Here is a 57,671-nt window from a genome sequence, read left to right as displayed (position 1 = left end):
GCACGCTCCCCCACAGCCTCAAGGGCGTGGGAGGTGCCCCCCACTCGCCGCACCGGCCGAAAGCCCAAGTACGTCCAGTACGGGTCCCCCCGGCCGGCATTCCCCCAGCCTCCGGCCGGGGGGACCCCCAGAGCGCGCACCAGACGCCGCGAGGCCCGCCCTCCAGGCGGACGACGGGACTTTCGCAACACACCCCAGGCCCCCTCCCGGTCGGGAGGGGGCCTGGCCCGGCTGGTCGATCAGCAGAACGCGGGCGGGACGCTCTGCTCGTACTGGAAGACGTTGCGGGGGTCGTACTTCGCCTTGATCTTGCGCAGCCGGTCGAAGTTGCCGTCCCAGTAGGCGGGTTTCCCAGTCCTGCATGCCGACGTTCGGCACGTTGACGTAGGCACCGTGCACGTAGGGCCGCAGCGCCTGGCTGAACTCGGCGATCCAGGCCTGGGCGCGCGGGGTCAGCTCGTCGCCGCTGCCCGGCACGCTGCGGTCTCCCCAGCCGGCACCCGGCTCGGAGTAGAAGAGCGCGTCGCGATGCGGGAACGCCGTGCCGACCGCGCGGGCTCTTCCTGACCGCTCCGCCGAAGGCCTGGGTGAAGAAGTTGCTGTCGTCCGTCGGTGCGTCCCGCATGAACGAGGCGATCACGCCGATCGCCTTCTTCGGGAACGGCTTGTTGGTGAACTGCGAGAAGAACTTCCAGTTCGCCGGCTCGTCCGCGGTCGGAATCTGGAATCCCGCGTATACGTCGCCCCAGTTACCGACCTGCACCGAGACTTCGGGGCGGCCGATCGAAAGGATCGGGGCCAGCAGTCTCTTCGCCTCCGCGGGCGTCCCCTCCGCGAGAACCGCGAACAGCAGGATCTTGTTCCTGTGAATTTCGAGCTGGGTGCCGAGACGGTTGTCGGCGACCGGCGCCGTATGCTGCCACGTGTCGAAGACCCTCTGCAGGTCTCCGAGGCCGTCCCACGCCGCCTGCACATAAGTGACGCTCTTGAGCGGGGCCACTTTGTACGTGAGCGATGTGACAATTCCGAAGTTGCCGTTGCCGGCCCCGCGGAGAGCCCACAGCAGGTCCGAGTTGTTCTTCAGGTCCGCCTTGACGACCTTGGCGCAGTCGCCGTCCGAGGCGACGACGACCTCGGCCCCGATGAGGCTGTCGCAGGCCATTCCGAGGTAGCGGGTGTTTCCGGAGCCGCAGGTTGACAAGGGTGACAGTGGCGCAGGCGCCCGACACAGTATTCCGTGGATGACTGTGATCTGTTGAATATCATCGGCATTCCATGAATTGTCGTCGATGTGGATTGGGCGGATCGCCGTCCCGATTAATACGGTCACATAAATCGGGTCCTCGTGGTATCCGGTGAAGGAGAGGGCGCCCGCGGCGCGGCAAGGGTGCCGGGCGGGCTCGGCACGGTGGGCGGACCGTCCGGCTCCGACAGCACGGCCACCGGATCTCGCCGGACGTGACCATGCCCGCCCGGAGAACGGAATTCGGGGCGGGCCATGGGTCATGACTGATCGTGCGGCACGCGGGCGTCGGTTGGCCCACGGTGCGGCACGCGAGGCACGGATCAGCCGCGGCGCAGCATCATGACGACGGCGACGATGACGATGATGAGGACGACGGTACCCAGTCCTATGTACATGGATTTCTCTTTCCTTCGAGGGAGTGGCACCCATCGGTGCCTCAGTGAGCCGAGTGCCCCGGTCCGGTCCTTTCAGCCCACCCGGATCCTTCTGTTGTCCCGCTGCGACCCGTGCTCGACCTGTCCGCCCGCTCGAGGTCGGTGCTCCGTGCGGCGGAACCGTTGCGTCACTGAACTCGACCTCGGGCGACGGTGAGTGCGGTCGCGCGGAGACGGGAGGCGGGAGGCGGTCGCGCGCATCCGTAGGCCCGGGTGACGCGTCTACTTGGGTATGGATCTGGAGAAGCCGCCCGCTGATGAGCGACCCGTGCCCCGGGCCGAGGGATGCCTCACCGTCGCTGTCCGACTGCCGGTGCGGATCGTCGTGCTCGTGCTCGTGGTGCCGGTGCGCATGACGTGGGACGCGCTGGTCGTCGTCGGGCGGTCGCTGCGCGACACCGTGCTGCGGCCGGCGGGCCGGGCGCTGCTGTGGGTGGCGTGGGCGGTGTTCGTGTGGCCCTGGGTGACGCTGTGGCGGTACGCCGTGGTCCCGGTCGCCAGGACACTGGGCCGGCTCGGGTACGTGCTGCTCGTGGTCCCCGCCGCCTGGCTGTACGGCCGGGTGCTCACCCCCCTAGGGCACGCGATCGCCTGGACGGCGCGGGGCGCCTGCGCCGCACTGGCCTGGCTGTCGCGGGGCGTTCTCGGCGGGCTCGGCCGGCTGCTGCGCGGCATCGGCACCGGGCTCGGCCGGGTGTACGCGTGGTTGCTGGCGCCCGCGGGCCGCGCGCTCGCCCGGCTGCTCAAAGGTGTCGGGATCGGGCTCGCGGCCGCCGGACTCGGGGTGTACGAGGCCGTGGCCTGGCTGACGCGGTATCTGATCGTCGTACCGGCACGGTGGTTCTACGAGTGGCTCCTCGCGCCCGTCGGACGGGCCATCGCATGGACGGCCCGCGGACTCGGGCGACTCGTACGGATGATCTTCAGCGGGATCGGCACCGGTCTCTACTGGACGCTGCGTGTCCTGCTCGTCCTGCCCGCGCTCGCCGTGTGGCGCTGGGTACTGGTGCCCGTGGGACGTGTCCTCGCCGTCGTCGGCCGGGAGATCGTGGAGGCCCTCGGACACGCCTGGCGGGTGGCCGGGCATCTCTCGCTCGCCGCCGGACGCTTCCTCGCCCGGCTGTTCCGGCTGGCCTTCGTGGAGCCCGTGCGCTGGGTGTACCGGACCGTCCTGACACCCGTCGGGCATGCCGTCCGGGACACGGTCCTGCGGCCCGCCGCCGAGGCCGCCCGCAGTGTGGGCCGGATCACCCGGCAGACCCTGGCCGCCGCCCGCGAGTCCGTGCGGCAGACCCTGGCCGCCGCCCGCGAGTCCGCGCGGCAGACCCGTGCCGACGTCCGCAGGATCCTGTTCGGCACGCCCCGCGAGCCCGAGCCGCTCCGGCCGGCGGACCACCGCGGGGAACCGGGAGCCGCCGCTGCACGTACTCTAGGTAGCAGTACGACCGCTCTCACGAAGGACTGAACGACACTGGGCAAGCGACAGCCCGAAGGCCCGCCGCCCGCACCCGCGGTGCAGCGCATCCGACTGCGCTACACCAAGCGCGGCCGCCTCCGGTTCACCAGCCACCGTGACTTCCAGCGCGCCTTCGAGCGTGCGTTGCGCCGTGCCGAGGTGCCGATGGCCTACTCGGCGGGGTTCACGCCGCACCCGAAGGTGTCGTACGCCAATGCCGCACCCACCGGCACGGGCAGTGAGGCGGAGTATCTGGAGATCGCGCTCACGGCGGCGCGTGACCCGGAGAAGCTGCGTGAGCTCCTCGACGAGTCGATGCCCGTGGGGCTCGACATCATCGAGGCGGTCGAGGCCCGCACCTCGGGTCTCGCCGAGCGGCTCACCGCGTCCGTGTGGGAGCTGCGCCTCGACGGCGTGGCGCCCGAGGACGCGGAGCGCGCGGTCGCCGCCTTCACCGCGGCCGACGCCGTGGAGGTCCAGCGCAGGACCAAGAACGGGATGCGCACCTTCGACGCCCGCAGCGCGGTGGCGAGCCTCGAGGCGCACACCGCACAGGCTGATAGGCCGACGGACCAGCCCTGTGCGATACTGCGGCTGGTTGTTCGGCACGTGACGCCTGCCGTTCGACCCGACGACGTCCTGTCCGGTCTTCGCGCCGTGGCCGACCTGGCGCCGCCGGTCGCCGCAGCGGTGACCAGGCTGGCGCAGGGGCTGTTCGATGAAGAGACCGGCACGGTGACCGACCCGCTCGCGCCCGACCGCGAGGCAGTCACGGCCGCTCCAGCCGATCGCACAGGGGCCGCCACAGCTGCCGCCGCGAAGGCGTCGGCGTAAGGAAGGTCCCGCGTAGGGACGGATGTCGTAGCGCCGCCCTCGTATCCGGGAGCCACCTGGGTCGGGCAGCGCACCCACCAGAAGACTTTCGCCAGGCCGTACGCACACATGGCGTACGGAACCGGCGAGACAGGACACAGAGAGCTCCCGTGCGGCGCCCGCGCCCCGGACGGCGGCACCGCGCATCGCGCGAGCCGCGGACGTCACCGGCACTGCCGGACCAGGCGCGGCGCCCGGGAGCCTGACGGGAGATCCACCCGCATGCTCGAGCCGACCGAACCCACTGAGCCCTCCACGGGCTCCGACACCAACAACACCCCCAGCGACACCCTGCCGCCGCGGCGCCGCCGCCGTGCGGCGTCGCGTCCCGCCGGTCCGCCCACGGGCGCGGCCGAATCCGCGGCCGTGGCCGAGACCACCGCGCCGGCCATACCGCCGGTGGCATCCGCCGAGGCCGTAGCGGCCGCCGAGGCCGAAGAGGCCGAAGAGACGGTGGACGCAGCGGCGGCCGAGGCCGTCGCCGATCAGACCCCGGTCGACGGCGCCACCGCCGAGGACACCGGCGCCGAGGACACCGCTCCGCGCCGTAGCCGCCGTCGTGCCACCCGCCGGGCGTCCGCGCCCGCCGGCGCCCCTGTGACGGCGGAGGCCGCCGAGGCGGCGGAGCCGGCCGAGACCGTGGTTCCCGCCCCTGAAGCGCAGCCCCCCGCCGTGGAGGACCGTACCGAGCAGGCCGCCGCCGACGAGGCCGCGCCCGCCGCCCGCCCGCGCCGCCGTGCCACCCGGCGCGCCTCCGCGCCGACCGGCGCGCCCCAGGCCGCCACCGGCGCCGAGGCCGTCGTGCCCGCCGAAGCCGTGGCAGAGCCGGTGCCCGCCGAGGCCGAGGCGCCCGCCGCCGAGGACGACGCACCCCGTCGTACCACCCGACGTCGCGCCACCCGGCGCGTCTCCGCACCCGCCGGTGCGCCCGAGGGCGACACCGCCGACGAGCGTGTGGAGGCGCCCGTGTCCAGCGAGACCCAGCCCAGCGAGACCCGGCCCTCCGGCGGGAGCACCGCCGCCGAGGCCGTCGAGACCACGGAGCCCGCCGAGGACGGTGCCCCGCGCCGTGGCCGCCGCCGCGCGACCCGCAAGGCCGCCGTCGGTTTCTCCGCCCCCGCGCCGAAGGAGACCGAGTCCGGCCGTCGCCCCGCGCGTCCGGCCGTCGCCGTCTTCCAGGCGCCCGTGTTCACCGAGCCGATGTTCCAGACGCCGGAGCGGGCCGCGGCCGCGGCTGCCGCCGAAGCGGCGGAGGAGGCCGCGGAGGTTCCCGAGGCCGACGAGGTGACCCAGGTCGCCGAGGTCGCCGAGGTCCCCGAGCCCGTCGCCGCGGCCGAGGAGACGACCGGCGGACGCCGCCGCCGTCGCCGCCGGGCCGTCGAGGACGAGCCCGTGGCCGCCCCCGTACAGGCCGCACCCGTCGAGGACGTCGACGAGGCGGAGGAGAGCGACGAGTCCGCCGAGGACGCCGTCGAGGGTGACGAGTCCGACGAGGAGGAGTCGGCCGGTTCGCGTCGTCGTCGCCGTCGTGGTGGCCGTCGCCGTCGCCGTGGCGAGTCCGCGGACGCGGACGGCGAGGCCGGTGACGACGAGTACGCCGCCGAGCAGGCCGCGCAGGACTCCGAGGACACCGCCGAGCAGACGGCCGAGGACGCCGAGGACGCCGAGGACGCGGACGAGCGCGAGGAGCAGGGCGGCTCCAGCAGCAGCCGTCGCCGTCGCCGCCGCCGTCGTCGCGCCGGTGACTCCGGCACGGACGCCGAGTCCACCGACAACGACCCCGAGCGCACCGTCGTCAAGGTCCGCGAGCCCCGCGGCAAGAAGGACGACCACCCGAGCGACGAGGTGCAGTCCATCAAGGGCTCCACCCGCCTGGAGGCGAAGAAGCAGCGCCGCCGTGAAGGGCGCGAGCAGGGCCGCCGCCGTGTTCCGATCATCACCGAGGCCGAGTTCCTGGCCCGTCGTGAGGCCGTCGAGCGCGTGATGGTCGTCCGCCAGAGCGGCGAGCGCACCCAGATCGGCGTCCTCGAGGACAACGTGCTCGTCGAGCACTACGTCAACAAGGAGCAGTCGACCTCGTACGTCGGCAACGTCTACCTGGGCAAGGTCCAGAACGTGCTGCCGTCGATGGAGGCCGCCTTCATCGACATCGGCAAGGGCCGCAACGCGGTCCTCTACGCCGGTGAGGTCAACTTCGAGGCGCTCGGCATGGCCAACGGGCCGCGCCGCATCGAGGCCGCCCTGAAGTCCGGCCAGTCGGTCCTCGTGCAGGTCACCAAGGACCCGATCGGCCACAAGGGCGCCCGCCTCACCAGCCAGGTGTCCCTGCCCGGCCGCTACCTGGTCTACGTGCCCGAGGGCTCGATGACCGGCATCAGCCGCAAGCTGCCCGACACCGAGCGCGCGCGTCTGAAGACCATCCTCAAGAAGATCGTCCCCGAGGACGCGGGCGTCATCGTGCGCACCGCCGCCGAGGGCGCGAGCGAGGACGAGCTGAGCCGTGACGTCGAGCGTCTGCAGGCGCAGTGGGAGGACATCCAGAAGAAGGCGAAGAGCGGCAACGCCCCGACGCTGCTCTACGGCGAGCCGGACATGACCGTCCGCGTCGTCCGCGACATCTTCAACGAGGACTTCTCCAAGGTCATCGTCAGTGGCGACGAGGCGTGGGAGACCATCCACGGCTACGTGGCGCACGTGGCGCCCGACCTGACCGACCGGCTCTCGAAGTGGACCTCCGAGGTCGACGTCTTCGCGACGTACCGCATCGACGAGCAGCTGATGAAGGCGCTGGACCGCAAGGTCTGGCTGCCCAGCGGCGGTTCGCTGGTGATCGACAAGACCGAGGCGATGGTCGTGGTCGACGTCAACACCGGCAAGTTCACCGGCCAGGGCGGCAACCTCGAGGAGACCGTCACCAGGAACAACCTGGAGGCGGCCGAGGAGATCGTGCGCCAGCTGCGGCTGCGCGACCTGGGCGGCATCGTCGTCATCGACTTCATCGACATGGTCCTGGAGTCCAACCGGGACCTGGTGCTGCGGCGCCTCCTGGAGTGCCTGGGACGCGACCGTACGAAGCACCAGGTGGCCGAGGTGACCTCGCTGGGCCTCGTCCAGATGACCCGCAAGAGGGTCGGCCAGGGTCTGCTGGAGTCCTTCTCCGAGACCTGCGTCCACTGCAACGGCCGCGGCGTGATCGTCCACATGGAGCAGCCCACCTCCGTCGGCGGCGGCGGCAAGCGCAAGAAGCGCGGCCGTGGCGGCGCCGAGCAGGTGCACGAGCACGACCACGACCACGAGCAGACGTACGAGGCGGCGGAGGAGCCGGAGACGGCCGAGTCCGAGGCCGAGGTGGCCGTCGAGGCCGCCGCGCCGGCGCAGCCCGTGTCCGAGTTCCGGGCCGACGAGGAGTTCTACAGCAGCGCCGCCGAGGCGGAGGCCGCCGCGTCCCGTGGCCGTTCGCGGCGCCGTGCGACCCGGCGTGCCTCGGCCCCCGCGGGTGCGCCGAAGGCCGAGGAGCGCGCTCCCCGGAGCCGGCGCGAGGAGCGGGCCGAGCGGGCTTCCCGCGAGGCCGCCGAGGCCGAGCCGGTCGCGGTCGAGGACCCGGTCGTCGAGGCCCCCGCGGTCGAGGCGCCGGTGGCCGAGACCGTCGAGGTGACGGAGGCCGCGCCGGCCCCCGTCGTCGAGGACGAGGCCGCACCCAAGGGCCGTACGCGGCGCCGTGCGACGCGGAAGGTGTCGGCTCCGGCCGGTTCACCGAAGGCGGCGGAGGAGGCCGCGGTCACGGTCACGGAGCCGGTCGCGGCGCCCGCGCCGGAGACCCCGGCCGAGCAGGCCGCCGAAGCGCCCGCCGAGGTGCCCGCCGAGAGCGCGGCTCCGGCCCGCCCGCGTCGGCGCGCCGTCCGCAAGGCCACCGCGCCCACCGCGTCAGAGGAGGCGGCCGTCATGGTCGTCCCGACGGTGGCGGCTGAGCCGGCCGGCGAGAGCGGGCGCGACCAGGCGGCCGACACGGCGGCCGACGCCGGCGTGGACGCCGAGGCTGCGGCCCCGGCCAAGAAGACGGCCGCGCGCAAGACGGCCGCCAAGAAGACGACGGCGAAGAAGACCGTCGCCAAGAAGGCCGTGGCGGCCAAGAAGACCGTCGCCAAGAAGACCGCGACGAAGAAGGCCACGGCCACGAAGGCGACGGCGAAGAAGACCGCCGTCAAGAAGTCCACGGCGGCCGCCGAGCAGACGGCGCCGTCCGTCTCGGCGACGACGGAGGACTGAGTTCCGGATCGCATACCGAAGCGCGGGGCACCGGTCGAACCGGTGCCCCGCGCTTCCTCGTTCCTTCGCGTCGCCGGCGGATTCGTCGCAGCTGGGCCGCGGATACGGTCACTTGTCGCGAATCCTGTGATGGACCGCACGTCAACCCGAGGTTTCCTTGTCGTAACCCTGAGGAAAAGCTTTGCACTTCTGCTGGTAATCTGACCGCGGACTCGGCTGCTGGTGACATGCGGGCCGTAGACCGCGCGAGGTACCCCAGGGGGCGGGGTCTTGCGGGAAACGATCGCCGTCGCAAGTCGTCGGCGGACTTCCAGGGATGCGGACGTGCCACGCTCGACACCGTTCCTTCCCGACCCGTGCACAAAGTGGTGCGCCCGAGAGGTCGCCGATGAGGAGGGGATGTCGATGACCGACGCCCATGAGCTGATATCCGCCGCAAGACCCGTGATCGGCGAGGAGGAGATCGACGCCGCGGTGCGCGTGCTGCGCAGCGGCCGGGTCGTCCAGGGCCCCGAGGTCGCCGCCTTCGAGGCCGAGTTCGCGGACGTGGTGGACGGACGGCACTGCGTCGCCGTCAACTCCGGTACATCCGCACTGCACCTGACGCTGCTCGCGCTGGGCGTCGGCTCGGGCGACGAGGTCATCGTGCCGTCGTTCTCCTTCGCGGCCTCCGCCAACGCGGTACGCCTCGTCGGCGCCGACGTGGTCTTCGCCGACATCGAGGCGGACAGCTTCTGTCTGGACCCGGCGGCGGTCGAGGCGGCCATCACGCCGCGCACCGCCGCGATCATGCCGGTCCACCTCTACGGCCACCCCGCCGCCATGGACCGGATCATGGCGATCGCCGAGCGGCACGGACTCGCCGTGGTCGAGGACGCCTGCCAGGCGCACGCGGCCGCCCTGCACGGAACGCCGGTCGGCGCCTTCGGCAACGCGGGAACGTTCAGCTTCTATCCGACCAAGAACATGCACAGCCTCGAGGGCGGCATGGTCACCACCGCCGACGCGGAGATCGCCCGCACCCTGCGCCTGCTGCGCAACCAGGGCATGGAGCAGCGCTACGCCAACGAGATCGTCGGCGCCAACGTCCGTATGACGGACGTCTCCGCCGCCATTGGCCGGGTGCAGCTCGCCAAGCTGAACGGCTGGACCGAGCAGCGCATCGCCAACGCCGCGTACCTGACGGAGCACATCAGCGCGCCGTCCGTGGTCACGCCGAGCGTCGCCGAGGGCGCGCGCCACGTCTTCCACCAGTACACCGTGCGTGTCCGGGGCGACCGCGACGCCGCCATGGCGGTGCTGACCGAGGCAGGCATCGGCAACGCCGTGTACTACCCGACGCCGATCCACCGGCTGAAGCCGTACTGGGAGCCGGACCAGAAGGCCGGTCGCATCTGGGACCTGCCGGAGACGGAGCGTGCCGCCGCCGAGGTCGTCTCGCTCCCCGTCCACCCGGGTCTGTCCGCCGGGGACCTGGAGCGCATCGTGTCCGCCGTGGACGCATTGGGGGCCCAGCTGTGAGCAGTGGCAACAACCTGCGGGCCGGACTCGTCGGCCTTGGTTCCATGGGGCGTCACCACGCCCGCGTCCTGTCCGGGCTGGAGGGCGTCGACTTCGTCGCCGTCGTCGACCCGATGGGCGACAAGTTCGGCGCCGCCCAGGGCGTGCCGATCCTCGACACCGTCGAGCAGCTCATCGGCCTCGGCATCGACTACGCCGTCGTGGCCTGCCCCACGGCACTGCACGAGCCGGTCGGCATGCAGCTCGCCGAGGCCGGTGTCTGCGCGCTGATCGAGAAGCCCGTCGCCGACACCGTGGAGGGCGCGCACCGTCTCGTCGAGGCGTTCGAGTCGCGCGGCCTGGTCGCCGGTGTCGGCCACATCGAGCGGTGCAACCCGGCGCTGCGCTCGCTGCGCGCCCGGCTGGAGGCCGGCGAGCTCGGTGACGTCTACCAGGTCGTCACCCGCCGCCAGGGTCCCTTCCCGCACCGCATCGCGGACGTCGGCGTGGTCAAGGACCTCGCCACCCACGACATCGACCTCACCGGCTGGGTGACCGGGCGCGAGTACGTCTCCATCGCCGCGCACACCGTCTCCAAGAGCGGCCGCGAGCACGAGGACATGGTCTCCGCCGTCGGCCGCCTCGACGACGGCACGATGGTCAACCACCTGGTCAACTGGCTGAGCCCGCTCAAGGAGCGCTTCACCTCGGTCACCGGCGAGCGCGGCTGCTTCATCGCCGACACCCTCACCGCCGACCTGACGTTCCACTCCAACTCCGCCATGGCGACGGAATGGGAGGCCCTTCAGGCCTTCCGTGGCGTCTCCGAGGGCGACATGATCCGTTACGCCATCCCGAAGCGCGAGCCGCTCCTCGTCGAACACGAGCTGTTCCGCGACGCCGTGCTCGGCAAGCCCGCCGACATCTGCACCCTGCGTCAGGGCACGCGGACGGTGGAGGTGGCGGCTGCTGTGCTCGAGTCGGCGCTGGACAACCGCAGTGTTTCGCTTCTTTCGGAGGACCTGGCCATCCATGGCAGTTGAGAACAACACGTCGGCGGACCGGCCCGTGCGCGGGCGGATCGTGATGCTCGTCGACAACGGGGTGAACGGCGACTCGCGTGTCCAGAAGGAGGCCAGGTCGGCCGCCGAGGCGGGCTGGGACGTCGTACTGCTCGGCAAGGCCAAGGGGAAGAAGGAGCAGACCTGGCAGATCGGTGACGCCCAGATCCGTCTCCTGCCGGTACCTGGCCCGATGTCCCGTCGGCGCCACGAGTACCGGCGTGCCGTACTGCGTTCCCCGCTGGCCTACCGGCCCGGTCCGCTGGCCGCGTACCGGCGCCAGAAGCTCAAGGCCCGGCGTGCCGACCTCAACGTACGGCTGATCCTTGCCAAGCAGGAGGGTTCGGCCCTCGGTCGGCTGAGGCTCGTGGCGCCCCGCTTCCTGGCCCGTTTCCTGTACTCCTGGGTGAAACTGCGCCACCGCAGCACCATGGCGCTGGAGAAGCGGCGCAAGGACATGGACTCCGCGCTGGACAGGTTCACCACCGCCTTCTGGCGGAAGACCATGGGAACCCGTGCCTGGCGCAGGCTCGATCCCCATCTCTGGGACTTCGAGCTCGCGTACGGCAAGGTCATCGACGAGCTCAAGCCCGACCTCGTCCACGCCAACGACTTCCGCATGCTGGGTGTCGGAGCCCGCGCCACGCTGCGCGCCCGCGCCAAGGGGCAGAAGGTCAAGCTCGTTTGGGACGCCCACGAGTTCCTGCCCGGAATCAAGCCGTGGAGCCCGCACCCGCGCTGGCACGTCGCCCAGTGCGCGCACGAACTGGAGTACTCGCGGCACGCCGACGCCGTGACGACGGTCTCGGACACTCTTGCCGGGATGCTCCAGGAGCGGCACGGCCTCAAGGCCCGCCCCACCGTCGTCCTCAATGCTCCTGACGCCGAGGTCTCGCCGGAGCAGGCGGCCGAGCCCGTTCCGGATCTGCGGGAGCTGTGCGGCATCGGGCACGACGTGCCCCTCACCGTCTACAGCGGTGCCGCCGCCCATCAGCGCGGCCTCGACACCATGGTCGAGTCGCTGCCGCAACTGCCCGACGTGCACACCGCGTTCGTCGTGCTCAACACGGACTCCGAGTACATGCGGGCCCTTCGGGCGCGGGCGGAGGAGCTGGGGGTGGACGACCGGCTGCACATCGTGCCGTACGTGCCGCACTACCAGGTGGTGCGTTTCCTCGCGGCAGCGGATCTCGGGGTCATCCCGATCCACCACTGGCCGAACCACGAGATCGCGCTCATCACCAAGTTCTTCGAGTACTCCCACGCCCGGCTGCCGCTGGTGGTCAGCGATGTGAAGACGATGGGTTCCATGGTCGAGCAGACCGGCCAGGGCGAGGTGTTCCGGGCCGAGGACGTGGAGGACTACGTCCGCGCGGTGAAGTCCGTTCTGGGCGACGCCGAGCGCTACCGGAGCGTCTACGACAAGCCGGGACTCCTCGACCAGTGGACCTGGGAGGCTCAGGCCGACGTGCTGGACGAGGTCTACAGCGGGCTGCTGCCCGGAAGCGGGGCCCGGCAGACGGCCGAACAGAGACCGGTGGAGGCACGGACATGAGTGGCACACCCGACGTCAGCGTCGTCGTCGCGGTCTACAACACCATGCCCTATCTGACGGAGTGCCTGAACTCCCTGATCGGGCAGAGCATCGGCCGGGAGAGGCTGGAGATCGTCGCGGTCGACGACGGCTCCACCGACGACAGCGGTGCCGAACTCGACCGCTTCGCGGAGCGGTACCCGGGCACCGTCAAGGTGCTTCACCAGGCCAACTCCGGTGGTCCGGCCACCCCCAGCAACCGCGCGCTGGACATCGCCACGGGCCGCTACGTCTACTTCATCGGCTCCGACGACTACCTCGGCGAGGAAGCGCTGGAGCGCATGGTGGCCTGCGCCGACGAGCACGGCTCCGACGTCGTCGTCGGCAAGATGGTCGGCACGAACGGCCGGTACGTCCACCAGGCTCTCTACAAGGAGAACAACCCGGACGTAGGCCTCACGGACTCCGCCCTGCCGTGGACTCTCGCCAACACCAAACTGTTCCGGCGCGACATGGTCGAACAGCACAAGCTGCGCTTCCCCGAGCACCTGCCCGTGGGCAGTGACCAGCCGTTCACCATCGAGGCCTGCGTGCGTGCGCGGAAGATCTCCGTGGTGGCCGACTACACCTGCTACTACGCGGTGAAGCGGGGCGACGCCAGCAACATCACCTACCGCGCCGACCACCTGGCGCGGCTGCGGTGCGCCGTGGAGATCATGGATTTCACGGCCGGTCTCCTCGAGGCGGGCCCCGAGCGCGACGCCGTACTGCGCCGGCACTTCACCTGGGAAGTGGCCAAGCTCGTCCAGGACGACTTCCCCGTGCTCGACCGTGAGCTCCAGCGTGAGCTCTGCGCGGGCGTCGCACGGCTCGCCGACGCCTACTTGACCGACGGCATTCGTGACGCCATGGACGTCAAGCGCCGGGTGCGCATCTGCCTGGCCCAGGCCGGCGCGGTCGACGAGCTGTCCGAGGCGATCACCGCGGAGAAGGCGAACGGGGCACCGCCGTTCGTCGTCGAGGGCGAGCGCGCCTACGCCCGCTACCCGGGCTTCCGCGATCCCCGCATCGGCCTGTCCGACCGTTGCTACGAGCTCGTAGGGGAGGCCGTCCCCGGCCGTCTCGCGCAGGGCACCGAACTGCTCGCCTCCACCTGGGAGCAGGAGGGCGACGGGATCACCTACACGGCCACCCTCCGGCTGCCGGTCCTCGGCGACGTCGACGGAGCCGTCCTGCGTCTCGCCCAGGGCGCCATGCCCGCGTCCGCGGACAAGCCCAAAGCCAGAAAGCTCCCGAAGGGCCACGAACTCCCCGCTCCTGTGGGCGCGTTCACGACCGAACTCACCGACGACGGCGCTGCCACGGTGCTGCGCGCGCGCATCCCGCTGGAGCGGCGGCCGGTCAAACTGGGCGCACGGGTCTACCTCGACGTCGCCGGTTCGACCTACGAGATCCCCGTGCGCGGCAAGGGCAAGCCCATGCCGCTGGCGCGCCGCTGGGGCGCCTACGAGGCCCCGTACTACGCGCGGGCGATGGTGAACCCCAAGGGCCGCGTGGTGATCACCACGGGTCCCCTGTACCCCTCGAAGCCGTCATTGGCCTCCCGGGCGAAGTCGGCCCTCGCCCGGCGACTGAAATCCGGATCCGCCGGCCCGAAGCTGACCGGTTCCCCCACGAGCCGTTCGAAAAGGAAGTAGCGACCGTCCATGAACATCTGTGTAGTAGCCCTCGGCAAGATCGGGCTCCCGCTGGCCGTGCAGTTCGCGTCCAAGGGGCACCGAGTCATCGGGGCGGACGTCAACGAGAAGGTCGTCGAGCTGGTCAACGCCGGCATCGAGCCGTTCCCCGGTGAGCACGACCTGGACGTCAAGCTCAAGCAGGCCGTCGAGGCCGGGCTGCTGAGCGCGACGACGGACACCGCGGAAGCGGTCGCCCAGTCCGAGGCCGTGGTCGTGGTGGTCCCGCTGTTCGTCGACGTCGAGGGCACGCCGGACTTCGGCTGGATGGACTCCGCGACGAAGGCCATCGCCCAGGGCCTCAAGCCGGGCACGCTCGTCTCCTACGAGACCACCCTGCCGGTCGGCACCACCCGCACCCGGTGGGCGCCGATGCTGGCCGAGGCCTCGGGCCTGACCCCGGGGGAGGACTTCCACCTGGTCTTCTCGCCGGAGCGGGTCCTCACCGGCCGCGTCTTCTCCGACCTGCGCCGCTACCCCAAGCTGGTCGGCGGCATCGACGAGGCGTCGACCGCCCGGGGCGTGGAGTTCTACGAGCGGGTGCTCGACTTCGACGAGCGCGCCGACCTGCCGCGGCCGAACGGCGTCTGGGACCTGGGCACCGCCGAGGCCTCCGAGCTCGCCAAGCTCGCCGAGACCACGTACCGCGACGTCAACATCGGCCTGGCCAACCAGTTCGCGCGCTTCGCCGACAGCAACGGCATCGACGTGAAGAAGGTCATCGAGGCCTGCAACTCGCAGCCGTACAGCCACATCCACCAGCCGGGCATCGCCGTCGGCGGCCACTGCATCCCGATCTACCCGCGGATGTACCTGTGGAACGACCCGTCCGCGACCGTCGTCCGTTCCGCCCGTGAGGCGAACGCGGCCATGCCGGAGTACGCCGTGGACCTGCTGGCGGCCGCCTACGGCGACCTGACCGGGGCGAACGTCCTCGTGCTGGGCGCGGCCTACCGCGGCGGCGTGAAGGAGACGGCCTTCTCCGGCGTCTTCCCGACCGTCGAGGCGCTCAGGGCCCGTGGCGCCGTCCCGTTCGTCTCGGACCCGATGTACACGGCCGAGGAACTGTCGGCGCACGGTCTGCCGCCGCACGCCGGTGAGAAGGTCACCGCGGCGATCCTGCAGGCCGACCACGCCGAGTACCGGACGCTGGTCCCGGCGGACCTGCCGGACGTCACGGTCCTGGTCGACGGACGCCGTACGACCGACCCGGAGGCCTGGAAGGGCGTCCGCCGGGTTGTCATCGGCGGCTGACACACACCTGCACTGCAGGGGCCCGTCCGGGCGTACGGGGCGGGCCCATGCAGTGAAGCGGAGGGGGAGAGCCGCCGGAACAGGTTCCTGGGGCCGGCGGCTCGGGCCGCCTGGAAGTCGTCATATGATCCGGCCCTGGCCACGCTGCCGGGGTTGGCCGCTCACTGCTCAGGATCCTCACGTGCCCGCTGTCCTCACCGCCGTCACCGGCGTCACCGCGTCCTCCACGGCGCGGATCGTTGCCCGGGTACGCGGCAGTCGGTCCGCTCTGCCGCTGGCGATCTGTGTGCTGTACGCGGTGTTCCAGCTCGTCGCGGGGCCGCAGTGGACACTTTTCCCGGATTCCTACCGGTACGCGCGGGCGGCGGAGCAGTATCTCGGCGCCTCGCGCGAGGAAGCACATCGCACGGCGCTCGTCGCCTTCTGCGCCAGCCGCGCCGACCGCGCGGCGCATGACGAGCAGCTCAAGCCGATGGTCCACGAGAGTCGGCATGCCCTCAGGACCGGTGCCGAACGGTCCTGCCTCAATCGGTGGATCGACGCTCCCGACATCACTACCGGTGACCCGCGCTACCAGGCCATTTTCTCCGGTCGACCGGGCTACCCCCTGCTCGCGGCGCCGTTCGTCGGGGCCTTCGGGGTGCTCAAGGGGATGCGGCTGTTGGGAGTGTTCCTGGCTGCGGGGGGCTCGCTGCTCGTGTTCGGGCTGCTCGGCTGTGCGGGGCTGAACCGGCGGGCCGCGACAGTCGGCCAAGTGGCGTTCCTTGTCACACCGCTCGGTTGGTGGAGCGCCCAGGCTCTGGGCGAGGGGCTGTTCACGGTGTGCGTTCTGTGCGTGCTCTGGGGCGGTCTGCTGTTGCTCAGGCACCGGTCCATGGTGAAAGGAACGGTCCTGGTGGCCCTCGGGTACGTGGCCGGCGGGGTCACCCGCTACTCGTCGGCCCTGGTGCTGGCGGCGGCCATTGGCGCGGCCGCGACCTGGGCACTGTGCCGCAACCGCCCCTCACGTCACCGGGGTACGGTCGTCCTCGCGGCGGCTTCCGCGGTGGCAGCCGGTGGGGTCGTCGCGGCTATACGGATTCTCGGCCTGGCCTCCTCACAGGCCACCCTTCAGGACACCTTCACCCATCACTTCGACGCTCCGGAGATCGCCGATCCCTGGAGCGCGCTGCTGGGTCTCGCCGTCCGGTTCGCGCGGGACTGGATCGCCCAGCAGGCCGGGCTGCCGTATTTTCTGGTCCTCATGGCCCTCGCTGCCTGGGCGCTGGCTCGTCACGGCAAGGGACTGGGCCTGCTCGCTCTCGCCACCGCGTTCACGGGAGCGTCCGCGGTCGTGGCCCATCCGCTCGTCCAAGAGGCCGACCGTCTCGGTGTCCTGATGTGGACGCCCATTGTTCTGGGCCTGCCCCTCCTCGTCGACCGTCATTGGTCCTCGGTTCCGATGACAGAGACGGAGCTTCGGCGTGCCGGCCCACCGCGTCCCGGAACGCGGACCGAAGACCGGCCTGCTGGTCGGGACCGCTGAGCGGGAGGTCTCGACCGTCGTACGCGGCGATTGCCTACGCGGATGTCGACCGGCTGCTGCTCGGCGGCCACCGGAACGTCCGACCGTGAGCCGGGAGGGAGGGGAAAGGCCCGCTTCCCCGACGAACGGGACGACGTTCAGCCGGTTCGCCCGGCCTCAGGCATTCCGTTCGACGAGGGTGCCGTCCTTCTCCTCGTAAAGGCCGCCGGTCTGCGGGCACTCCCAGACGTCGGCCTCGCTCGGGTGCTCGACCAGCTTGACGCCGGCCCTGCCGACCCAGCCGACCCGTCGCGCGGGAACGCCGACGACGAGGGCGAAGTCCGGCACGTCCTTGGTGACGACGGCACCGGCGGCGACCATGGCCCAGCGGCCGATGCTGATCGGCGCGACGCAGACCGCGCGGGCACCGATCGAGGCGCCGTCGGCGATCTTCACGCCGACGGCTTCCCAGTCGCCGCCACGCTTCTGCTTGCCCTCGGGGTCCACGGAGCGGGGGTTGTGGTCGTTGGTGAGGACCACGGCCGGACCGATGAAGACACCGTCACCGAGTTCGGCGGGCTCATAGACGAGCGCGTAGTTCTGCAGCTTGCAGTTGTCGCCCATGCGGACGCCCGAGCCGACGTACGCGCCACGACCGATCACACAGCCCTCGCCGAGGCGGGCGCCGTCACGGATCTGCGCGAGGTCCCAGACGCTGCTTCCCGCGCCGATCTCGGCGGTCTCGTCGACCTGGGCGCTGGGCTGGACCCTGTAGTTCACTTGTCTGCCTTTCGGTGTCCGGGTTCGGTTGGGGAGCATACGGGGGAGGCGTACCCGCCTGTGAGGTGCGCTCCCGGAGGCGCACCGCGTCCTACGGGCACATCGGGGTGCGCGGCGACGGTGGGCCGACCGCCCGCAGCGCCCCCCCGGGGCCCGGTTTGACCCCTCAAGCCAGGCCCCGTAACCTTGACCGTCGGCGTGTCCCCTGACGCGTCACACCCCCGTAAACCTCTTCCTCCTGGTGCCGCGAGCTTCGTGCTCCACGCCCCGGGAGAGGCCGCTCGCGCGAGTCGGCGGCTGGACTGCGGGGTCCGTTCCGAGCGAAAGAGAGATCCGCGTGTACGCCATCGTGCGCAGCGGTGGTCGCCAGCACAAGGTTGCTGTCGGCGACATCGTTGAGGTTGACAAGATTCCCACCGCCAAGGTTGGCGACACGGTCGAGCTCTCGACCCTGCTCGTTGTCGACGGCGAAGCCGTGACGAGCGACCCCTGGGTCCTCGCGGGCATCAAGGTCCAGGCCGAGATCGTGGACCACCACAAGGGTGTGAAGATCGACATCCTTCGCTACAAGAACAAGACCGGCTACCGCCGTCGTCAGGGCCACCGCCAGCAGTACACGGCGATCAAGGTCACTGAGATCCCCGCGGCTGCGAAGTAAGGGTAGGGACTGAGACATGGCACACAAGAAGGGCGCATCGTCCACTCGGAACGGTCGCGACTCCAACGCTCAGCGGCTCGGTGTGAAGCGCTTCGGCGGTCAGACCGTCAACGCCGGTGAGATCCTGGTCCGCCAGCGTGGCACCCACTTCCACCCCGGCGTCAGTGTCGGCCGTGGCAAGGACGACACGCTGTTCGCGCTGGCCGCCGGTGCGGTCGAGTTCGGCACGCACCGTGGCCGCAAGGTCGTGAACATCGTTCCGGTCGCCTGATCCAGTCCCGTCGAGGCTGATCCGGTTCCACGCGGACCGGATGCGGTGCCTCGGGGCCCAGGCTCCGTAGAACAGAGTTCTTCGCGAGGCGGACCTCACTTCCCCCACGGGAAGCGGGTCCGCCTTTCGCGTGTTACGTAAGAGACATTCCGTACGTACAGAAGTAACCGAAGTGCTGGAGGCACCCCACATGACCACCTTCGTGGACCGCGTCGAGCTGCATGTCGCCGCGGGTAGCGGAGGTCACGGCTGTGCCTCCGTACACCGGGAGAAGTTCAAGCCGCTCGGCGGCCCGGACGGCGGCAACGGCGGCCGTGGCGGTGACGTGATGCTGGTCGTCGACCAGTCCGTCACCACGCTGCTCGACTATCACCACTCACCCCATCGCAAGGCCACCAGCGGCAAGCCCGGCGAGGGCGGCAACCGCTCCGGCAAGGACGGCCAGGACCTGATCCTGCCCGTGCCGGACGGCACGGTCGTGCTCGACAAGGCCGGCAATGTCCTCGCGGACCTCGTCGGACAGGGCACCTCCTACGTCGCCGCCGAGGGCGGCCGCGGCGGCCTCGGCAACGCGGCGCTGTCCTCGGCCCGCCGCAAGGCGCCCGGCTTCGCGCTGCTCGGTGTGCCCGGCGGCCTCCAGGACATCGTCCTGGAGCTGAAGACCGTCGCCGACGTCGCCCTGGTGGGTTACCCGAGCGCCGGCAAGTCCTCGCTCATCTCGGTCCTGTCCGCCGCCAAGCCGAAGATCGCGGACTACCCGTTCACGACCCTCGTCCCGAACCTGGGCGTGGTGACCGCGGGCGAGACCGTCTACACCATCGCGGACGTGCCCGGTCTCATCCCCGGCGCGAGCCAGGGCAAGGGCCTCGGGCTGGAGTTCCTGCGCCATGTGGAGCGGTGCAGTGTGCTCGTGCACGTCCTGGACACGGCCACCCTCGAATCCGAGCGCGACCCGATCTCCGACCTCGACATCATCGAGGAGGAGCTGAAGCAGTACGGCGGCCTGGACAACCGTCCGCGCATGGTCGTCCTGAACAAGATCGACGTGCCGGACGGCAAGGACCTCGCGGAGATGGTCCGCCCCGACCTGGAGCGCCGTGGTTACCGCGTCTTCGAGGTGTCGGCGGTCGCCCACATGGGTCTGAGGGAGCTGTCCTTCGCGCTCGCCGAGATGGTCGCCGCCGCGCGCGCCGCGAAGCCCAAGGAGGAGGCGACCCGGATCGTCATCCGCCCGAAGGCGGTCGACGACGCCGGCTTCACCGTGGCGCAGGAGGAGGACGGCCTCTTCCGCGTGCGCGGCGAGAAGCCGGAGCGCTGGGTCCGCCAGACCGACTTCAACAACGACGAGGCCGTCGGCTACCTCGCCGACCGCCTCAACCGTCTCGGTGTCGAGGCGCAGCTGATGAAGGCGGGCGCCCGCTCGGGCGACGGCGTCGCCATCGGCCCCGAGGAGAACGCGGTCGTCTTCGACTGGGAGCCGACGGTCATGGCCGGTGCGGAGATGCTCGGCCGCCGTGGCGAGGACCACCGCCTCGACGAGCCTCGCCCCGCCGCCCAGCGCCGCCGCGACAAGCAGGCGGAGCGGGACGAGTCGGAGAAGGAGTACGACGACTTCGAGCCGTTCTAGGCGACCGGCCGACCGGCCGGAATACGCACCGCGGGCACGGAGAGGATCTTCCTCTCCGTGCCCGTGGTGGTTCGCTGACGGGCTCTCGAGCACCCCGAAGCGCTCGCGAGTTCCCCTGAGGTCCGCGCAGGGAACGGCGGAGTCGCCCGGCGCGGTGACGCGCTCGCTGCTCGCGCACTTGTCATGTCTGTGATGCGCCCTGTTCAAGAGGTGGGCCGCTGTCCCCTGTGGGCTTGTCGGTGTCCAAGAGGCAACCGACGCAGGGGAGTTCGCCGATGTCCGGAGCCGTCTCACGCGATCGACGCCACTTTCTCACCGCCTCGGCCGCCGTGTTCGGCGCCGCCGCCTCCGCCCAGCTCTGGGTGCCCGGCACCGCACGCTCAGCCGTACCCCCTCTGCCCGACGGCGTGTTCAGCCTCGGCGTCGCTTCCGGCGACCCGCTGGCGGACGCCGTCGTGCTGTGGACCCGGCTCGCCCCCGACCCGCTGAACGGCGGCGGCATGCCCGACCGTGCGGTGGAGGTCGGCTGGGAGATCGCCGAGGACGCCCGCTTCCGCAAGCAGGTGCGCCGCGGCACCGCCCAGGCACGTCCGGAGTACGGCCACAGCGTTCACGTCGACGTCCGCGGGCTGCGCCCGGACCGCGTGTACTGGTACCGCTTCCGAGCCGGCGGCCGGCTCTCGCCGACCGGCCGCACCCGAACGGCGCCGCATTCCTTCACCGCGGGCGGCTCGCTGCGCCTCGCGCTCGCCTCCTGCCAGAACTGGCAGCACGGCTACTTCACCCCGTACGCCGACATGCTGCGCGAGGACCCCGACGTCGTCCTGTTCGTCGGCGACTACATCTACGAGTCCGCGCCGTCGGCGACGGCCGTGCGCCGGCACGAGGGCAGCGGGGAGCCGCACACCCTCGTCCAGTACCGCAACCGGTACGCCCAGTACCGCACCGACCCGCACCTCGCGGCGATGCACGCGCACGCCCCCTGGGTGGTCACCTTCGACGACCACGAGGTCGACAACGACTTCGCCGGGGAGGTCCCGCAGGACCCGGACAAGCAGACCCACCCTGCGTTCGTGGCCCGGCTGACCGCCGCCTACCAGGCGTACTACGAGCACATGCCGGTCCGGGCCACCGCGATTCCGGACGGGCCGCACATCCCCATGTACCGGCGGCTCGACTTCGGACGCCTCGCCCGGCTGAACGTCCTCGACACCCGGCAGTTCCGCAGCAACCAGGTGACCAGCCAGGCGGGCGCCAAGCATCCCTCGCTCACCATGCTCGGCGCGGCGCAGAAGAAATGGCTGCTCGGCGGAGTGCGCCGATCGCCGGCCCGCTGGAACATCGTCGCCTCCCAGATCATGATGGCCGAGACCGACCTCCAGGTGGGCAAGGGCAAGCTCTGGTACTACGACGCCTGGGACGGCTACCAGGCCGAACGCAACGCCCTCATGAGGGAGTTCGCGGCGGTCAGCAACCCCGTCGTCCTGAGCGGCGACCGGCACTACACGATGATCAGCGACCTCAAGAAGGACTTCGCCGACCCGCACTCCGACGTGGTCGGCGCCGAGTTCGTCGGGACCTCCATCTCCACCGGCGGCGACCAGGACCTGGCGGTCTTCCACCGGGAGTGGAAAGCGCGGATGCCGGACAACCCGCACTGGAAGTTCATCGACGCCCACCGCGGCTACCACCTCTTCGACATCCGGCGGGACGGCATCGACGCCCAGGTGCGCGTCCCGGCCACGGTGCTGAAGCCGGATGCCACCTCCAGCACCCTGGCCCGTCTGCGGGTCGAGGCGGGGGATCCGGGCGTACGGCTCGTGTGATCCGGTCGCGGCCGTGTGGACGGGCGGCCGCGTCCGTCCACAGGGCCTGACGCGCACCTTCGAATCCCCGCTCGGGCTGCCCCGCGTTCTTCTGGTGGAGGTCCCGGCCACGGCCAATCGTTCCCGTGCGCCGGCCGGGACCGAAATGCTGCGTATACGCGACAGAGAATTCCGCGGAAATGGACTTCCGGACGAGACCTATTCGAAACTCGTGTGCAACGGCGCGGTCCCGCGGATGAGGAAATGCCTGCCGTCAGCCATCGGAGGACGTCCGGATCAGTACTCCGGTGCGGGCCCTGACGGCTGTCGTGGCCGTCGGCGCGGAGAGGGCCGGACGAATCCGCGCCCTGGGCGTACGGGTTCCGGGCGTCCCGGCACCGCTGTCAGTCGTAACACCACCACCGCCGCGGCCGGCACCGCGCGGGGCGCACCGCGGATCGCCCCAACGGGGCCGCCCAGGCGCTGTACGGAGCGCTCGCCGTGGGCGCCGCGGAGTCCTCGCGCGCTCCCGCGATCCGGCCGGTTCATCGGACGCCGTCGGGGGAACTCGTCCGTGTCCTGGGTCACCTGATGCGCAAGCGCATGAAGCGAAGGTGAGAATCGCGGGCGGGACGTGTGCAGTTACTCACAGCAAATCCGGACAATTCATCCGGCACTCTCGAAGTGGCCTGCGTGCAAGGTGAATAAATGGTTGCGCGCACATATGCAGTAGGCGGCGCTCGCCTTGCATGGCGGTAACCGTAAGTGGGACCATTCCTGGGTTCCCTGTCGTCCCAAGGTAGGTCGCCTGTGTCTGAGCACTTTGCCAAGCCCCGTACCACCGCAGTGATCCTGGCCGGCGGCACCGGCCAGCGCGTGGGTCTGTCGATTCCGAAGCAGCTGCTGAAGATCGCCGGCAAGGCGGTCATCGAGCACACGCTGACCACCTTCGAGCAGGCCGACTCGATCGACGACATCATCGTGCTGATGGCCCCGGGCTACGTCCCGGACGTCGAGAAGATCGTCGCGAAGGCGGGGCTGAAGAAGGTCACCAAGGTGATCGAGGGCGGCTCGACGCGGAACGAGACGACCGAGCGCGCCATCGCCGCCCTCGGCGAGGGCCTGGCCGAGGGCGAGGACGCGAACGTCCTGTTCCACGACGCCGTACGCCCGCTGCTGTCGGAGCGCGTGATCGACGACTGCGTGACCGCGCTGGAGCGCTTCCAGGCCGTGGACGTCGCCATCCCGTCCGCGGACACGATCATCGTGACCCGCACCCACGGCGAGGACGGCGAGTTCATCACCGAGATCCCGGACCGCTCCCGGCTGCGCCGCGGCCAGACGCCTCAGGCGTTCAAGCTGTCCACGATCCGCCGCGCGTACGAGGTCGCGGCCGGTGACCCCAACTTCCAGGCCACCGACGACTGCTCGGTCGTGCTCAGGTACCTGCCGGACGTGCCGATCCACGTCGTCGCGGGTGACGAGTACAACATGAAGGTCACCCAGCCCGTCGACGTCTTCATCGCCGACAAGCTCTTCCAGCTCGCCTCCACCGCCGCGCCCGAGCAGGCCGACGAGGCCGCCTACCGCGAGCTGCTCACCGGCAAGACCGTGGTGGTCTTCGGCGGTTCGTACGGCATCGGCAAGGACATAGCCGAGCTCGCCGAGGGCTACGGGGCCAAGACCTACGCGCTCGGCCGCTCGACCACCGGCACGCACGTCGAGAACCCCGAAGAGGTCGACGACGCGCTGTCCACGGCGTACGCGGAGACCGGGCGCATCGACTACGTGATCAACACCGCCGGCGTGCTGCGCATCGGCAAGCTCGCCGAGACGGACAACGCGACCATCGAGGAAGCGCTGAAGGTCAACTACCTCGCGCCGGTGCAGATCGCCCGCTCCTCGTACAAGTACCTGGCCGAGACCAAGGGCCAGCTGCTGCTGTACACCTCCAGCAGCTACACCCGCGGCCGCGCCGAGTACAGCCTCTACTCCTCCACCAAGGCCGCCATGGTGAACCTCACCCAGGCGCTGTCCGACGAGTGGGCCGGCGACGGCATCCGCGTCAACTGCATCAACCCCGAGCGCACCGCGACCCCCATGCGCACCAAGGCGTTCGGTCAGGAGCCCGCGGGCTCGCTGCTGTCCTCCGAGGCCGTCGCGCACACGTCACTGGACGTGCTGCTCTCCGAACTCACCGGTCACGTCATCGACGTACGGCAGCAGGACCCGACGGCGGGCGCGGGCCGCGCCTCCGGTTTCGAGGCGGCTCTGGCCAGCGTCCTGGACCGCCAGGACGGCGTGGCATAATCAAAAAGATTAGTCTTTTGGAATTCAGGCCTTTGTGTCCGCGTGTTCGCCGCGAATTCACAAGGGCCTGAGTCCGTAGGGTTCGCTTTTTCGTTTTTGGTTCATCTCGGTATCAAAAAAACTTTTGGTATCAAACCGGCACTCACCCCTCAAGAGCAGGTTTCTCCGTGATTTCCACCGCTATTCGCGTTGCCCGGGTGGGCAGCGCGGCCGAGCTGGCGGCGGCGGCCCTCATGATGCTGGGCTTCCCCTGCCTGATGCTCGCCGCGCTCCTGCCGAGCGTCGGCGCCTTCGCGGCCGCGGCCGCCGTGACGTACCTGGCGGACCACTATCTGCACCGGCGCGGCAGCTATCTGGTCAACCGCCTCAGCAAGGTGCGGGCCGGTGTGTCCATCAGGTTCCTGATCCGGGAGCTGCTGCTCGTCCTGCTCCTGGCGCGGCTCGACCTGTCCACCAGCATGCTCTTCAACGCGGCCATCGCGTGCTTCCTGGCCTTCTACGGCTTCCAGGCACCGCACGGCGCGCTCGTCACGCTGATCGCGCTGCGCCGCAAGCTGCCCATCGCCGCCCGCAACGTCGATCTGGACCCGCGTGTCCGTATCCCGGACGCGCCGCCGCGCCGCCTGGTCTCCCGGGCCGCCGAGAAGATGCTCCACCTCGACCTGGTGGCCGTCGCCGGCCTCCTCGTCTCCGCGGCGACCGACGACAACGTCTATGGCTACGCGGGCATCGCGGTGACCCTGCTGCTGGCCTTCGGTTACGTCGTGGCCCTCGTCCCGTTCGTGCGCGGCCGGAGGATCCCGCCGGACGCCGTTAAGGTTCTGGCGGCCCTCGACGACTGGCTGCGCGCGTACCGCCCGGAGACGGTGCTCTACTTCTCGGGCTCCAAGGACTCCGCGTACCAGGTCAACATGTGGCTGGAGACGATGGAGCAGCTGGACACCCGGCCGCTGATCATCCTCCGTGAGCGGTCGGTCCTGGAACGCATGGCACCCACCACGGTGCCGATCATCTGCGTGCCCGGAGGGGTGCACCTGATGAACATGGACCTGTCGACCGTGCGGGTCGCGCTCTACGCGGCGAACGTCGGCAAGAACATCCACATGCTGCGCGTGCCCACCATGAAGCACGTCTTCATCGGACACGGCGACAGCGACAAGCTCGCCAGCGTCAACCCGTTCAGCAAGGTGTACGACGAGGTGTGGACCGCCGGCCGCGCGGGCCGTGACCGTTACGCCATCGCCGATGTCGGCGTCCGTGACGACGACATCGCCGAGGTCGGCCGCCCGCAGCTCGCGCCGATCCGGACCTGGCAGGGCGCGTCGGACGGACTTCCCGGCGACGCCGCCGACGGACGCTGCCCGACGATCCTGTACGCCCCCACCTGGGAGGGCTGGGACGACAACCCGGGCAACACCTCGATCCTGCTGGCGGGCGAGAACATCGTCCGTCGTCTGGTGCGGGCCGATCCGCCCGTCCGTGTCCTCTACAAGCCGCACCCGTTCACCGGCACCCGCAGCTCGAAGGCCAAGGCCACGCACGAGAGGATCGTCGCGCTGGTCGAGAAGGCGGCCGCCGAACGCGCCGCCGACCCCCGCTTCACCGGCGACGCGGCGGCCCAGAGCGCCGCCGTGGCCGAGCTGGCCCGGATCGCGGCCCGTATCGAGCAGCTGACCGGTGGCACCGAGAGCGGCGACGACGCCGAGGCCACCCGTGACGGCGTGGTCGATTTCGCGGCGCACGCCGAGGTCGCCCGGCTGCGCGCCGAGTGGAACGACGCCTACTGGCGCTCGTTCGGCAGCGCCGAGCACCGGGTCATCACCGGCGCCGAGCCCCGCCTGTACGACTGCTTCAACGTCTCCGACGCCATGGTCTCGGACATATCCAGCGTGGTCTCCGACTTCATCGCGAGCGGCAAGCCGTACGCGGTCACGGACTCCGCGGAGCTGGGCGTCGAGGAGTTCAAGCGGCAGAACACCGCGGTGCGCGCCGCCGTGATCCTCTCCAACTCGGCCGCCGAACTGGACGAGTTGCTCGCCGGGGTCGTCGACCCGTCGGCGGACGCGCTGGCCACCGACCGCCGGGAGCTGAAGCGGTATCTGCTGGGCCCCGACGAGCCGACGTCGATCGACCAGTTCAACGGTGCGGTGCGTGACCTGGCGGAGAAGTCCCGGGTGCGCAACCAGGGCCAAGCGGCCGGAGCGGCGGCCGCCGCCGCCGCGGAGCCGGCGGGCGCGGTGCCCGGTCAGCGGGCCGCCACCGCGGGCGAGACGGGCGGTGCGGCCGTCAAGGGGTGATCTGATCGTCCCCTCGCTGCCGGCCGGCCCCAGGTCGTCCGCGCGCGTGTGACAGAGCCCGGCTCCGAGTACACCTCGGAGCCGGGCTTCTTTCTGTGAAGCGCGTCACACATGAGGGCTTGTCAGGCAACCGATCGGCGTTTTCGTCCGTCTTCTAAGTAGTCCTTCCGGTGATACGGGGGAAATATTCTGATGACGATGGGGAAACGTGACAGTGACGCAGCCTGATGTGAGCGTGATCATCGGGGCGTACGAGGCCATGCCTTACCTGGTGAAGTGTCTGCAGTCGGTGGAGGACCAGACCCTCGGTCCCGACCGGATCGAGGTCATCGCCGTCGACGACGGGTCGATGGACGGCACCGGGGAGCACCTGGAGGAGTTCGCGGAGCGCGCGGCCCTGGCGGTCACCGTGATCCGGCAGGCCAACTCGGGCGGCCCCAGCGGTCCGCGCAACGTCGGCCTCGACAAGGCCCGCGGACGCTACGTCTTCTTCCTCGACGCCGACGACCACCTGGGCCCGGAGGCCCTGGAGCGCATGGTCGCCATGGCCGACGCGCAGGGTACGGACGTCGTGCTCGGCAAGGTCATCGGGGTCAACCGCTCCGCCCCGAAGTCGATGTGGGGCAAGACCCTGCCCCGCACGGACGTGTTCTCCTCGCAGATCAAGTTCACGCTCAGCGCGCAGAAGCTCTTCAGGCGCGAGCTGCTCACCCGGCACGGCATGCACTTCGACGAGTCGCTGAAGACCGGCGAGGACGCCCTGTTCACCATGGAGGCCTACCTCCGTGCCGACGGCGTCTCCGTGGTCGCCGACTACGACTGCTACTACCTGGTCGGCCGCGAGGACGGCAAGCACGTGACCAAGAGCGGCAGTTACCGGCTGCGCTTCGACTCCGCCCGCGCCCTGATGGGGCTGATCGCCGAGCACGTGCCCGCGGGCAAGCGCCGCGACGGCCTGATGGTCCGGCCCTTCCTCGTCACCCTGCTCCCGCAGTTCGGTCCCGTCTTCCTCAGGGACGACGAGGAGGTCAGACGCGACAAGCTCGCGCTCGCCAAGCCACTGATCGACGCGTACTGGACCGAGGGCGTCGCCGACCGTCTCAAGGTCAACGAGCGACTGCGGGTGAACCTGGCCGGCCTGGGCCGGGCCGACCTCCTGGTCGACCTCCTGGAGTTCCTCAGGAAGAAGAAGGCGCCCGCGCTCCACGTGGACCCGCGCAGCCGCAAGGCCTATCTCGGCTACCCGCACTTCCGTGACAAGGAAGCGCCCATCCCGGACGGGTGGTTCGTCCCGACCAGCCGCGAGACGGTCACCATCGACAGCTTCAAGTTCGCGCCGGCCGCCCACTTCCCGGGTATGCGCACCGCCCGCCGGGTGGCCCGCAGGGTGCTGGGACCCCGCCACACGGAGGAATGACGCGAAACGCCCGTTCCGGCGCCCCTGCGGGCGTACGGAACGGGCGTCGACGGGGCGCGTACCGGGGGAGTACGCACCCCGCGAGGGTGGGCGGAGGTCAGCGGCGGCCCGACTGCAGCGCCTTGCGCAGCGGGCGCCCGACCGCACGGCGCGCCATGCGGTAGACGGAGCGCTGCGGGACGGCGGGCTGCGCCAGGGCCTTCGGGGCCCCCTTCCGGGCCCGGTCGAGGTCACGCTTCAGCTTGGCGTTGTCCGCCGACAGCTCGGTGATACGGGTCTGCAGCCAGCCGAACCGGGTGGTGAGCGAGGTGACGTCGGCGTCGTTCCAGGGCCGGATGCCGGCCGGGAAGGTGAGCGAGGCCATGCGCCTGTCGTAGGCGGCGCCTCCGTCCCCGTGCGTGAAGGTGTTCCGCAGGCCGTTGCGGTCCAGGAAGCCCGTGAAGCGCTCGAAGCGCTCCTGGTGGCCGCCCGTCAGCGCGCCGAAGTCCGCCTCCGCGTACAGCTCGGCCGGGTCGAGATCTCGCGGCAGCGCGTTGATCCTGCGGTGCGGGATGTCGAAGTAGCGGCACAGCTCCAGGGTGCGCGAGTCGCCGCACAGCACCGTCGCGGGCGTGCCCGCGAGGAGCGCCGCGATGTTGCCGTGGATGCGGGAGCCGAACGAGAAGTCGAAGTCCCGCAGGTCGTCGATCCAGGTGACGGGGTCGATGTAGACGCGGACCTTGTCCTCGCGGTACATCGGGTGGTCCGGGTGGGTGGGTATCGCGGTGACGGAGCCGTTCGGGTCCGACAGGTCGCGCCAGTGCAGCTGGCGCGCGTCACTCAGGTTCTGTCCGATGAAACGCAGGTGCGGATAGCGCGTGTGCGTCCTGCGGATCACCTGGTCGAGGCCCTGGGACTTCACCGCGCTGTGCGAACCGTTGACCGCGATCCGGGACTCGGGACCCAGCGCGGGAGCACTCTTGCGGACGTCGAGGTCCTTGCCGTACATGAACATGGACGGACAGCCGATGACCTCGACGTCGCCGAAGCCCATGTCCTTCAGATAGCGCTCGGTGAACTCGCCGCGCACCCCGATGGACGCGCTGCGGTCGAGCACCGCGGCGACGAACTCCCGTACGGCCGGCTCCATGGGCTTCAGCCGGGCCGGGTCGTAGTCCAGGCCGGTCTGCGCGCCGATCCCCGGCACGACCACGGGGATCCGCAACTTGCTGATGAGCTGCGTCAGACGCCTGAGCTGTGGCTCGAACGAGGGCCGGAAGGCGTTGGCCAGCGGTACGACGAACGCGTCGTATTCCTCGTTGATCCGGCCCGCGGCCGCGACGTTGGTACGGATGCCGTTGGACACGACCTCCGTGTCCGGGGTCTCAAGGATCTTGTGCGCGGCGTCGCTGAAGATCAGGTTGCCCGAGTTGGTGGCGAAGACGTCCTGGTGGAGGGCCTGCTCCACGGGAACGGCGTCGTACGGGCTTTTCCCTGATCTCAGGAGTATGCGCTTCACTGGATGAACATTAGGTGCCACAACGTTCAACTTATCTTTGCACCCTCTTTAAGTTCCATGAGGAACCTGTACAACCTTTTCTGCATGCGCGAACCGTGATCGGGTGACTACACGGAGGCGTCCGCCAGCTGGACCGGGAGGCGTCGGCCCGGCCCCTTCGCGTAGATTGCCGGGCGGGACGACCGGACGGACGAGGGGGCACACCGCAGGTGGCAGGGCAGGCGGAAGGGAACGCGGTGCGGGCGACGGCGGTACGGCAGGCTGTGACGCGGGCCCACCGGATGGTCGTCAAGGTGGGTTCCTCCTCGCTGACGACGGCTGCCGGCGGCCTCGACGCGGACCGTGTCGACGCCCTCGTCGACGTGCTCGCCAAGCACCGCAGCGGCGGTGAGAAGGAGATCGTCCTCGTCTCCTCCGGCGCCATCGCCGCCGGACTGGCCCCGCTCGGCCTGCGCCGCCGCCCCAAGGACCTCGCCCGGCAGCAGGCCGCCGCCAGCGTCGGCCAGGGCCTCCTGGTCGCCCGCTACACCGCGTCCTGCGCCCGCCACGGCATCCGTGTCGGACAGGTGCTCCTCACCTCCGACGACACCAGCCGCCGCGCCCACCACCGCAACGCCGCCCGCACCCTCGACAAGCTCCTCGCGATGGGCGCCCTGCCGGTCGTCAACGAGAACGACACGGTCGCCACGGACGAGATCCGCTTCGGCGACAACGACCGGCTCGCCGCCCTCGTCGCCCACCTCGTCCGCGCCGATCTTTTGGTCCTGCTCTCCGACGTGGACGGTGTCTACGACGGCGATCCCGGCCGGCCCGGAACCTCGCGGATAGCGGAAGTGCGCGCACCGCAGGACCTCGCGCACATCGACATCGGCAGCGCCGGCAAGGCGGGCGTCGGCACCGGCGGCATGGTCACCAAGGTCGAGGCCGCCCGGATCGCGGCGGCCGCGGGCATCCCCGTCGTCCTCACCTCCGCCGTGCACGCCGCCGAGGCCCTGGCGGGCGGGGACACCGGCACCTACTTCCACCCCACCGGCAAGCGCTCCGCCGACCGGCTGCTGTGGCTCCAGCACGCCTCGACCCCGCAGGGCGCGCTCATCCTGGACGACGGGGCCGTGCGCGCCGTCGTCGACCGCCGCACGTCGCTGCTGCCGGCCGGCATCGCGGCCGTCGAGGGCGACTTCACCGCGGGTGACCCCGTCGAACTGCGCGACAGCGGCGGCCGCGCGGTCGCGCGGGGTCTGGTGAACTTCGACGCCAAGGAGATCCCCCAGCTCATCGGCCGCTCCACCCGCGAGCTGGCGCGCGAACTGGGCCCCGCCTACGAACGCGAGGTCGTCCACCGCGACGACCTGGTGCTCCTGTTTCCGTAGGACGTCTGTCCGCGGCACCTGTGCGCCGTCGCGCCGGTGTACGACCCGGGGGCCAATCCCCGCACCCCGGCCGAAAACTGGTGTGAACGTTTCGCGGACGCCCGTCGCGGCGCGGTGAAACTCCGTAAAAGCGCCACGCGGACGCTCCCCACCTGCTCAACTTTGTTGCAGGGAGAGCCCGAGGTTGTGTGACGACCATTGCGTAAAGGAGGCCGTCGTGAGACGAGTGCGCCCTGGGGCGGCGGCGTCGCGCGGTGGTGCCTCCCCCACACTCGGCTCCGTTCGAGCGGGGGGAGCCCCATCCCGTGCGGCGGGTGAGGAACGGGCCCTGACGAGCGTCGCGGCCGGAGACACCTTCGAGGGCGAGGAGCCGGCCGACCAGCCGCGGCTGTGGCACGTCACGCTGAGCGTCTCGGGCGGCGAGGCCCCGCTGAAGGAGGTGCGGCGCGGACTGGAACAGCTGGCCCACGACCACCCCTTCCTGCTGACCAGCCGGTACGCCAACGACCACGCGGAGATCCGCTACTGGGAGGAGGCCCGCGACCTGCACGACGCCGCGGCCGTCGCACTGCGCCTGTGGGGCGAGCACCGGCAGACCGCCAAGCTCCCGCCCTGGGAGATCGTCGGCCTGGAGGTCATCGACCGCGAGACCTACCACCAGCGCATCGCGGAGGGGTACGGGCCGCTTCCGGCCACTCCGGTGGGAGTTCACCCCTTTTGAGGGTGTCTCGGGGTGTGGGACAACGGCCGGCCGGACACGTCCGGCGCACTACCCTTCCGATATGACCACGCTCTCGCCGTACGACTCGATGTCTCCGGTCACCCGGGCCGCCTACCGCGCCAAGGCCGCCGCCGCCGACCTCGCACCGCTGCCGCGGGCCGAGAAGGACGACGCGCTGCTCGCCATCGCGGACGCGCTGGAGGTCCGTACGAGCGAGATCGTCGCGGCCAACGCGAAGGACATCGCGCGGGCCCGGGAGGCCGGGACCAGCGAGACCGTCATCGACCGGCTCACGCTGACGCCCGAGCGCGTGCGCGCCATCGCCTCGGACGTACGGGACGTCGTCGCGCTGCCCGACCCGGTCGGCGAGGTCGTGCGCGGCTCCACCCTCCCGAACGGCATCGACCTGCGCCAGGTCCGCGTCCCGCTCGGTGTCGTAGGCATCATCTACGAGGCCCGCCCGAACGTGACGGTCGACGCCGCCGCCCTCTGTCTGAAGTCCGGCAACGCGGTCCTGCTGCGCGGCTCCTCCTCGGCCTTCGAGTCGAACACCGCCCTCGTCCGCGTGCTGCGCGACGCGGTGGGCGGCGCCGGACTGCCCGCCGACGCCGTCCAGCTGGTGCCCGGCGAGGGCCGCGAGTCGGTGCGTGAGCTGATGCGGGCCCGCGGTCTGGTCGACGTCCTCATCCCGCGCGGCGGCGCCTCGCTGATCCGTACGGTCGTCCAGGAGTCCATCGTCCCCGTCATCGAGACCGGGACCGGCAACTGCCACGTGTACGTCGACGCGAACGCCGACCTCGACATGGCGATCGACATCCTGATCAACTCCAAGGCCCAGCGGCCCAGTGTCTGCAACTCCGCCGAGACCCTCCTCGTGCACCAGGACATCGCGCCCGAGTTCCTGCCGCGCGCCCTGGACGCCCTCGCGGACGCCGGGGTCACCGTGCACGCCGACGAGCGTGTCCTCGCCTACGCCAAGGACTCCAAGGCCACCGTCGTCGAGGCCACGCCCGAGGACTGGGAGACGGAGTACCTCTCCTACGACATCGCCGCCGCGGTCGTCGACTCCCTCGACCGGGCCGTCGAACACATCCGGCTGTGGACCTCCGGCCACACCGAGGCCATCGTCACCACCTCGCAGCAGGCGGCCCGCCGTTTCACCCAGTTGGTGGACTCCACCACGGTCGCCGTGAACGCCTCGACGCGGTTCACCGACGGCGGACAGTTCGGCTTCGGCGCGGAGATCGGCATCTCCACGCAGAAGCTGCACGCCAGGGGGCCCATGGGGCTGCCGGAGCTGACGAGCACCAAGTACATCGTCACGGGGGACGGGCACATCCGGCGCTGAGACACCGGGGCGCGGGGTCGCGGGGCGCGCGGCGCAGGTCATACGGCGCGCGCCGGTGAGGCCCGCGCCGGAGGCGTCTCGCCAGGCGGATGAATTTCCATACCGTCTGCCCAAAATGACCCCCCAGGTCTACTCTGGATCCGTGCCGGAGGACGTGGGGGGCACGCCGTTCCCTGACGGCTGGGAGCCCGACGACGACCGCGACCGCGGGGGTGCGGACGAAGAGTTCGCCTCCGTGGTCTTCGACGAGGACTTCGTACGGGCGGCGGTGATCCATGAGCCGACCGCCGTGGAACGCCTGCTGGCAGCCGCTCAGGCCCGCGCGGAGGCCTCCGAGGCGGAAGCGCGCCGGGCGCACGCCCGGGGCACCCGCGGCGACGACGAGCGCTACGAGGACGGTTTCGGCCCCGACGGCCACCGCGGACACGGACGTGACCCGGACGGGGACGACCTGGACGACGCCGAGGTCCTTCAAGGCCGCTACGGCGCGCCGGGAGCGTACGGCAGGGCCTACGGGAAGCAGGTCCGCTGGCACCGTCCGGTGGCCTGGGTACTGGCCCTGGTGATGGGCATAGGCATGGTCGCCCTGGCCTTCACGGCGGTCTACCGGGGGGCATCCTCGGGCCGCCAGGACCAGGTCCCGTCACCGGCCTCCACAGGCCTCGAACAAGGCCGGGACAAGCTCACCGGCACCGGGCCCTCGGCTTCGGCCCAGTACTCCCACCCGGCCGTGCCGGCGGTGCCCCGAACCCCGTGACACCAGCGGCGTTGTCGACCCTTCGAACGCCCTGATGATCCCGGGTGGTCTTGGTGGGATCCTGTCAGAACTTGTCGTGCACCACCGCGTTTACCAGGGGCTCCGGAGACCTACTCTGAAGGTATGGGCGGGCCTGGAGACCCTCCTGAGGGGACACCCGAGGGCGCTCCCGCAGGTGGAGAGGACGAGTACCGATCCGTCGTCTTCGACGAGTCGTTCGTCCGTGCTGCCCGCCTCCAGGAGTTCTCCGCGCGGGAGCGGATGGCCGACCACGCCCCGGCCGTACGCCGCCGTCCCGCACTCCAGCGCGGCCTGTCCCGGCAGGCGCTGATCCTGGTTCTGCTGATAGCCGTCGCCTTCGGCACCGCGATCTACATGGGCGTACGACACCCCTACCAGAACCCCGTCGCCCAGCCGCCGGAGCCGCTGCGCATGACGGTCATACCCCTCGCGCCCCAGACCCCCGTGCCGGGGGCCACGAACGTCGACGACCTGTACGCGCACAGTCCCGCGGCGCAGTTCGGCGTCGGCGCCGAGGGCATCGCGCTGCCCGCCTCCCGCCGCACCGCGCACTTCTCGGACAGCCAGGTCGTCGCCGCCCTGACGACCGCCAAGGACTACCTCGTGAAGTCCTCGCTCGACCCGGAGGTGCTCACGGGCGGCACCGACCGGCCGGTACGGATCCTGCTCGACCCCCAGCAGCTCGACCAGTTCGACCAGAGCTTCACCCACCCGGCCGCCGACGGGCGGCACGCGCCCACCGGCTGGCTGGTCCGCTTCGACACCGCCCGCACCGAGCTGGCCGACCTCAGGATCCGGGTCCAGGGCACCCTCCAGGCCGCCGAATCCGACCCGGACACCCTTGAGGTCGTCGCGGACCACACCTTCGTCTACGCCCTGAAGCCGACAGGCGCGGACAGCCGTGCGAAGGCCTCCCTGTTCACCGTCCGGCGCGAGCTGCACTTCCGCTTCGACCGCGACGACCTGCGCATGCACCAGGCCGAGCTGGTCGTCTCCTCTCTCCAGGCCGGACCGCTCGCCTGCGCCGACGACTCGGTGGACCGGCTGCGTCCCCTGCTCGCCGGGCAGACGGCGAAGGCGGGCGGCCCGGCCGGCACCGACCCGTACGCGACCGGCAGCGCGACGGCGCTGTGCGGGTCGCTGGCGACGAGCGCGCAGCCGAGGACCTGACCCGACCACGCGCGCCGCCGCCCGGCGGTCTCGGGGCGGCGCCACGGCGTGGCGCCCGGTGATCGGCGACCGGCGGACCGGCGCGGAGTCCGGTCAGCCGTCGCCCTCGGGTCCCGCGTCGCCCTTGGAACCCCCGTCGCCGCCGGGGCGGCCGTCGTCCGGGCCGGTGTCACCGGGGCGCTCCTCGCCGTCCCGCCCGTCCCGCGTCGGAGCGTCCTTGGGGGAGCCGCCCGCGAAGCCGCCGAAGCCGCGCCGCACCCGGCCCCCGAGGTCGCCCGCCCCGCCCGCGATGTCGCTGACCAGCTTCATCAGCGGGTCCTTGGAGTTCTTCACATCCGTCGCGTAGCTCGACGCCGACTGCCGGAACGAGTCCGACACCGAGGTGTCCTTGTCCTCGCTGCGCCGCGGATAGTGACCGTCCATGATCCGCTGGTAGTCGCGGGACTCGGCCCACTTCTTCAGCTCGGCGGCGCGCACCGTGGTGAAGGGGTGCGTACGGTTGAGGACGTTGAGGATCTTGAGCACGGAGTCGCGCAGGTCGCCCCCGGCCTCGTACTCCTCGGCCTGCGCGAGGAACGCGTCCACGTTCATCTCGTGCAGGTGGTTGCCGCCCGCGATCTTCATCAGTCCGCGCATCGAGGCCCGCGGGTCCTGCCCGACGAGCAGCCCCGCCCGGTCGGCCGACAGCTCCGACTTGCGGAACCACTCCCGCAGCGCGGTCACGATGGTCATGATCGCGAGGTTGCCCAGCGGGATCCAGGCCACCCGGAGGGCGAGGCTGGTCAGGAAGAGCAGGATCGTGCGGTAGACGGAGTGACCGGACAGCGCGTGGCCGACCTCGTGCCCGACGACGGCCCGCATCTCCTCCTCGTCCAACAGCTCCACGAGTCCGGTCGTGACGACGATGATCGGCTCGTCCAGGCCGATGCACATCGCGTTGGGCTGCGGGTCCTGGGTGACGTACATCGGCGGGACCTTCTCCAGGTCCAGGATGTGACAGGCGTCCCGCAGCATGGCGTTGAGGTGCGCGAACTGGGCGTCCGAGACGCGCACCGAGTCGGACAGGAACAGCAGCCGCAGGCTGCGCTCGGGCAGCAGGCCGCTCAGGGCCTTGAAGACCGTGTCGAAGCCGGTGAGCTTGCGCAGGGCCACCAGGGCCGAGCGGTCCGCCGGGTGTTCGTACGCCCGCGAGGAGATCCCCTCGAAGCGCCTGCGCTGCCTGCTCGGCACCTTCTCGTGCCCGTTCCCCTGATGACTGTCGTCGGACATGTGTTCCCCCATGTGCGTCGGAGTGCCTTATGTGCCCCCAAGGCACGGCCCAGCCTAGGCGGAGATACCGTGGACGGGCAGTACAGAGAAGGAGTCGTACGCCATGGAGCACATCCCCGCAGCCGCCTGGCTCACCGAGGCCGCGAGCGCGGCAGACAAGCAGGGCCCGGGCGATCTGCTCCGCGTCGTGCTGATCGTGATGATCGTCGGACTGGCCCTGACCGCCTGGTTCCTGCTGCGCGGGTACAAGCGCGAGGACGACTGAGCTCAGCGCGGGGCGCCCGGCGCCGGGAGAACCAGCGCCGTGACCGTCGTACGGGGTGCCGGTGACCGTCGCGCGCGGCAACCGGCTTCCCCAACGGCGGAGTCGGCGTGATCGCGGCCGGGGCACCCGCTTACGATGGGCCGACGTCGTTATCCCGCCCTCCCCCACTCTCGACTCCGCTCGAGCGGGGGGACCCCCATCGGATAGGTCCTGCCGAGATGAGCTTCCACAGCACTGCCGCACAGTTGGTCACTCTTGCCGCCGAGGGCGAGGAGCACGGTGGTAACCACGAGAGCCTCAGCCCGTTCCTGACCGGCGGCGGCGCCCTCTTCGTCCTGCTCCTGCTGCTGTGGATCACGACGCGCTTCAACCGCGACCGCTGAGCCCTTTCAGTCATCCGCGGCCGTCTCCGGGACCCCTGTCGGGCGGAGCCCGTCGACCGGGCCGGTAGGGTCTGCACGCATGGGAGAGCAGGACATGCCTACCGGTCCGGCGAGTGACTCGGAGAGCGGCTCCGTCGGTGACGCCGCGGGTGGCGCGGTGCGTGGCGGCGTGAGCCGGCTGACGACCGGCCGCCGCAACGGCCCCTCGACTCCCGGCAAGCGCCGTCTCGGCGTGATGGGCGGGACGTTCGACCCGATCCACCACGGGCACCTGGTGGCGGCCAGCGAGGTCGCCGCGCAGTTCCACCTCGACGAGGTGATCTTCGTACCGACCGGGCAGCCGTGGCAGAAGACCGACCGGAAGGTCTCCCTGGCCGAGGACCGGTATCTGATGACGGTCATCGCGACCGCCGAGAACCCGCAGTTCTCGGTGAGCCGCATCGACATCGACCGCGGCGGACCGACCTACACCACGGACACCCTGCGCGACCTGCGCGCTCTCAACCCCGACGCCGACCTGTTCTTCATCACCGGCGCCGACGCGCTCGGCCAGATCCTCACCTGGCGGTACGCGGAAGAACTGTTCTCCCTCGCGCACTTCATCGGAGTCACCCGGCCAGGCCACACCCTGACCGACCCCGGGCTGCCCGAGGGCGGGGTCTCGCTCGTCGAGGTTCCCGCGCTCGCCATCTCGTCGACAGACTGTCGTGCGAGGGTCGGCAGGGGAGATCCCGTCTGGTATCTGGTGCCGGACGGTGTAGTGCGCTACATCGACAAGCGTGAGCTGTACCGCGGCGAGTGAGCCGAGAGGGGCACCGGTGAACGACCGATACGACGGATACGCGGGCGGCGACCAGTACGAGCTCGTCGGCTACGACGAGTTCGGGCAGCCTGTGTACCGGCAGGTGCCGCCCCAGCCGTCCCAGCAGAACTACGACCCGTACGCGCAGCCCCAACAGCCCCAGCAGTCCCAGGGCTACGGCTACGACCCGTACGCGAACGGCGGGACGGGCTACGACACCGGCCGGCAGCCGGCGTCCTCCTACGACACCGGTCAGCAGGCGTCCGTCCCCGCGTACGACCCCTACGACCCGTACGGAGCCGGCGCGTCCGCTCCCGACGGGGCGGATACGGCGTACGACCCCTACGGGCAGTCGGCCCGGACGCCCCAGCCTCCCCACACGGCCCAGTCGGCGCACACGACGCAGACCGAGCGCGGCGGGCAGAACGGACGGATGGGCCGGGCGGGTCGGACGGCTCAGCCGGGCCGGCCGGTGCAGACCGGCCGGGCGGCCCAGGACGGGCACGCCGGGTACGGCGGATACGACGGGCAGACCCCGGGCACGGCCGGTGCCGCGAGCACCGGGCAGCAGCCGCGGGTCGCCGAGCAGACCGCGTACATCCCGCAGCAGGCGGGCCCCACGGAGGACGGCGGGCCGCGGGCCGACCGGGACTACCGCACCGAGCAGTTCGCGTTCGTCGAGGAGCAGGAAGCCGAGTCCGAGGACGTCATCGACTGGCTGAAGTTCACCGAGAACCGCACCGAACGCCGCGAGGAGGCCCGCCGCCGTGCCCGCGGCCGGATCGTCGCCCTGGTCGTGGTGTTCGCCCTCGTCGTGGTCGGCGGTGTCGGCTACCTCTGGTACGCGGGCAAGCTGCCCGGCACCTCCTCGCACGACAAGCCCGCCGCGACGACGGCGTCGAGCGCCCAGAACCGCGACGTCCTCGTCGTCCACCTGCACGACACGAAGGGCGGCGGCACCTCCACCGCGCTGCTCGTCGACAACACGACGACCAAGCGGGGCACCACCGTCCTGCTGCCCAACTCCCTTGCCCTGACGGGCGACGACGGTTCGACGACCACGCTCGCCAAGTCCGTCGACGACGACGGTTCCTCCGGGACGCAGGACGCGATCGACACGGTGCTGGGGACCGACATCCAGGGCACCTGGCGTCTCGACACCCCCTATCTCAGCAACCTCGTCGAACTCGTCGGCAACATCGACATCACCACCGACACCGCCGTGCCCGACCCGGACGCCAAGAAGAAGGGCGAGCCGCCCCTCGTGAAGAAGGGCGAGGACCAGACCCTCAGCGGCAAGGCGGCCGTCGCCTACGCGACCTACCGCGCCCCCGGCGAGGCCCAGAACGCCCAGCTGGAGCGGTTCGGGCAGGTCATGCAGGGCGTGTTGCGCAAGCTGTCGTCCGACAAGCAGGCCGCGACGACCACCGTGCAGACCCTCGCGCAGATCCTCGACCCGCCGCTGACCGACCAGGACCTCGGCGTCTTCCTCGCCAAGCTCGCCGACCTCGCCAAGGGCGGCGACTACAAGACGGCGCTGCTGCCCGTGCAGCAGGACGGCACCCTGAGCGAGAGCGCCACCGACACCGTGGTCAAGGACGTGCTCGGCGGTACCGCGAAGAGCCCCGACGCCGGCGCCGCCGTCCGTGTCGGCATCAGGAACGCCACCGGAGTGAAGTCCGCCACGGAGAAGGCCCGCGTCGTCCTGGTCAACGGCGGCTACACCTTCCTGGACTCCGGCACCGCCGCCGCGGCACAGAGCGTGTCCCAGATCACCTACGCCGACGCCGCCAAGAAGAACGACGCCGTCGAGGTGGCGAAGACCCTGGGCCTGCCGGCCAGTGCCGTGAAGAAGGGCAAGGCGACGTCCAACGCGGACGTCTCCGTGGTCCTGGGCCAGGACTACAAGGTGAGTACCTCGACCGGGTGACTCCGCGTGATCGGCGGTGACGGCCGCGATCACGAGGTGTCCGCGGCCGTGCTCCGGGGCTTTTGGGGCACGGCCGCGGAAACGCGTGGGGTGCCCTCGGCTGTCCGTGAGACCCTTGAGTCATTACTGACCGCCGACGGAAAGCCGCGTAGTGACCGCCACGGACCGCTCCATCGAGCTCATCAACACCGCCGCACAGGCGGCCGCCGACAAGCTCGCGCACGACATCATCGCCTACGACGTCAGCGATGTGCTCTCGATCACCGACGCCTTCCTGCTGGCGTCCGCACCCAACGACCGCCAGGTCAAGTCGATCGTCGACGAGATCGAGGAGCGCCTGAGCAAGGAGCTCGGCGTCAAGCCGGTGCGCCGCGAGGGCGACCGCGAGGCCCGCTGGGTGCTGCTCGACTACGTCGACATCGTCGTACACGTCCAGCACAGCGAGGAGCGCGTCTTCTACGCGCTGGAGCGGCTCTGGAAGGACTGCCCCGAGCTGGATCTGCCGGCCGACGCCAAGGCCACCCGCGGCAAGACCGCCGAGCACTCCAAGCTGCGCGCCGAGGAGGACTCCGCCGAACTGGAGGAGCTGCGGTGACCGCCGAGGCCGGCAGGAAGCCGGGCCGGGGCCGCCGCGTCATCCTGTGGCGGCACGGCCAGACCTCCTGGAACGTGGAGAGCCGCTTCCAGGGCTCCACGGACGTCGAGCTCACCGAGACCGGCATCGGCCAGGCCCGGCGCGCCGCCCGGCTGCTCGCCTCGCTGGAGCCCGACGCGATCGTCGCCTCGGACCTCCGGCGCGCCGCCGCCACGGCCGCCGAGCTGGCCGGGCTCACCGGCCTGGACGTCACCCACGACGAGGCCCTGCGGGAGACCTACGCGGGCGTCTGGCAGGGCCTGACGCACGAGGAGATCCTCGGCCGGTACGGCGACGAGTACGCCGCCTGGAAGCGCGGCGAGCCCGTGCGCCGCGGCGGGGGCGAACTGGAGTCCGAGGTCGCCGACCGCGCCGCTCCCGTGGTGCTGCGGCACGCCGACAAACTCCCCGAGGACGGCACCCTCGTGGTCGTCAGTCACGGCGGCACGATCCGTACGACCATCGGGCGTCTGCTCGGCCTCGAGTCGCAGCACTGGGAGAGTCTCGGCGGCCTCTCCAACTGCTGCTGGTCCGTCCTCGGACGGGGCGCGCGGGGCTGGCGACTGCTGGAGCACAACGCCGGCACGCTGCCGGAGCCGGTGCTCGGAGACGACGACTGAGCGGATCGGGCGGCCCTCTGTCCGGTCCCGTGGACCCGTCGGGACCGGATTTCACTTTCCGGCAGGTCGCAGGCTAAAGTTCTTCTTGTTCGCCCCGCAGGGCGGGAAGAACGCAAGGGGCTATAGCTCAGTTGGTAGAGCGCCTGCATGGCATGCAGGAGGTCAGGAGTTCAATTCTCCTTAGCTCCACAGATTGACTCTTCTGAGTCGTCGAAGATCGGTGAAGAAGATCCCGTCCCCTGAGGGGGCGGGATTTTTTGTGTGCCCCGGCCGCCGCGCGACCTTCGGCACACTCTTCTTGAACCGGCTTGAGTCACTTGGGCCCCCGGGGGCGTATACCTCTGCGGACGCGCTCCTCATGTGCACGTATGCGCTGGCCGCGACGGCTACGTCGGGTGCCGTGTCCGGACTGGTACGAAGGCGTCGCTGACCGTATTGCTCCGGCCGTGGCAGAATCAAACGGCCGGAAGGGGGCGCGGCCCGACGGGAGGGAGAAGCGATGCCTGCGAGCATCCTCGAGGAGGTCCACGACCTTCTCGAAGTGGCACCGAAACGTGGAAGAGCCACTCGCCTCGACTGTCCTTCCCGCGGATCCGTCCACATCGCCCAGGTCCTCGGCGACAGCGGCGGGATCTCCTACGTGTGCACGGCCTGCGGCCACAGCTGGAGCTGATCGATGGGTGCACACAGGCGAAAGTGCGATTGGTGCGGCAGTGGTACGCCCATCGTCCGCGACATGGAACCGGTCAACCACGACTACCAGTACTGGTGCGAGGAGTGCGCGCGGGCGCTGATCATAAAAGGCGACCCGATCGAGACGTACCGCGAGCTGGAGGGCGAGCCGATCTACGGGCGGCTCCTGGACGAGCACTGCACGCTCAAGCGGTTCTACTCGTTCGCGACAGCCTGACCCCGAGAAGGGCCAGGAAGGCGCAGCCGGCTCCGGCGTAGAGGGCCGACAGCGCCGACTGGACGCCGTTCTGGTGGAGTTCGAGCCGGCCGGGGCCGTGCGGTACCCACCACAGCGCGTACGAGCAGAAGGCCACGGCGGTGGCGACGGCGGACATCCTCCCGCGGGTCGCCAGGAGCAGCGTCATCGGCACGCACCACACCCAGTGGTGCGACCACGACACCGGACTGACCAGCAGCGCCGTCACCGCGCAGGCGGCCACCGCCCAGGCCCGCAGCCCACGCAGTTCCGCGGCCACGGCGGCCGTGAGGCCCAGAGCCCCCACCACGGCTGCCGCGGCGATCCACCACGGGCCGGGGTGCGCGCTGTGCGACAGCCGGGCCAGGACCCCGCGCAGCGACTGGTTCGCGGTGTCCTCCACCAGCCCGACCCGGCCCGTCTCGAACACCATCCGGCTCCAGAAGCGCCACGAGTCGTACGGCAGGACGGCGGCCGCGAGCAGCGTCGCCCCGGTGAACGCGACGGCCGCCCCGCGCGCATGGCGCAGCCAGGGGCCTCCGCGGCCCCGGCGCGCGTGTTCCACGAGGCCGGCGGCCAGCAGGAACACCGCGAAGAGCGCCGGGGTCAGTTTGACGGCCGCGGCGATCCCGATGCCCGCCCCGGCCCAGCGCCGTACGGGACGTCCGGTCAGGTCCCACAGCACCAGCGCACCGAGCAGCAGGTTGACCTGCCCGTAGCGCAGCGTCGTCCACACCGGCTCGCACCACACGGCCGCCGCCGACGTCCACCACACGCTCTCCACGCGCGCGTGGCCGACGAGCCGCAGCGAGAGCGACACGAACACCACGAGAAGGGCCAGGTTCCCGGCCGTCGCGAGCGTTTGCAGGTCCGCCGTGTCCAGCAGGGTCAGCGGTGTGAACAGCAGGGCGGCGAACGGCGGGTAGGTGGTGGGCAGATGGGCCTCGGTCGTGCGCAGCGCGTAGAGGTCGCCGCCCGCGCGGACGGTCGCGCCCTCCGCCCGGTACACCGTCAGGTCGATCATCGACACGTGCGCGGCCCGTTGCGCGCACCAGAAGGCGGCGAACGACAACAGGCATACCCCCAGGGCGACGGACGCGTGGCGGCGGACACGGGGGAGGGCGATCACGGTCACGGAGTCCGACACTATCCCGCATGTCCGTATTGTCCGAGCGGTGCGGAATCGATTTGGTGGTGCACGGGGAGGACCGTGTAATGTTTGCTTCGCCGCCGGGGAGACCGGGCGGAGCAGAACAAGGGGCTATAGCTCAGTTGGTAGAGCGCCTGCATGGCATGCAGGAGGTCAGGAGTTCAATTCTCCTTAGCTCCACAGGATCTGAAGGCGGGCCACCCGATCCGGGTGGCCCGCCTTCGTGGTGTTCAGCGGCCGCTGCCGAGCGCCCGGCGGCCACGGCGCTGGGACAGCACCGGCAGGTTGTTGCGTGCCGGGGCGGAGGATCTGGTGTCCTCCTCGATGCGCAGGGCGAGCGCCGGGCAGCGGCGTACGGCCCGCAGCGCCTTCGCCTCCGCGTACCGGGGGACCTGCGCCTGCGCGACGGTGGGGAACCCGTCCGCGCCGAGCTCGAAGACCTCGGGAAGGATGTCCGCGCACAGGCCGTGCCCGCGGCACAGCGTCCAGTCGACGTAGATCTTCTGGCGGCTGGGGCCCGCCTCCTCCAGCGCCTGGCCGCCCGGGATGCCCGTCGGGGTCTGGCCGCCCTCGAAGAGCGGCAGAACGCCCTCCACGGGCCTTCCGCACCCGTTTCCGAGGACGTGCGCGGCGAGGTCGTCGGTGAACGCCTTGATCGTCGACTCGATGAACATCGCCGAGCCGTCCGGGTGGGAGCACGCGCCGCGTCGCTTCACGGCCTTGGCGACCTGCTTCACGGCCTCCAGGGCGGCCGGACCACCGCCGTTGAGGATGTCCTCCAGACCGCGCGCCGCGGCGGGCAGGCCGAGGTAGCAGGGACCGCACTGTCCCGCGCTCTCCTCGGCCAGCCACTGCGCCACTCGGAGCGACTCGCCCAGCGGGCACGTCTCCTGGGTGATCGGGAGGATCGCGCCGGCGCCGAGCGCGCCGCCCACGGCGTCCAGGTTGTTGCGCGAGACGATCGCCTCGTTGACAGTCGCCGCGTCCAGCCACTTGCCGTGGTAGCCGCCGGTCAGCACGCCCTGCGGCATGGGCGGGGCACCGGCGAGCTGGAGCACGTACCGCAGCGGTACGCCGGTCGGAACCTCGATCACCATGGGGCGCGCGACCGCGCCGGAGACGGTGAGCATGACGGTGCCGGGCTCGTCGTACAGGCCGGTGTTGCGGTAGCGGTCGGGGCCGATGCGGGCGGCGATGGCCAGCTGCGCGAACGTCTCGGCGTTCGACAGCAGCGTGGGCGCGCCGCCGACGCCGGTCTGCGACGCGCTGATCTTGCGGCCGGGCGGGATGGCCGGGCCGCCGTCGATGGAGCGGATGAGCGAGGCCGCGGCCCCGGTCACCATGCGTACCGGATTGCGCTGCACGCGCGCGCGAAGCGGCGATCCGCGCCGGTCGCTCAGGCCGCGCTCGGCCAGCGCGGCCTCCATGGACCTCTGGGTGGACTCACGCGTCACGCCGATGACCAGGGTGCGCGCGCCCATGGCCTCCGCCGCCAGCAGGGCTCCGTCCAGGATGAGGTGCGGGGCACGGTTGATGAGCACCGTGTCCTTGCGGCAGGCGGGTTCGTCCTCGCTTCCGTTGACGACCACCACGGGCCTGATGCCCTTGCTGATGGCCGACTCGGCGACCGAGCGCAGTTTCTTGGCGAAGGGGAAGCCCGCGCCGCCGCGGCCCTTCAGGTTGATGGCCTCGGCGAGGCCCGCGAGCTGTTCACCGCCCATCGGCTCGAGCGGCCCGTGCACCTTGAGGTGCATGGGCAGATCGAGCCGTTCAACCAGGTCGAAACCCGACGTGAGCTGCGGAAGTCCGACGACGCGGACCTCCGGGACGTCGGGCAGGGCCTCGTTCACTTAAAGCCTCCGGAAGGGGCGTTCCATGGTTCACCGGAGCCAGGAGCGTCGAAGGCACCCGGCAGTACGTCAGTCGTGGGACCGCTGTCGTACGTGTCGTTGGTGTTGTACGTGCCGAAGGCGGGGTTCGTCTCACCGGTGTCGTACACATCACTCGTGCCGTAGCCGGCCGTGGCCGAATTGTCGTAGACGGGGATGTTGTATCCCGTGTCGGCGAGCGGGTCGTACGCGGAGCGCGGCGCCTCGCCGACCGGCGGCGGCGAGGGGATGGGCCAACTGCCCGACGGGCTGCTGCCGTCGGCGCGCGCAAACGTCTCCGTGGGCTGCGTGTTCACCGGCATCTGGAAGCGCTCGGTCGGCGCCGCCCCCGCGTTCCCGCCGGGCGTTCCCGACATGGCCCGGTAGGCGGCCGCGAAACCGGGCGCCCCGCCCGCGGCGGGGTCCGCCGGGGTCTGGTAGAGCGACTGCTCGGGGCCCGGGGTGCGCTGCGGCGGCACGAAGGAGTCTCCCGCGGACTGCCGGCCGGGGCGCGGCGCGAAGCCCGGCATGGTGTTCTCGGCCAGGGCGGCACGGGATGCCGTCAGTTGCTCCTCGCGTGCCACGCGGGCGCTGTAGCCGTTGCCTTCGCCGAGGAGCGCGAGGACCCGGTCGGCGACCTTGCGCTTGTAGGGGGCGGGCGCCGCGCGCAGGGCGAGCGCGGCCATGACCGCGACCAGGCACAGGCTGTAGAGGATCGTGAAGATCGGCTTCGCCTGTCGACCCGCGTAGAGGCCGTGGATCAGCGCGGAGCACCAGGCCGGGTAGGCCAGCATGTGCATCGCGCGCCAGCGGGCCGCGATCGGGGCGGGGGACGCGAAGGCGCCACGCAGCGCCCCGGTGACGGCCGTGAAGATCATGAGCAGTCCGGCCAGGGAGCCGAAGCCGATGAGTCCGGCCGTCCCGGAGACGCCGAGGCTGAACGGGATCAGCGCGGCGATGAGCACGGTGTGGTCGAGCGCCAGCTTGACCGTGATGTGCAGCAGCAGGAAGGCGACCGAGGAGACGGCGGTCGTGCGGTGCACCGCCTGCGCCACCAGGCGCTGGCGGGTGTTCAGGAACAGCCGGTCGGTCGCCACCAGCCCCCAGATGACGGAGCAGGAGAGCGCGACCAGCGACAGCACGCCGGCGCCGAAGTTGAGGAAGTCCCGGACTCCGTTGCCTCCTGCCAGTACGACCACGGGTATGAGAAGCAGAATGACAGCGGTGGCCACTCCATAGGCGGAGCGGCCTGGGCGGGGAAGAGTGCTGCCATTACGACGAGGGTTCATAGGGGGGTTACTCCCAACGGTTCGGGGAAGCGGTCCCGAAGCGGCACTCTAGGTCGAGTCCCTCCTGAGGGATACGAGATTGAGTTATTACGTTGTTATCAAAGGGCCGCCAGGCCCTTGTGTTGTCCCTTAGGGTCCGTTACGCGAAGTAATATTTGAATATTGTTCAGTTTTTTGGCGCGATCGTAACCGTCGCGCGGCGTGTCGCGTGCCCCGGAAGCCCGTCGCGACGCGCGCGGGTGCTGCGGTACCCTGACGCCATGCGTGCCGTACGCCTTCTGCTTAGTGAGCCGCGCTGATCAGTCCCGACCACTGACGACCCGTGGTCGGAATCGGCGCGGCCTCCCCTCCTGTGCGAGGGGATTTTTCATTTCTGAGCCGCTGGCAGAGACGATCGATGGAGCTTTGAGGATCATGAGCGAGACGAACCCCGCTGCCGCCTCCGAGGTGGCAGCGCCGCACCGCTACACGGCCGCGATGGCCGCGGAGATCGAAGCACGCTGGCAGGACTTCTGGGACGCCGAGGGCACGTACGAGGCACCGAACCCCAGCGGTGACCTGGCGGGCGATCCCGAGCTGGCCGCGAAGCCCAAGAAGTTCATCATGGACATGTTCCCGTACCCGTCCGGTGCGGGTCTGCACGTGGGGCACCCGCTGGGCTACATCGCCACCGACGTGTTCGCCCGCTTCCAGCGGATGACCGGTCACAACGTCCTGCACACCCTGGGCTTCGACGCCTTCGGCCTGCCCGCCGAGCAGTACGCCGTGCAGACCGGCACGCACCCGCGCGTGTCCACCGAGGCCAACATGGAGAACATGAAGGTCCAGCTGCGCGCGCTGGGCCTGGGCCACGACAAGCGCCGGTCGTTCGCCACGATCGACCCGGAGTACTACAAGTGGACCCAGTGGATCTTCCTGCAGATCTTCAACTCCTGGTACGACGACGAGGCCGGCAAGGCCCGTCCGATCTCCGCGCTGATCGCCCAGTTCGAGAGCGGTGACCGTGCCGTCGCGGGCGCTGACGGCCACGCGCGCGCGTGGAACGAGCTGACCGCCACCGAGCGCGCCGACACCCTGAGCGAGTACCGGCTGGCGTACGCCTCCGACGCGCCCGTCAACTGGTGCCCCGGGCTGGGCACCGTACTGGCCAACGAGGAGGTCACCGCGGACGGCCGCTCCGAGCGCGGCAACTTCCCCGTCTTCAAGGCCAAGCTGCGGCAGTGGAACATGCGGATCACGGCGTACGCCGACCGCCTGCTGGACGACCTGGAAGCGCTGGACTGGCCCGAGGCCATCAAGCTGCAGCAGCGCAACTGGATCGGGCGCTCCGAAGGCGCCCGCGTCGACTTCCCGGTCGACGGCGAGGCCATCACGGTCTTCACCACGCGCCAGGACACCCTGTTCGGCGCCACCTACATGGTGCTGGCCCCCGAGCACCCGCTGGTCGACAAGTTCGTCCCGGCGGCCTGGCCGGAGGGCACCCACGAGGTGTGGACCGGCGCGCACGCCACCCCGGCCGAGGCCGTCGCCGCCTACCGCGCGCAGGCCGCGTCGAAGTCCGACGTCGAGCGTCAGGCCGAGGCCAAGGACAAGACCGGCGTCTTCACCGGCGTGTACGCCACCAACCCCGTCAGCGGCGAGCGGATCCCCGTCTTCATCGCCGACTACGTACTGATGGGCTACGGCACCGGCGCCATCATGGCCGTCCCGGCGCACGACACCCGCGACTTCGCGTTCGCGCGCGCCTTCGAGCTGCCGATGCGCTGCGTCGTCGAGCCGAGCGACGACCGGGGCACCGACCCCTCGACGTGGGACGACGCCTTCGCCTCGTACGACGCGAAGATCGTCAACTCCTCGGGTGCCGAGGTCTCCCTGGACGGTCTGGGCGTCGTCGAGGCCAAGGCGCGCATCACCGAGTGGCTGGCCCGCAGGGGCATCGGCGAGGGCACCGTCAACTTCCGGCTGCGCGACTGGCTGTTCAGCCGTCAGCGCTACTGGGGCGAGCCCTTCCCGATCGTGTACGACGAGGACGGCGTCGCCCACGCGCTGCCCGAGTCGATGCTGCCCCTGGAGCTGCCGGAGGTCGAGGACTACTCACCGCGCACCTTCGACCCGGACGACGCGAACACCTCCCCGGAGACGCCGCTGTCCCGCAACGAGGACTGGGTCGACGTCACCCTGGACCTGGGCGACGGCCGCGGCCCGCGGAAGTACCGCCGCGAGACCAACACCATGCCCAACTGGGCCGGTTCCTGCTGGTACGAACTGCGCTACCTGGACCCGCACAACGACCGGAAGCTGGTCGACCCGGCCATCGAGCAGTACTGGATGGGCCCGCGCGAGGGCCGGCCCACCGGCGGTGTCGACCTGTACGTGGGCGGCGCCGAGCACGCCGTGCTGCACCTGCTGTACGCGCGCTTCTGGTCGAAGGTCCTGTTCGACCTGGGCCATGTCTCCTCGGCGGAGCCGTTCCACAAGCTGTTCAACCAGGGCATGATCCAGGCCTTCGTGTACCGCGACAGCCGTGGCATCGCCGTACCGGCCGCCGAGGTGGAGGAGCGCGACGGCGCCTACTACTACCAGGGCGAGAAGGTCTCCCGGCTGCTGGGCAAGATGGGCAAGTCCCTGAAGAACGCGGTCACTCCGGACGAGATCTGCGACGAGTACGGCGCGGACACACTGCGCCTGTACGAGATGGCGATGGGCCCCCTGGACGTGTCGCGACCGTGGGACACGCGCGCGGTGGTCGGCCAGTACCGGCTGCTGCAGCGTCTGTGGCGCAACGTCGTCGACGAGACGACCGGCGCGGTCACCGTCGTCGAGGACGGCACGGACAACACGGACGAGGACACGCTGCGGGTCCTGCACAAGGCGATCGACGGTGTGCGCCAGGACCTGGAGGGCCTGCGCTTCAACACGGCCATCGCCAAGGTCACCGAGCTGAACAACCACCTGACCAAGGCGGGCGGCCCGGTGTCGCGGACGGTCGCCGAGGCACTGGTGCTGCTGATCGCGCCGCTGGCCCCGCACATCGCCGAGGAGCTGTGGCGCAAGCTGGGTCACACGGACTCGGTGGTCCACCAGGACTTCCCCGTGGCCGATCCGGCGTACGTCGTGGACGAGGCCGTGACCTGCGTCGTGCAGATCAAGGGCAAGGTCAAGGCGCGCCTGGAGGTCTCCCCGTCGATCTCCGACGCGGAGCTGGAGAAGATCGCGCTGGCCGACGAGAAGGTCGTCGCGGCGCTGGACGGCGCGGGCATCCGCAAGGTGATCGTGCGGGCGCCGAAGCTGGTGAACATCGTCACCGCCTAGGGCGGACCGGAGGGCTCGCGCGCGGCTTGCTCACAGGTGTCCATGGCGGTCGGGTGTCCCTGGCGGTTTCGCGTGGCCCCGCGGGCAGGTTCGCGCGCGGGGATCACGTGAGGTCTCCCCGTCGGCCGGCCCCTTTTCGGGCAGGGACGTCGGGGTAGTCCCCTACGGGCAGGTTCGGGGTTCTTCCGGAACTCCGGACCTGCCCGTTGCGTTTACCGTTGAGGAGTGTCGTGGCAGTCGCCGCGACCGTCGGGAGGAGGAGCGTGGTGGAAGCCGTGATCGCAGTGATCGCTCTGCTCTTCCTGCTGTTCGTGGTCCTGGGCGCCTATGCCACGGTGAGGGTGATCGGCGCCGCCAGGCGCGGCGTGGACCGCACGATCTCGCAGGCCCGCCGCACGGTCGAGGACAGCACGCTTCGCGCCAGGACCTTCACCCAGTTCGGCGCGGCCGGCGAGATCGCCCAGCTGCGCCTGAAGCTGCGCACCTCGATGCGGGCCACACAGGACGCGCTGCACGCGGGCGTCGGCGAGGACGAGTCCCTGAGGGAATCCCTGGGGCTCTTCGAGCGGCTCAGCGCGCACGGGCGGGAGCTGGACGGCGAACTCAAGCGCCTGGAGACGGAACCGGACAAGGGCACCCTGGCCACCCGGCTGCCCGGACTGCGCGAGCGTACCGAGCGGATCACCGGGTCCGCGGACTCGCTGCGCTGGGCCGCGCGGGACCGGGCCCGCCGGTTCGCCGAGGACGATCTGGACTCGCTGAGCGCGCAGATCGACGTCGAGGCGGGCGCGCTGCGGCACTGGACGACCGAGCCGAACGCCACCTCCTCCTGGCCCGACGCACCGGGTCCGGACGCGACCGCCTCCGGCAGCCAGACCTGGCCGGGGCCCCCTCGGTCGCACCCGGCCGACGAGCCGTCGCGCTCCGCCATCACCCCGCCGGGGCGGCGTCCCACCTACCCTTGGCAGAAGAAGCCCCGCCCCGAGAGCACGACTTGACCCGACCTGGACCCCAGGTGAGAGGGGCCGGGCTGCCGTCCGGGCGCCCCGGCGGGTAACCTCCAGCTCATGTCCCGCCATGTCGCGATCGTCACCGATTCAACGGCCTACCTGCCGCCCCGGACGATGGAGCGCCACGGCATCACCGCGGTGCCCCTGACCGTGGTCCTCGGCGACCAGGCGCTCGAAGAAGGCACCGAGATCTCGGCCCGTTCCCTGGCCCAGGCACTCCAGAAGCGGCGCCCCGTCACCACATCCCGGCCCAGCCCCGAGGTGTTCGCCGCCACCTACCGCGCGATCGCCGAGTCGGGAGCGACCGGCATCGTCTCCCTCCATCTGTCCGCCGAGATCTCCGGCACCTACGACGCGGCCGTCCTCGCGGCGCGTGAGGCTCCCGTGCCCGTGCGCGTGGTGGACACCGGGATGGTCGCGATGGCCCTCGGGTTCTGCGCGCTGGCCGCGGCCCAGTCCGCGGAGGCGGGAGGCACCGTCGACGAGGCGGTCACGGCCGCGGAGAAGCGCGCCGCCGGCACCTCCACGTACTTCTACGTCGACACCCTCGACTATCTGCGCCGCGGAGGCCGGATCGGTGCGGCGCAGGCGCTGCTCGGCTCCGCGCTCGCGGTGAAGCCGCTGCTGCAACTCGACGGCGGCCGCATCGAACTCCTGGAGAAGGTACGCACGGCCTCGAAGGCGATCGCCCGGCTGGAGGAGATCGTGGCCGAACGCGCGGGCAGCGCCCAGGTCGACATCGCCGTCCACCACCTGGCCGCCCCCGAGCGGGCGTCGGCCCTCGCGGACCGGTTGCGGGCACGGGTGCCGGGTCTGGCCGATCTGCATGTGAGCGAGGTCGGTGCGGTGATCGGGGCGCACACCGGGCCAGGGTTGTTGGGGGCCGTCATCTCGCCTCGGTGAGGGCGGGGGGAACCGGTGGACCGGCCGTGCTGATCGCGTCGGCCGTGGCGATCGTGCCCGCCGGGCCGGTCACTTCGGGTATGCCGTGGCGGCCGGGCCGGGCCGGGTACGCGGAGTATGCCGTGCCGGCCGGGCCGGGTATGTCGGCTGTGAGCCCTGCGGGTGACGGAGTTGTCCACAACTCGTGGGTCGTCCACCGGAATTGAGCAAGATCATCGCGAGATGGCGAGGTGCCGGATCCTCGACGCATGGCACTTCGATCCCGCTCACGCACAGCCACACCGACCAGTGGACCGGGGCGCGGTCCCGTCTCCGACGGCCGCACCCACCATCGCCGCACCCACCCCCGCCGTCCGCACCCGCGAAGCCGCCCCGGCGCCGACGTTCGGCGCCATGACGCCCCCGCCGAGGCGCTCCGCCTGCGCGCGCGGGCGCTCTTCCCCGAATCGGGCCGGGAGGAAGAGGAGTCGGGGCACGGACCACCGGGGGCGGACCGGGACGTGGGAGCTCCCAGGGCGAGAACCTCGGCTGGGCTCGGGGCCGCCCGCGGCCGGGGCGGGGACCGGTCCGCGCGGAGCGGTGACGGTCCTCCGCCCGACGCGCCCTCAGATCAAGCGGCTCCGGCACCGGCCCCGGGCGGCCCCGCGGGTACCGGCGTTCCCGCGCGCGGCGCGGCGGCCGAGTGGCGCCACCGGGCCGGGCTCGCCGTACGGGAGCGGATGCCGCTGTGGCTCCAGTCGAGGTGTGGCCTGGAGCGCCGGAGTCTGGCGGCGCTCGGTGTGCTGCTCGTCGTCGCCGCCGTCTTCGCCGTGCAGCACTTCTGGGCGGGCCGGACACAACCGGTGCGGGCTCCCGAAGCGGTACGGGCGGTCGCTCCCTTCGGCGGAAAGGAGGAGCCGGAGGGCGGAAGCGGAGTCACGGAACCGTCGTCGGCGCAACCGGGCGGCCCGGCCGGGGCGGCGAACACCGCGGGTCCTGCCGGAACCGTGATCGTGGTGGACGTCAGCGGCAAGGTGCGCAGTCCCGGGCTCCAGCGCCTGCCCGCCGGGTCACGGGTCGAGGACGCGCTGCGGGCCGCGGGCGGGGTGCGGTCAGGGGCGGACACGGAGGGTCTCAACCGCGCGCGCCTCCTCGTGGACGGCGAGCAGGTCGTCGTCGGTGCTCCGGCACCCGTGACGGCGCCGGTCACGGGCGGCGGCTCCCTCGCAGGTGGTGCGGGCGCACCCGGCTCCGGGACGGCACCATCGGCTCCGGTCTCCCTCAACACGGCCACCGTGGAGCAGCTCGACACCCTCCCCGGTGTCGGTCCGGTGCTCGCCCAGCACATCGTCGAGTACCGCACCGAGCACGGGGGTTTCCACTCGGTCGACGAGCTCCGCGAGGTCAACGGAATCGGGGACCGCCGGTTCGCCGATCTGCAGAATCTCGTGCGGCCGTGAGCACGCGCGAGACCGGGATCACCCGTGAGGCCAGGAACACCTCCGAGACACCGGACACCCGTGTGGTCAGGGACAGCCGCGCGGTCAGGAATCGCCGGGCCGTGCACGCGGCCTCGGGCAAGCGGCTGGGGAGGTCGCATCCCCAGGAGGAAGGGCCGGCGGACCTGCGGCTCGTGCCGCCCGCTCTGGCGGCCTGGGGGACGGCGGCGCTGACGCTGGACGCGCCGGCCGGCTGGACCACCGCTGTGGTGGTGGGTTGCGTGGTCGTGGCCTGCGCCCTGCTGGCGGCGGGACGCGGGCGCACACACGCCACGGGCCGGAGGGACGGACCGCGACCGCGAGCGACGCCACCGACGCCGACGACGTGGCCGAGGGTGACCGTCGCCGCCGTGCTGCTCTGCGCCGCGGCGGCCGCCGCCTCCGCGGGACTGCACGGGGCGGATGTGCGCCGGGGGCCGGTCCCGTCCCTGGCGCGACAGTTCGCCCACGTGACCGTCGAGGCGGAGGTCACCTCCGACGCACGGCTCACCCGGCCACGGATCAAGGGGGACCACGCGGCTCCGACCGCCGTGCTGATCGACGCCGAGGTCCGGCGGGTGACGCGGGCGGACGGGAGCGGACGAGCCGTGGAGACGCGTACGCCGGTGCTGGTGATCGTCGACGCGAGGGCGCCGAGAGACTCGCCCGGGGCGGCCGACCGGCGGTCGCCCTGGCTGTCGCTCCTGCCGTCCACCCGGGTGAGGTTGGCAGGGCGGCTGGCGCCCGCGCTGTCGGACGGGGACCGGGTCGCGGCAGTGCTGCGCGTGCGGGGGAGCGGGCCGCCGCAGGTGGTGGGGGAGCCGTCCGGGCCGCAGCGGTTCGCCGGCCGGCTGCGCGAGGGACTGCGGCAGGCGACCGGCGGACTGGAAGCGGACGCGCGGGCCCTGCTGCCGGGGCTGGTCGTGGGGGACACCGCACGGGTCACACCGGAGCTGGACGACGCGTTCAAGGCGACGGATCTCACGCATCTGCTCGCGGTCAGCGGCGGAAACCTCGTGATTCTGCTGGCCCTGTTCATCGGACCGCCCGGCCTTGCCCAGCGCGCCGAGCGGCGCGGCCTCGCACCTCGGCTCGGCGTTCCACTGCGGACGACCGCGTTGCTGGGCGGCGCGGTCACACTCGGCTTCGTGATCGTCTGCCGGCCCGATCCGAGCGTGCTGCGGGCCGCGGCCTGTGGCTCGATCACCCTGCTCGCCATCGCGACCGGACGCCGCAGATCACTGATCCCCGCGCTGGCCACGGCCGTACTGCTGCTGGTGCTGTACGACCCCTGGCTGGCCCGTGGCTACGGCTTTCTGCTCTCCGTCCTGGCGACCGGCGCCCTGCTCACGCTCGCCCCGCGCTGGAGCGCGGCGCTCCGCAGGCACGGGGTGCCACCCCGGCCGGCCGAGGCGCTCGCGGCCGCGGGAGCCGCACAGGCGCTGTGCGCACCGGTCGTCGCCGTCCTCTCGGCACAGGTGAGCCTGGTGGCGGTGCCGTGCAATCTGCTCGCGGAGTTCGCCGTCGCGCCGGCCACCGTGCTGGGATTCGCGACGCTGGCGACCGCCCCGCTCACCCCGGTGGTCGCCAAGGCACTGGCGTGGTGCGCGAGTTGGCCGGCCCGGTGGATCGCGGACATCGCCCGGACCGGGGCGGCCCTGCCCGGTGGGGCCGTGGACTGGCCGGGAAGCTGGACGGGGGCGCTGCTGCTCGCCCTGGTCACGGCGGCCGTCGTGCTCCTCGGCCGACGGCTCCTGAAGCACCCCTGGGCGATCGGTGTGTGCCTGATGGTGTTCCTGCTGGTCGTGGTGCGGCCGGTACTGCTCACCAGGGTGATCACGGGATGGCCGCCGCCCGGCTGGCGGTTCGCGATGTGCGACGTGGGGCAGGGCGACGCGACGGTGCTGGCGGCGGGCGACGGCACCGCGGTGGTGGTGGACGCCGGGCCGGACCCGGGGCTGGTCGACCACTGTCTCAGCGCGCTCGGTGTCACCCGGATTCCGCTCGTCGTGCTCACGCACTTCCACGCCGATCATGTGGCGGGGCTGCCGGGGGTGTTGCGCGGTCGTTCCGTGGGGGCGATCGAGACGACCGGTTTCGAGGAGCCGCCGGACCAGGCCGAGTTCGTCCGGCGGGAGGCGGCCGCGCGGCACATCGAGGTGACGCGGGCCGTGGCCGGGGAGCGACGGCGGACGGGAAGCCTCGAATGGCAGGTGCTGTGGCCGGGGCCGAGTCCGCCGGGCCCTGTGCCGGACGGTCCGAACGACGCCAGTGTCGCCCTGCTCGTCCGGTCGGCCGGACTGCGGATGCTGCTCCTGGGGGACCTCGAACCACCGGTCCAGCGGGCGTTGTTGAGGTCGCCCGTCGCCGGTGAGCTGGCGGCCGTGGACGTGCTCAAGGTCGCCCATCATGGCTCCGCCTACCAGGATCCGGAGCTCATACGGAGGGTCGCTCCGCGGATCGCTCTGATCTCCTGCGGGAGGGACAACCCGTACGGGCACCCCGCTCCCGGCACGGTCGCGGCGCTGCGTGCGGGGGGTGCCGTGGTGCTGCGGACGGACAGGGACGGGGCACTGGCTGTCGTCGGTGCGGGCGCGGAGCTGGGCGTGGCGAGAGACTGAGGTCATGAATTCCGCACAGGCTGATGCCTACCTCCGCCGGATCGGTGCCCAGCACCCGGCGTGGCCCACCTCCGGGGTGCTGCGTGAGCTGCACCTCCGCCATCTCAAGACGGTGCCGTTCGAGAACCTGTCGATCCATCTGGGAGAGGGGATCGTGCTGGAGGAGAAACACCTGCTGGACAAGGTGGTGGGCGCGCGCAGGGGCGGCTTCTGCTACGAACTGAACGGTCTGTTCGGGGCGTTGCTGGGAGCGTTGGGCTTCGATGTGACGCTTCTCTCGGCCCGGACGTACGGCGACGAGGGACGGCTCGGGATTCCGTACGACCACCTCGCCTTGCGGGTGCGGACGGTGGACGGGGGCGACTGGCTGGCGGACGTCGGCTTCGGGGCGCACAGTCACTATCCGCTGGCTTTCGGGGAGCGGAGCGAACAGGCGGATCCGGGCGGCACGTTCAGGGTCGTCGAGGCGGGACCGGACGCGGCAGGGGTGCGGGGAGTCGGAGGGCGGCGGGAGGCCGAGGACCTGGACGTCATCCGGAACGCCGGACCGCAGTACCGCCTGGAGGTGCGGCCGCGGGTGCTCGGGGACTTCGTGGCCGGCGCCTGGTGGCACAGCACCTCGCCGATGTCGCATTTCGGCCGCTCGACGGTGTGTTCGCGGGTCACGGAGGACGGGGGGCGGATCACGCTCAGCGGCCGGAGCCTGACGGTGACAGCGCCGGACGGGACGAAGGAGGTGACGGAGCCGGCCACGGACGAGGAGGTGCTGGCGGTCTACCGGGAACGCTTCGGGATCGAACTGGACCAGGTGCCGGAGGTGCGGAAGGCCTGACCGGAGCGTCGGCGGAGGGGGTGACCGCCGGGGCGGGCACACGGGGGCACGCGTAGGTCAAAAGGCGTTACTCGGTCGCAGTCCCGGCACATGTGCTGGATTCCCGCGATGTACCCCCGTGTTGCCCCGAAAGCCGCACTGGTGATCGAATGCATCATTGTCAACAGATGTTTTCAAGTGGTGCGGGAGTGTCGTAGATGATCGGCCGCTGGTGGCGAAACCGAACGGACCGGGCGCAACGGACGGGTCCTCTCGCCGCGGTGCGGATGCCGCCCAGCGCCGGAGTGCTGAGCTGCCGGGTGCTCGATGCGGTCAACGAACCCGTGCCGCACGCGGAGTTCGCGGTCAGTGACGCCATGGGGCGCAAGGTGATGGGCGGAGGCACGGACCCGTACGGGTCGTTCGTGGCGACGGTGCCGGCCGGCGAGTACCGGCTCGCGGTGTCGGCGGAGGGGTACACGCCCTACCGCGCGAACGCCGTCGTCGGGGAGAACACGCTGGCCTCGCTCGGCGATGTGACGCTGCAGGTCGCCCAGCCGCCCGTCCTGCCGCGGCCGGGCGACTGGGACATCGAGCCGATGCACTCGTCGATCGCCTTCACCGCACGGCACATCGGGCTGGCCAGGATCCACGGGCGGTTCAACACGTTCGCCGGGGCGATAAGGATCGCCGAGGACATGGAGCAGTCGGCGATGCATGTGGTGATCGACGCGGCGTCAATCGACACCAACGTCAGGATGCGGGACGACCATCTGCGGTCGGGGGACTTCCTGGACGTGGCGCGCTTTCCGGCGCTGGAGTTCTACAGCGAACGCTTCGTGCACCGGGGCGGCAGCCGCTGGGCGGTGACCGGGGCGCTGTCGCTGCACGGCGTGACGCGCACGGTCACGCTCGACACGGAGTACCTCGGGCTCGGCAACGGGATGGAGGACGAGGTGCGGGCCGCCTGCCGGGCCACGACCGAGTTGCACCGCGACGACTTCACCGTCAGCTGGCAGACGATGCTCGCGCGGGGCATCGCGGTGGTCGGGCCGAGCATCAGGATCGAGCTGGACGTGCAGATCGTCCAGAAGGGCTGACCGGTGTGCTGACGAGTGCGCTGACCGGTGCGGTGACCGGGGCCGGCGTCATGACGGACCCGGGCGTCGGCCCGGCCGGACGTAGCGGAAAATGTCCTCGTGAGTGACGTGAGACATGTGTTGGTGCTGCCCGACCGCGACGCGGCGGAAGAGGCGGCGGAGGCCGTCGGCGACCGGTTCGGCCTCGCGGAGGAACCACAGCTCGTCCGGGACGCGCTGGCCGGTGAGGACGACGCCGAGGACGCGCAGTGGCTGGTCGTCCTGACGGATTCCGAGGAGCGGCTCGATCCGAAGGAGCTGGACGAGTTCGCCGCGGAGTGGGACGGCTGGCGCGAGGAACCGTAGAGGTCCGCCGCGCGCAAGGCTCCGCCGGGTGCCGGGTGCCGGGTGCCGGGTGCCGGGTGC

General features: G+C 71.0%; 43 protein-coding genes, 2 tRNA genes and 2 pseudogenes. 40 read left to right on the top strand and 7 right to left on the bottom strand.

Going from position 1 to position 57,671, the window contains the following annotated elements:
* Positions 1-239: 239 nt before the first annotated feature.
* Positions 240-1,177 (bottom strand): annotated as a pseudogene (locus HEP85_RS14120) (FAD-binding oxidoreductase); the annotation flags it as partial.
* A 735-nt stretch (positions 1,178-1,912) separates the two neighbouring features.
* On the opposite strand from HEP85_RS14120, the gene HEP85_RS14115 reads away from it, so the two are divergent.
* The 9 genes from HEP85_RS14115 to HEP85_RS14075 all read left to right on the top strand — a co-directional run bounded on the left by HEP85_RS14115 (position 1,913) and on the right by HEP85_RS14075 (position 16,885).
* Positions 1,913-3,145 (top strand): hypothetical protein, encoded by a 1,233-nt coding sequence (locus HEP85_RS14115; protein ID WP_369657710.1) that lies wholly within the window; start codon positions 1,913-1,915, stop codon positions 3,143-3,145.
* Positions 3,146-3,193: 48 nt separating this feature from the next.
* On the top strand, positions 3,194-3,970 hold the full coding sequence (locus HEP85_RS14110; RefSeq protein ID WP_168528087.1) for a TIGR03936 family radical SAM-associated protein: 777 nt from the start codon (positions 3,194-3,196) through the stop codon (positions 3,968-3,970).
* Positions 3,971-4,231: 261 nt separating this feature from the next.
* Positions 4,232-8,275, top strand: a complete 4,044-nt coding sequence (locus tag HEP85_RS14105) for an Rne/Rng family ribonuclease (RefSeq protein WP_369657709.1) — start codon at positions 4,232-4,234, stop codon at positions 8,273-8,275.
* Positions 8,276-8,680: 405 nt separating this feature from the next.
* Entirely contained in the window at positions 8,681-9,796 is a 1,116-nt protein-coding gene (locus HEP85_RS14100; RefSeq protein WP_211117956.1) for a DegT/DnrJ/EryC1/StrS aminotransferase family protein, read from the top strand.
* Entirely contained in the window at positions 9,793-10,818 is a 1,026-nt protein-coding gene (locus tag HEP85_RS14095; protein WP_168528085.1) for a Gfo/Idh/MocA family protein, read from the top strand. The genes HEP85_RS14100 and HEP85_RS14095 overlap by 4 nt, the downstream gene beginning before the upstream one ends.
* The gene (locus tag HEP85_RS14090) at positions 10,808-12,391 is read left to right on the top strand and encodes a glycosyltransferase family 4 protein (protein ID WP_248001921.1); all 1,584 of its coding nucleotides are present in this window, start codon (positions 10,808-10,810) and stop codon (positions 12,389-12,391) included. Before HEP85_RS14095 ends, HEP85_RS14090 begins: the two co-directional genes overlap by 11 nt.
* The gene (locus HEP85_RS14085) at positions 12,388-14,067 is read left to right on the top strand and encodes a glycosyltransferase (RefSeq protein ID WP_168528084.1); all 1,680 of its coding nucleotides are present in this window, start codon (positions 12,388-12,390) and stop codon (positions 14,065-14,067) included. The genes HEP85_RS14090 and HEP85_RS14085 overlap by 4 nt, the downstream gene beginning before the upstream one ends.
* Before the next feature lie 9 nt (positions 14,068-14,076).
* A complete protein-coding gene (locus HEP85_RS14080; RefSeq protein WP_168528083.1) occupies positions 14,077-15,360 on the top strand; it encodes a nucleotide sugar dehydrogenase in 1,284 nt (427 codons plus the stop codon).
* Positions 15,361-15,541: 181 nt separating this feature from the next.
* Positions 15,542-16,885 carry a hypothetical protein gene (locus HEP85_RS14075; protein ID WP_168528082.1) on the top strand — a complete coding sequence of 448 codons (1,344 nt, stop codon included), beginning with the start codon at positions 15,542-15,544 and terminating at the stop codon, positions 16,883-16,885.
* A gap of 156 nt (positions 16,886-17,041) precedes the next feature.
* On the opposite strand, the gene HEP85_RS14070 is transcribed toward HEP85_RS14075, so the two are convergent.
* The gene (locus HEP85_RS14070; RefSeq protein ID WP_168528081.1) at positions 17,042-17,644 is read right to left on the bottom strand and encodes an acyltransferase; all 603 of its coding nucleotides are present in this window, start codon (positions 17,642-17,644) and stop codon (positions 17,042-17,044) included.
* Positions 17,645-17,981: 337 nt separating this feature from the next.
* Here HEP85_RS14070 and rplU point away from each other — a divergent pair, with 337 nt between their 5' ends.
* From rplU to HEP85_RS14035, 7 genes are all read left to right on the top strand, one after another.
* A complete protein-coding gene (gene rplU, locus HEP85_RS14065; RefSeq protein WP_164320786.1) occupies positions 17,982-18,302 on the top strand; it encodes a 50S ribosomal protein L21 in 321 nt (106 codons plus the stop codon).
* Positions 18,303-18,318: 16 nt separating this feature from the next.
* Positions 18,319-18,573, top strand: coding sequence for a 50S ribosomal protein L27 (rpmA, locus tag HEP85_RS14060; RefSeq protein WP_037618784.1), 255 nt, complete (start codon positions 18,319-18,321; stop codon positions 18,571-18,573).
* A gap of 190 nt (positions 18,574-18,763) precedes the next feature.
* On the top strand, positions 18,764-20,200 hold the full coding sequence (gene obgE, locus HEP85_RS14055) for a GTPase ObgE (RefSeq protein WP_168528080.1): 1,437 nt from the start codon (positions 18,764-18,766) through the stop codon (positions 20,198-20,200).
* A gap of 275 nt (positions 20,201-20,475) precedes the next feature.
* Positions 20,476-22,026 carry an alkaline phosphatase D family protein gene (locus HEP85_RS14050; RefSeq protein WP_365769105.1) on the top strand — a complete coding sequence of 517 codons (1,551 nt, stop codon included), beginning with the start codon at positions 20,476-20,478 and terminating at the stop codon, positions 22,024-22,026.
* Between the two features lie 789 nt (positions 22,027-22,815).
* Positions 22,816-24,315, top strand: coding sequence for a bifunctional cytidylyltransferase/SDR family oxidoreductase (locus HEP85_RS14045; protein ID WP_168528079.1), 1,500 nt, complete (start codon positions 22,816-22,818; stop codon positions 24,313-24,315).
* 167 nt (positions 24,316-24,482) lie between these two features.
* Complete coding sequence (locus HEP85_RS14040; protein WP_248001920.1) at positions 24,483-26,612, top strand: hypothetical protein; 2,130 nt, start codon at positions 24,483-24,485, stop codon at positions 26,610-26,612.
* A 208-nt stretch (positions 26,613-26,820) separates the two neighbouring features.
* Positions 26,821-28,029, top strand: a complete 1,209-nt coding sequence (locus HEP85_RS14035; protein WP_168528078.1) for a glycosyltransferase — start codon at positions 26,821-26,823, stop codon at positions 28,027-28,029.
* Positions 28,030-28,126: 97 nt separating this feature from the next.
* Here HEP85_RS14035 and HEP85_RS14030 read toward each other — a convergent pair whose 3' ends face one another.
* On the bottom strand, positions 28,127-29,527 hold the full coding sequence (locus HEP85_RS14030; protein WP_168528077.1) for a polysaccharide pyruvyl transferase family protein: 1,401 nt from the start codon (positions 29,525-29,527) through the stop codon (positions 28,127-28,129).
* 263 nt (positions 29,528-29,790) lie between these two features.
* Here HEP85_RS14030 and proB point away from each other — a divergent pair, with 263 nt between their 5' ends.
* The 5 genes from proB to HEP85_RS14005 all read left to right on the top strand — a co-directional run bounded on the left by proB (position 29,791) and on the right by HEP85_RS14005 (position 34,914).
* Positions 29,791-30,897, top strand: coding sequence for a glutamate 5-kinase (proB, locus tag HEP85_RS14025; RefSeq protein WP_329294838.1), 1,107 nt, complete (start codon positions 29,791-29,793; stop codon positions 30,895-30,897).
* A gap of 226 nt (positions 30,898-31,123) precedes the next feature.
* Positions 31,124-31,618: a hypothetical protein gene (locus HEP85_RS14020; protein ID WP_168533605.1), complete on the top strand. Its 495-nt coding sequence runs from the start codon at positions 31,124-31,126 to the stop codon at positions 31,616-31,618.
* A 61-nt stretch (positions 31,619-31,679) separates the two neighbouring features.
* Entirely contained in the window at positions 31,680-32,966 is a 1,287-nt protein-coding gene (locus HEP85_RS14015; RefSeq protein ID WP_168528076.1) for a glutamate-5-semialdehyde dehydrogenase, read from the top strand.
* Positions 32,967-33,081: 115 nt separating this feature from the next.
* Positions 33,082-33,723: a hypothetical protein gene (locus HEP85_RS14010; RefSeq protein ID WP_168528075.1), complete on the top strand. Its 642-nt coding sequence runs from the start codon at positions 33,082-33,084 to the stop codon at positions 33,721-33,723.
* A gap of 123 nt (positions 33,724-33,846) precedes the next feature.
* Complete coding sequence (locus HEP85_RS14005) at positions 33,847-34,914, top strand: hypothetical protein (protein ID WP_356011767.1); 1,068 nt, start codon at positions 33,847-33,849, stop codon at positions 34,912-34,914.
* Between the two features lie 93 nt (positions 34,915-35,007).
* Here the strand turns inward: HEP85_RS14005 and HEP85_RS14000 are convergent, their stop codons facing one another.
* Positions 35,008-36,183 carry a M48 family metallopeptidase gene (locus HEP85_RS14000; RefSeq protein WP_168528074.1) on the bottom strand — a complete coding sequence of 392 codons (1,176 nt, stop codon included), beginning with the start codon at positions 36,181-36,183 and terminating at the stop codon, positions 35,008-35,010.
* Positions 36,184-36,286: 103 nt separating this feature from the next.
* Between HEP85_RS14000 and HEP85_RS13995 the strand changes: the two genes are divergently transcribed.
* The 10 genes and pseudogenes from HEP85_RS13995 to HEP85_RS13950 all read left to right on the top strand — a co-directional run bounded on the left by HEP85_RS13995 (position 36,287) and on the right by HEP85_RS13950 (position 41,727).
* Complete coding sequence (locus HEP85_RS13995; protein ID WP_168528073.1) at positions 36,287-36,448, top strand: hypothetical protein; 162 nt, start codon at positions 36,287-36,289, stop codon at positions 36,446-36,448.
* A 218-nt stretch (positions 36,449-36,666) separates the two neighbouring features.
* Positions 36,667-36,831 carry a hypothetical protein gene (locus HEP85_RS13990; RefSeq protein ID WP_168528072.1) on the top strand — a complete coding sequence of 55 codons (165 nt, stop codon included), beginning with the start codon at positions 36,667-36,669 and terminating at the stop codon, positions 36,829-36,831.
* A gap of 79 nt (positions 36,832-36,910) precedes the next feature.
* Positions 36,911-37,633, top strand: coding sequence for a nicotinate-nucleotide adenylyltransferase (nadD, locus tag HEP85_RS13985; protein WP_168528071.1), 723 nt, complete (start codon positions 36,911-36,913; stop codon positions 37,631-37,633).
* A gap of 16 nt (positions 37,634-37,649) precedes the next feature.
* A complete protein-coding gene (locus HEP85_RS13980; RefSeq protein ID WP_329526327.1) occupies positions 37,650-39,563 on the top strand; it encodes a LytR C-terminal domain-containing protein in 1,914 nt (637 codons plus the stop codon).
* Positions 39,564-39,714: 151 nt separating this feature from the next.
* A complete protein-coding gene (gene rsfS, locus HEP85_RS13975) occupies positions 39,715-40,158 on the top strand; it encodes a ribosome silencing factor (protein WP_168528069.1) in 444 nt (147 codons plus the stop codon).
* A complete protein-coding gene (locus tag HEP85_RS13970; RefSeq protein ID WP_168528068.1) occupies positions 40,155-40,817 on the top strand; it encodes a histidine phosphatase family protein in 663 nt (220 codons plus the stop codon). The genes rsfS and HEP85_RS13970 overlap by 4 nt, the downstream gene beginning before the upstream one ends.
* A gap of 116 nt (positions 40,818-40,933) precedes the next feature.
* Positions 40,934-41,006 (top strand) — tRNA-Ala (locus HEP85_RS13965).
* A gap of 88 nt (positions 41,007-41,094) precedes the next feature.
* A pseudogene (locus tag HEP85_RS13960) lies at positions 41,095-41,247 on the top strand (MFS transporter); the annotation flags it as partial.
* Positions 41,248-41,316: 69 nt separating this feature from the next.
* Entirely contained in the window at positions 41,317-41,490 is a 174-nt protein-coding gene (locus HEP85_RS13955) for a hypothetical protein (protein ID WP_168528067.1), read from the top strand.
* A 3-nt stretch (positions 41,491-41,493) separates the two neighbouring features.
* The gene (locus HEP85_RS13950; RefSeq protein ID WP_010986886.1) at positions 41,494-41,727 is read left to right on the top strand and encodes a hypothetical protein; all 234 of its coding nucleotides are present in this window, start codon (positions 41,494-41,496) and stop codon (positions 41,725-41,727) included.
* On the opposite strand, the gene HEP85_RS13945 is transcribed toward HEP85_RS13950, so the two are convergent.
* Positions 41,696-42,880 (bottom strand): glycosyltransferase 87 family protein, encoded by a 1,185-nt coding sequence (locus HEP85_RS13945; RefSeq protein WP_248001919.1) that lies wholly within the window; start codon positions 42,878-42,880, stop codon positions 41,696-41,698. The genes HEP85_RS13950 and HEP85_RS13945 overlap by 32 nt on opposite strands.
* A 122-nt stretch (positions 42,881-43,002) precedes the next feature.
* On the opposite strand from HEP85_RS13945, the gene HEP85_RS13940 reads away from it, so the two are divergent.
* Positions 43,003-43,075, top strand: a tRNA-Ala gene (locus HEP85_RS13940).
* Between the two features lie 50 nt (positions 43,076-43,125).
* On the opposite strand, the gene HEP85_RS13935 is transcribed toward HEP85_RS13940, so the two are convergent.
* Positions 43,126-44,745 (bottom strand): NADH-quinone oxidoreductase subunit NuoF family protein, encoded by a 1,620-nt coding sequence (locus HEP85_RS13935; protein ID WP_168528066.1) that lies wholly within the window; start codon positions 44,743-44,745, stop codon positions 43,126-43,128.
* On the bottom strand, positions 44,742-46,052 hold the full coding sequence (locus HEP85_RS13930) for a cytochrome b/b6 domain-containing protein (protein ID WP_329526326.1): 1,311 nt from the start codon (positions 46,050-46,052) through the stop codon (positions 44,742-44,744). Before HEP85_RS13930 ends, HEP85_RS13935 begins: the two co-directional genes overlap by 4 nt.
* 414 nt (positions 46,053-46,466) lie before the next feature.
* On the opposite strand from HEP85_RS13930, the gene leuS reads away from it, so the two are divergent.
* The 8 genes from leuS to HEP85_RS13890 all read left to right on the top strand — a co-directional run bounded on the left by leuS (position 46,467) and on the right by HEP85_RS13890 (position 57,611).
* Positions 46,467-49,364 (top strand): leucine--tRNA ligase, encoded by a 2,898-nt coding sequence (gene leuS / locus HEP85_RS13925; RefSeq protein WP_168528064.1) that lies wholly within the window; start codon positions 46,467-46,469, stop codon positions 49,362-49,364.
* A 266-nt stretch (positions 49,365-49,630) separates the two neighbouring features.
* The gene (locus tag HEP85_RS13920) at positions 49,631-50,362 is read left to right on the top strand and encodes a hypothetical protein (protein ID WP_211118218.1); all 732 of its coding nucleotides are present in this window, start codon (positions 49,631-49,633) and stop codon (positions 50,360-50,362) included.
* Between the two features lie 69 nt (positions 50,363-50,431).
* Positions 50,432-51,277 carry a DegV family protein gene (locus HEP85_RS13915; RefSeq protein ID WP_168528062.1) on the top strand — a complete coding sequence of 282 codons (846 nt, stop codon included), beginning with the start codon at positions 50,432-50,434 and terminating at the stop codon, positions 51,275-51,277.
* Positions 51,278-51,525: 248 nt separating this feature from the next.
* A complete protein-coding gene (locus HEP85_RS13910; RefSeq protein ID WP_211117953.1) occupies positions 51,526-52,716 on the top strand; it encodes a ComEA family DNA-binding protein in 1,191 nt (396 codons plus the stop codon).
* Between the two features lie 101 nt (positions 52,717-52,817).
* A complete protein-coding gene (locus HEP85_RS13905; RefSeq protein ID WP_369658118.1) occupies positions 52,818-55,355 on the top strand; it encodes a ComEC/Rec2 family competence protein in 2,538 nt (845 codons plus the stop codon).
* A 4-nt stretch (positions 55,356-55,359) separates the two neighbouring features.
* On the top strand, positions 55,360-56,187 hold the full coding sequence (locus HEP85_RS13900) for an arylamine N-acetyltransferase (RefSeq protein WP_329287819.1): 828 nt from the start codon (positions 55,360-55,362) through the stop codon (positions 56,185-56,187).
* A gap of 197 nt (positions 56,188-56,384) precedes the next feature.
* Positions 56,385-57,266 carry a YceI family protein gene (locus HEP85_RS13895; RefSeq protein WP_329287818.1) on the top strand — a complete coding sequence of 294 codons (882 nt, stop codon included), beginning with the start codon at positions 56,385-56,387 and terminating at the stop codon, positions 57,264-57,266.
* Positions 57,267-57,365: 99 nt separating this feature from the next.
* A complete protein-coding gene (locus HEP85_RS13890; protein ID WP_153290665.1) occupies positions 57,366-57,611 on the top strand; it encodes a hypothetical protein in 246 nt (81 codons plus the stop codon).
* The last annotated feature ends 60 nt before the right edge of the window (positions 57,612-57,671 follow it).

The sequence above is a fragment of the Streptomyces sp. RPA4-2 genome (assembly GCF_012273515.2).
GTDB lineage: Bacteria > Actinomycetota > Actinomycetes > Streptomycetales > Streptomycetaceae > Streptomyces > Streptomyces kaempferi.
This window is presented reverse-complemented; position numbering and strand designations above follow the sequence as displayed.

Excerpts from the sequence above, each read along its gene's own strand:
- HEP85_RS14115 (WP_369657710.1), top strand. The coding sequence starts at position 1,913 with ATGGATCTGGAGAAGCCGCCCGCTGATGAGCGACCCGTGCCCCGGGCC.
- HEP85_RS14105 (WP_369657709.1), top strand. The coding sequence starts at position 4,232 with ATGCTCGAGCCGACCGAACCCACTGAGCCCTCCACGGGCTCCGACACC.
- HEP85_RS14100 (WP_211117956.1), top strand. The coding sequence starts at position 8,681 with ATGACCGACGCCCATGAGCTGATATCCGCCGCAAGACCCGTGATCGGC.
- HEP85_RS14090 (WP_248001921.1), top strand. The coding sequence starts at position 10,808 with ATGGCAGTTGAGAACAACACGTCGGCGGACCGGCCCGTGCGCGGGCGG.
- HEP85_RS14085 (WP_168528084.1), top strand. The coding sequence starts at position 12,388 with ATGAGTGGCACACCCGACGTCAGCGTCGTCGTCGCGGTCTACAACACC.
- HEP85_RS14080 (WP_168528083.1), top strand. The coding sequence starts at position 14,077 with ATGAACATCTGTGTAGTAGCCCTCGGCAAGATCGGGCTCCCGCTGGCC.
- rpmA (WP_037618784.1), top strand. The coding sequence starts at position 18,319 with ATGGCACACAAGAAGGGCGCATCGTCCACTCGGAACGGTCGCGACTCC.
- obgE (WP_168528080.1), top strand. The coding sequence starts at position 18,764 with ATGACCACCTTCGTGGACCGCGTCGAGCTGCATGTCGCCGCGGGTAGC.
- HEP85_RS14050 (WP_365769105.1), top strand. The coding sequence starts at position 20,476 with ATGTCCGGAGCCGTCTCACGCGATCGACGCCACTTTCTCACCGCCTCG.
- HEP85_RS14015 (WP_168528076.1), top strand. The coding sequence starts at position 31,680 with ATGACCACGCTCTCGCCGTACGACTCGATGTCTCCGGTCACCCGGGCC.
- HEP85_RS14010 (WP_168528075.1), top strand. The coding sequence starts at position 33,082 with ATGACCCCCCAGGTCTACTCTGGATCCGTGCCGGAGGACGTGGGGGGC.
- HEP85_RS14005 (WP_356011767.1), top strand. The coding sequence starts at position 33,847 with ATGGGCGGGCCTGGAGACCCTCCTGAGGGGACACCCGAGGGCGCTCCC.
- HEP85_RS14000 (WP_168528074.1), bottom strand. The coding sequence starts at position 36,183 with ATGTCCGACGACAGTCATCAGGGGAACGGGCACGAGAAGGTGCCGAGC.
- HEP85_RS13995 (WP_168528073.1), top strand. The coding sequence starts at position 36,287 with ATGGAGCACATCCCCGCAGCCGCCTGGCTCACCGAGGCCGCGAGCGCG.
- HEP85_RS13990 (WP_168528072.1), top strand. The coding sequence starts at position 36,667 with ATGAGCTTCCACAGCACTGCCGCACAGTTGGTCACTCTTGCCGCCGAG.
- nadD (WP_168528071.1), top strand. The coding sequence starts at position 36,911 with ATGGGAGAGCAGGACATGCCTACCGGTCCGGCGAGTGACTCGGAGAGC.
- HEP85_RS13955 (WP_168528067.1), top strand. The coding sequence starts at position 41,317 with ATGCCTGCGAGCATCCTCGAGGAGGTCCACGACCTTCTCGAAGTGGCA.
- HEP85_RS13950 (WP_010986886.1), top strand. The coding sequence starts at position 41,494 with ATGGGTGCACACAGGCGAAAGTGCGATTGGTGCGGCAGTGGTACGCCC.
- HEP85_RS13930 (WP_329526326.1), bottom strand. The coding sequence starts at position 46,052 with ATGAACCCTCGTCGTAATGGCAGCACTCTTCCCCGCCCAGGCCGCTCC.
- leuS (WP_168528064.1), top strand. The coding sequence starts at position 46,467 with ATGAGCGAGACGAACCCCGCTGCCGCCTCCGAGGTGGCAGCGCCGCAC.
- HEP85_RS13915 (WP_168528062.1), top strand. The coding sequence starts at position 50,432 with ATGTCCCGCCATGTCGCGATCGTCACCGATTCAACGGCCTACCTGCCG.
- HEP85_RS13910 (WP_211117953.1), top strand. The coding sequence starts at position 51,526 with ATGGCACTTCGATCCCGCTCACGCACAGCCACACCGACCAGTGGACCG.
- HEP85_RS13900 (WP_329287819.1), top strand. The coding sequence starts at position 55,360 with ATGAATTCCGCACAGGCTGATGCCTACCTCCGCCGGATCGGTGCCCAG.
- HEP85_RS13895 (WP_329287818.1), top strand. The coding sequence starts at position 56,385 with ATGATCGGCCGCTGGTGGCGAAACCGAACGGACCGGGCGCAACGGACG.